The following is a 57,141-nucleotide window of genomic DNA, read 5'->3' on the forward strand; positions in this document are numbered from 1 at the left end:
GACCTGGTACGAGCTCTCGCAGCTCGCCGAGCGGATCCGGGGTACCGCGTCGCTGGCGCAGGCGCGGGTCACGAGCGCGACGGCTCCGGCGGAGGAGGAGCGGCGGGGGCGGGATCCCGAGGACCTGGAGAAGGAGGCCGAGCGGATCCGCGAGCAGGAGGCGGAACTGACGGCGGCGCTGGAGGCCGCCTCCTGCGCGCTGGAGGACACCGCGGCGCACCGGGCGGAGCTGGAGCGGGAGCTGGCCGAGGAGGAGCGGCGGCTGCGGGACGCGGCTCGGGCCCTCGCGGACCGGCGCGAGGCGCTGGCACGGCTGACGGGACGGCTCGGCGCCGCCCGCTCCCGGGCCGGCGCCGCCCAGGCCGAGATCGACCGGCTGGTCGCGGCGCGCGACGAGGCCGAGGCTCGCGCGGTGGCCGCGCAGGAGGAGTACGAGGCGCTGGCGGCGGAGGTCGGCGGCCTCGACGACGCGCCGGAGGAGGACGCGTACGAGGCCGCGCGGGCCGCGCTGGCCGAGGCCGAGGCCGCTTTCGCGGCGGCCCGCGACGCGGCCACGGCGGCGGAACGCTCGCGCGCGGCGGTGGCGGCCCGGCGCGACGCGCTGGCGCTGGGGCTGCGCCGCAAGGACGGTACCGGGGCGCTGCTGGCTGCCCGGGAGCGGCTGGCCGGGCTGCTGGGGCCGGCGGCGGAGCGGCTGTCGGTGGCGGCGGGGTACGAGATCGCGGTGGCCGCCGCGCTGGGCTCGGCGGCCGACGCCCTCGCGGTGTCCTCCCCGGCCTCCGCGGCCGATGCCATCCGCCACCTCCGCGCGGCGGACGCGGGCCGCGCCACTCTCCTGATCACCCCGCCCGCGCCCTGCGGCCCGGACCTGCCGCCCGCGCCCCCCGGCCCGGGAACCCTGCCCAACCGGACCTCGCCCGCGGTCGGCGTGCCCGGACCGGCCCCGGCCCCGGCGCCGGCGCCGGGTGCGAGTGCCGCGGAAGGGCGGTCCCCTGCCTCGAGCCCTCCCCAGGACCCGCCCGCGGGGCCCGGCGCGGCCGTCCTGCCGGGGCAGGCATCGGTCTCCTCCGGGGTGGCCGCCGCTGTCCGGGCGGCCGCCTCCAGCCCGGCCGGCGGCGCCCGCGTGGCCGTGGAGGAAGTCGTCGCCGCCGCGGGGCTGGTCGGCGGTGACGCCGAGGTGCGGCGGGCCGTGGCGTGGGTGCTGCGGGACCACTTCGTGGTCGGGACGCTCGACGAGGCCGAGGCCCTCCTCGCGCAGCGGCCCGACGCCGTGGCGGTGACGGTCGAGGGCGATGTACTCGGGTCGCACCTCGCGCACGGCGGCTCCGCCGGCGCGCCCAGCCTGATCGAAGTGCAGGCGGCGGTCGACGAGGCGGCGGCCGAGCTGGCGCGTCTCGACACCCGGTGCGGCGAACTCACCGCCGCCCAGGCCGCCGCCCAGGGGCAACGGCAGGACGCGGCGGCCCTGGTCGAGGAGCTCGCCGAGCGGCGCCGGGCCGGGGAACGGGCCCGGGCCGGGGTCGCACAGCAGCTCGGCCGCCTCGCCGGACAGGCGAAGGGCGCGGCGGGCGAGGCCGAGCGCAGTGCCACCGCGGCGGCCAAGGCCCAGGACGCCCTCGAACAGGCGCTGCTGGACGTGGAGGAGTGCGCCGAGCAGCTCGCGACAGCCGAGGAGATGCCCGCGCAGGAGGAGCCGGACACCACCCGACGGGACCGGCTGGCCGCCGACGGGGCCAATGCCCGGCAGACGGAGATGGAAGCCCGGCTCCAGCTCAGGACGCACGAGGAGCGGGTCCGGGGGCTGGCCGGCCGAGCGGATTCACTCGATCGGGCGGCCCGCGCCGAGCGGGAGGCCCGCGCCCGCGCGGAGCGCCGCCGGGCGCGCCTGCGGCACGAGGCGGAGGTCGCCCGGGCGGTCGCCGACGGCGCCCGCCAGTTGCTCGCCCACGTGGAGGTCTCGCTGGGACGGGCCGACGCGGAACGCGCAGGGGCCGAGCAGGCCAAGGGCCTGCGCGAGCACGAACTCGCCGAGGCCCGCAGCGCCGGCCGGGACCTGAAGGGCGAACTCGACAAGCTCACCGACTCGGTGCACCGCGGCGAGGTGCTCGGCGCCGAGAAGCGGCTGCGCATCGAGGCGTTGGAGGCCAAGGCGCTGGAGGAGTTCGGCATGGAGGCGGCCGGCCTCACCGCCGAGTACGGCCCCGACCAGCTCGTTCCGCCGTCCCCGCCCGCGGAGGGCGAGACGCTGCCCGAGGACCCGCAGCACCCCCGCAACCTGCCCGGCCCCTTCGTCCGCGCCCAGCAGGAGAAGCGGCTCAAGGCGGCCGAGCGCGCCTACCAGCAGCTCGGCAAGGTCAACCCGCTCGCCCTGGAGGAGTTCGCGGCCCTGGAGGAGCGCCACCAGTTCCTCAGCGAGCAGCTGGAGGACCTCCGCAAGACCCGCGCCGACCTCCTTCATGTCGTGAAGGAGGTCGACGAGCGCGTCGAGCAGGTCTTCACCGAGGCGTACCAGGACACGGCCCGCGAATTCGAGGGGGTCTTCTCCCGGCTGTTCCCCGGCGGCGAGGGCCGGCTGGTCCTCACCGATCCCGAGCACATGCTGACCAGCGGCGTCGACGTCGAGGCCCGCCCGCCGGGCAAGAAGGTCAAGCGGCTGTCGCTGCTCTCCGGCGGCGAGCGCTCGCTGACCGCCGTGGCCCTGCTGGTGTCGATCTTCAAGGCGCGGCCCAGTCCGTTCTACGTGATGGACGAGGTCGAGGCGGCACTCGACGACACCAACCTGCAGCGCCTCATCCGGATCATGGAGGAGCTCCAGGAGAGCTCGCAGCTCATCGTGATCACGCACCAGAAGCGGACGATGGAGGTCGCGGACGCCCTCTACGGGGTCTCGATGCAGGGGGACGGGGTCTCCAAAGTGATCAGCCAGCGGCTGCGCTGATCCTCCCTTCGGCTCATTCTGTTCAGGAAATGAACGCTGAGCCCCGAGCCTGCCCGTCACTACCGGTGCACACTGCATTCCTTTCGAGGTCTTGACTTCAGGAAGTGAAGTCATAAGCTCTGGTGTGCCGTGTCCACGTTCAGGTGGTGGTGAGCCGCATGCTGTGCGCCACTAGAGGAACACGCGCATAGACACGACGACCCCCACACCGCCCGCCGTCGGCGCCGGGCCCAGGAGCGCACCTTGACCAGCACAGCGAACCCACCCGCTTCCGGCGGGGGCCGGGCGGCGCAGCCCGACCACCTCGGGCACGTCATCTTCATCACCGCGGCCGCGGCCATGGGCGGATTCCTCTTCGGCTACGACAGCTCCGTCATCAACGGCGCCGTCGAGGCGATCCGCGACCGCTTCGACGTCGGCTCCGCCGCCCTCGCCCAGGTGATCGCCGCCGCGCTGATCGGCTGCGCCCTCGGCGCCGCCACCGCCGGCCGCATCGCCGACCGGATCGGCCGCATCCGCTGCATGCAGATCGCCGCGGTCCTGTTCACCGCCAGCGCCATCGGCTCGGCCCTCCCGTTCGCCCTCTGGGACCTCGCCATGTGGCGGGTCGTCGGCGGCTTCGCCATCGGCATGGCCTCGGTCATCGGCCCGGCCTACATCGCCGAGGTCTCCCCGCCCGCCTACCGCGGCCGCCTCGCCTCCTTCCAGCAGGCCGCGATCGTGATCGGCATCGCCATCTCCCAGCTCGTCAACTGGGGCATCCTCAACCTCGCTGACGGCGACCAGCGCGGGGAGATCGGCGGCCTGGAAGCCTGGCAGTGGATGCTCGGCGTGATGGTCATCCCGGCCGTCCTCTACGGCCTGCTGTCCTTCGCCATCCCCGAGTCCCCGCGCTTCCTGGTCTGGGTCGGGCGCATGGAGAAGGCCAAGACGGTGCTGCGCGAGGTCGAGGGGTCGGGCATCGACGCCGACGCCCGGGTCCGCGAGATCGACCGGGCCATCCACTCGGAGCACAAGTCGACGTTCAAGGACCTCCTCGGCGGCCGCTTCGGCTTCCTGCCGATCGTCTGGATCGGCATCGGCCTCTCCGTCTTCCAGCAGCTCGTCGGTATCAACGTGATCTTCTACTACAGCTCCTCGCTGTGGCAGTCGGTCGGCATCGACCCGAGCGCCTCGTTCCTCTACTCCTTCGAGACCTCGGTCGTGAACATCATCGGTACGGTGATCGCGATGGTCTTCGTGGACCGCATCGGCCGCAAGCCGCTGGCCCTCATCGGTTCCGCCGGCATGTCGATCTCCCTCGCGTGCGCCGCCTGGGCCTTCTCCTACAAGTCCGGCGTCGGCGGCGACATCGCCCTGCCGCACGCGCAGGGCATCGTGGCCCTGGTCGCCGCCAACTGCTTCGTGCTCTTCTTCGCCCTGTCCTGGGGCGTGGTGGTCTGGGTGCTCCTCGGTGAGATGTTCCCGGGCCGGATCCGCGCCGCCGCCCTCGGCGTCGCCGCGGCCGCCCAGTGGATCGCCAACTGGGTCATCACCGTCTCGTTCCCGAGCCTGTCGGACTGGAACCTGTCCGGCGCCTACATGATCTACACGTTCTTCGCCCTGCTCTCGATCCCCTTCATCCTCAAGTGGGTGCCGGAGACCAAGGGCAAGGCGCTGGAGGAGATGGGGTAACCATCCCCCGCCAACCACCCCGTCTCCTCGCTACTGCCCCGGCTCAGTCCTTGAGCCGGGGCAGTACCTGTTCGCACAGAAGGTGCAGGCTGCGCCAGCCCTCGTCCAGGGGCATCCCGCCGCACAGCGGGTGCAGCACCAGGTTCCCCGCCTCGCCCGCACCTCGGGCGTAGGCGACGGCCTCGTCCGGGGTGAGCACCCGGTAGACCCCCTCCGCGCGCAGCTCGGACACCGAGCGCGCGCCCGACCGCACGGCGCTGCGGATGTCCTTCGACTGCCAGGAGGCGTACGTGCCCGCCTCGTGCAGGAAGCGCTCCCCGTGCTCGGCCCAGACCCGGTCCGGGTCCTCCGCGATGTGCAGCAGCGGGGTCTCGGCCGCGGGCATCATGCAGAAGCCCTCCGTGCCGTACTCGGCGAGCCGCTCCCGGTAGTACGCCTCCAGCTCCGGCAGGTGCGCGCTGGGGAAGAACGGCAGGCCCAGCCGGGCCGCGCGCCGGGCCGCCGCCTGCGAGCTGCCACCGACCAGGAGCATCGGGTGCGGCCGTGTGAACGGCCGCGGGGTCACGCGTACGGTGCGGCCGCGGAAGGGGAACGGCTCGCCGGTCCACGCCTGCAGCAGGGTCTCCAGCAGTTCGTCCTGGAGCCGGCCGCGCCGCCCCCACTCCACACCGTGCTGCTCGTACTCCTGCGGCCGGTAGCCGATGCCCGCCACCGTGACCAGGCGCCCCCCGCTCAGCAGGTCCAGCACGGCGATGTCCTCGGCCACCTTCAGCGGGTCGTACAGCGGGCCGATGATGGCCGAGACGGTGACCGCGATCCGGCGGGTGGCACCGAGCACGGCGCCCGCGAAGGCGAAGGGGGAGGGCAGCCAGTTGTTGTCGGTGCCGTGGTGCTCCTCGGTCTGGACGGTGTCGATGCCGCGGTCGTCCGCGTACCTCGCCATGTCCAGCGCCGCCTTGTAGCGCGCGGAGAGGGATTCGGGAGTGCCGTGCGGATCGACGAGATTGAACCGGGCCACGGTGATGGGCATGGAGGAGTCCCCCTTCGCCGGATGCGGGTGGGCGGGCGAAGGGGGACGTTAGCTGACGCAGCGTCAGTTGGACAGGGATCCGGCGGGCTCGCGCTCCCCGGCCGCGGCGGCCGCGTCCGGCGCCGCTTCCGGGGCCGCCGTACGCGGCAGGACGGCGTACAGCACACCCGAGGTGATGATGCCGGCCGCCCAGCCGAGGCCGTTCCGCCCGATCCAGGTGGTGGCGAGCGGCCCGCTGAACCAGTCCACCGAGGTGAAGAGCAGGCCCACGACCAGGGCCAGGGCCCACGCGGTCATCGCCTGCCAGGCGAAACCTCCCCGGTACCAGTAGGCGCTGGTCCGCGTGGTGTCCAGCAGCGCCGGCCCGTCGTAGGACCTGCGGCGCAGCATGTCCACGCCGAAGACGCCGATCCAGGCGGAGAAGGCCACGGCCAGCAGGGTCAGGAAGGAGATGAAGGAGCCGAAGAAGCCGGTCGCCACCACCATCAGCAGGAAGCCGAAGACGAGGCTGATCAGGGCGTTGACGCTGACCGCCCAGGCGCGCGGGACCTTGATGCCGAGGGTCTGCGCGGTGAAGCCGGCCGAGTACATGGACATCGAGTTGATGAGCAGCATGCCGACCAGCGCGATGAGCAGGTACGGGACCGCGATCCAGGTCGGCAGGAGCTCGCCGATGAAGGACACCGGGTCCTGGGCGCCGGCGAGGTCCGGAGTGCCGACGGCCATGACGGCGCCCATCAGGACCATCGGCAGCACGACCACGCCGGCGCCGCCGATCGTCGCGCCCACCAGGGCCTTGGAGGAGGCGGTACGGGGCAGGTAGCGGGTGAAGTCCGGGCCGGAGGGCACCCAGCTGATGCCGCCGGCGGCGATGGTGCCGATCCCCGCGACCATCATGGCGGTGGAGCCGGCCGGCTTGCCGAAGACGGCGGCCCAGTCGGTGGTGGCCACCAGGTATCCGAGGACCAGCACGCTGAAGGCGCCGAACAGGTACGTCGACCACGTCGAGCAGACGCGCAGCGCGTTGATGCCGAGGCCCGAGACGACGAAGGTGGCGCCCACGAAGAACAGCAGCGTGACCACGATCAGCGGGGTGCTGCTCCTGACACCGAACAGCAGGTCGAGCACGGTCAGCACCGCGTAGGCGCCGCTGACCGCGTTGATGGTCTCCCAGCCCCAGCGGGCCACCCATATGAGGGCGCCGGGGAAGAGGTTGCCGCGCTGGCCGAACACGGCCCGCGAGAGCGCCATGCCCGGGGCGCCGCCGCGCTTGCCGGCTATCGAGATCAGACCCACGATCCCGTACGACAGGACCGGCGCGGCGACCGCGACGACCAGCACCTGCCAGATGTTGAGCTCGTTGAAGATCACCAGGCCGGCGCCCATGGTCAGCAGCAGCACGCTGATGTTGGCGGCCACCCAGGTGGGGACGAGCTCGCGGACACGGCCGACGCGCTCGCCGTCCGGGACCGGCTCCAGGCCGCGGGTCTCGACGGCGGTGTCTTCGGCAGGCATGCGGTCTCCGTGGGGGAGGGAGTGGCAGGGAGTCGCCCATCATCGTAGATCTGCCGCTAAAACCCCAAAAAACGCCGTACGGCCCGGTGGGAACCGTCAAGGTCCGGGTTCCGGGGCCGCCGTGGCCGATACTGGGTGGGTTATGGACATCCTCATCCTTGCTGTAGTCATCGCCCTGGTCGCGGTCGGCGCGATCAGCGGGCTCGTGGTCAGCAGCCGCAAGAAGAAGCAGCTGCCGCCCACGGCGCCGTCGAGCACGCCGACCATCACTGCCCCGCCCGCCGAACCCCAGGTGGGGGAGGACGCCGCACCGACGGTCGACGAGCCGCGCCGAACCATCGAGGAGGTCGACCTCCCCGACGCGGAGGCTGCCCTCGCGACGCCGGCCGCCGTCGAGGACCCGGTCGTGGAGGCTCCGCCCGCGCCCGCGATCGAGGTTCCCGAGCCCACCGCCGGCCGCCTGGTCCGGCTGCGCGCGCGCCTGGCCCGCTCGCAGAACTCCCTGGGCAAGGGGCTGCTCACGCTGCTCTCCCGGGAGCACCTCGACGAGGACACCTGGGAGGAGATCGAGGAGACCCTCCTCGTCGCCGACGTCGGTGTCGTCCCGACCCAGGAGCTGGTCGACCGGCTCCGTGAGCGGGTCAAGGTGCTCGGCACCCGCACCCCGGCGGATCTGCGCACCCTGCTCAAGGAGGAGCTGCTGACCCTGATCGGCACCGACTTCGACCGCGCCGTGAAGACCGAGAGCGGCGAGGACACCCCCGGCGTGATCATGGTCGTCGGCGTCAACGGCACCGGCAAGACCACGACCACGGGCAAGCTGGCGCGCGTGCTCGTCGCCGACGGCCGCAGTGTGGTGCTCGGCGCCGCCGACACCTTCCGCGCCGCCGCCGCCGACCAGCTCCAGACCTGGGGCGAGCGCGTCGGGGCCCGTACGGTGCGCGGCCCGGAGGGCGGCGACCCGGCGTCGATCGCCTACGACGCCGTCAAGGAGGGCATCGCCGAGGGCGCCGACGTGGTGCTCATCGACACCGCGGGCCGCCTGCACACCAAGACCGGCCTGATGGACGAGCTCGGCAAGGTCAAGCGGGTCGTGGAGAAGCACGGCCCGCTCGACGAGATCCTGCTGGTCCTGGACGCCACCACCGGCCAGAACGGCCTCGCCCAGGCCCGCGTCTTCGCCGAGGTCGTGGACGTCACCGGCATCGTCCTGACCAAGCTCGACGGCACCGCCAAGGGCGGCATCGTGATCGCCGTCCAGCGCGAGCTCGGCGTCCCGGTCAAGCTCATCGGCCTCGGTGAGGGCGCGGACGACCTGGCGCCGTTCGAGCCGGAGGCGTTCGTGGACGCGCTGATCGGCGACTGACGGCCCCTCCCTCCTCGTGCGGGTGCCCCCGCGTTCCGGCCGGAACGCGGGGGCACCCGCACGAGGAGGGGAGACGCGGCCTAGCGGCGGAACCGGTGGCAGATGTAAGCGAGGGTGCCGAGCAGGAGCCGGGCCTGCGGCGGGCCGCCGGCCGAGTCGAGCGCGGGCGGCCGCATCCAGCCGGCCTGGCCGAGCCCGGCCCGGTCCGAGGGCGGGGCCGTCACGTGGCAGCCGTCGCCGAGGGCGCGCAGGTCCAGATCGGCGTCGTCCCAGCCCATCCGGTACAGCAGCTGGGGCAGCTCGTCCGCGGCGCCCGGCGCGACGAAGAACTGCGCCCGGCCGTCCGGGGTCTCGATGACCGGCCCGAGCGGCAGCCCCATCCGCTCCAGCCGGACCAGCGCGCGGCTGCCGGCCTCCGCGGAGACCTCGATGACGTCGAAGCTGCGGCCCACGGGGAGCAGTACCGCGGCCCCCGGGTACTCGCCCCAGGCCCCGGTGACCTCGTCCAGGGTGGCCCCGGCCTTGACCGTGGGGGCGAAGGGGAGCGGATGCGCTCCGGGGGCGGCGCACCGCGGGTCACCGCAGGAGCAGTCGCGTGCCGGGGACGCGGCGCGGGCTCCGGGGACCACGTCCCAGCCCCACAGTCCGGTGTACTCGGCCACTGCCGTGCAGTCCGAGGTCCGGCCGCGGCGGCGGGCGCCGGAGCGGAACTCCCTGGTGCCGCGGCTGCCGCCGATCGTGAAGCCCATGCCCATGCCCCCTCCAACGGGTCGGACGCTCCGGTGGTTACGGCATTGACGGCACCGGCGCACTCCTCGCCGCGTGCGCCCCGAGCGCACTCCTGTCCACCAATCCCTTTTCACCTCGGTGTCAAGTGAATCGCGCCTGGCCGGTGGCGGGTTCATTCGAAGGGGTGGCGAATGGTGGCGTTTCCGGAAACGGCCTCGCGGGAGGGGTGATCGTAGGATTACTTTCGGTACACGAACCCCGATGGCGGACCGAGCGTGGTTATGCCGGAGGCAATGCGTGAAGGACTTGTGAAGGTCCGTGGCGACCGTCACCGCTCCCGTCAGGGTTTCGTGGGAAGAGGCGATGTGGATGGGGGCGTTCCAGTGAGCGGCAGCGGCGCAAGCGGAACGGGCGAGGAGTCGGCGGAGTCCGCCGACCGGAATGTCCAGCTGACCTCCTGGTTCGTCCGCAGCGGCTGGTCCAAGGGCGAACTGGCCCGCCAGGTCAACCGGCGGGCCCGCCAGATGGGCGCCCACCACATCAGCACGGACACCTCCCGGGTCCGCCGCTGGCTCGACGGCGAACAGCCCCGCGAGCCCGTCCCGCGGATCCTCTCCGAGCTGTTCTCGGAGCGCTTCGGCTCCGTCGTGGCCATCGAGCAGCTCGGCCTGCGCACCGCGCACCAGACGCCGTCCGTCTCCGGTGTCGACCTGCCCTGGGCCGGCCCGCAGACCGTCGAACTGCTCGGCGAGTTCTCCCGCAGCGACCTGATGCTGGCCCGCCGCGGCTTCCTCGGCACCTCGCTCGCCCTCTCCGCGGGCCCCGCCCTGATCGAGCCCATGCAGCGCTGGCTCGTTCCGGTCCCGGCCGCCGATGGGGGAGCGCGTGCGACGGGGCCGGCCGGCGCCACCGGCTCGCGCCCGCCGCGGCTGTCCGAACCCGAGCTCGACCTCCTCGACGCCACCACCGTCATGTTCCGGCAGTGGGACGCCCAGTGCGGCGGCGGGCTGCGCCGCAAGGCCGTGGTCGGCCAGCTCCACGAGGTCACCGACCTGCTCCAGGAGAGCCACCCCGGGCCCGTCATGAAGCGGCTCTTCAAGGTCGCCGCCGAACTCGCCGAACTGGCCGGCTGGATGAGCTACGACGTCGGCCTGCACCCCACCGCGCAGAAGTACTTCGTCCTCGCCCTGCACGCCGCGAAGGAGGCCGGGGACAAGCCGCTCGGCTCGTACATCCTCTCCGGGATGAGCCGCCAGATGATCCACCTCGGCCGCCCCGAGGACGCCCTGGAACTCATCCACCTCGCGCAGTACGGCAGCCGCGACTGCGCCGGCCCGCGCACCCAGGCGATGCTGTATGCGATGGAGGCCCGCGCCTACGCCAACATGGGGCAGCCCAGCCGCTGCAAGCGGGCCGTGCGGATGGCCGAGGACACCTTCGGCGACGCCGGCTTCGGGGGCGAGCCCGAACCCGACTGGATCCGCTTCTTCTCCGAGGCGGAACTCAACGGCGAGAACTCCCACTCCTACCGGGACCTCGCCTACGTGGCCGGGCGCAGCCCGACCTACGCCTCCCTCGCCGAACCGGTCATGGAACGGGCCGTCGAGCTCTTCGAGAAGGACGAGGAGCACCAGCGCTCCTACGCCCTGAACCTCATCGGCATGGCCACCGTGCACCTGCTCCAGCGCGAGCCCGAGCAGGCCACCGTCCTCGCCGGCCAGGCCCTGGACGTGGCGCAAAAGGTCCGTTCCGAGCGCGTGAACACCCGGCTGCGCAAGACCGTGGACATCGCGGCCCGTGAGTACGGCGACGTCGCCGAGGTGGTCCGGCTCACCGACATCCTCGCCGCCCGGCTGCCCGAAGCCGCGGAGGCCGTCTGACGGCCCCGCCGGCCGCTCCCAGGCCCCGGCCGCGGCAGCCAACCCCGTGAAGCCCGATCAGGCTCCCCCAGCCAGGACCTCCGGGCGCTGCCGCGGCCGGCTGTCCTTCCGCGCCTCGACCGGCGCCGCTCCCGAGAAGGTGGCCGCTCCCCGTCGTGGTGCCCCGACCGGTGGTCGCGGTGGTCATCGGTGCTCGGCCGTGTTCATCGGGCCGTAACAGCCACGACCTCTTCGTCATCGGGGCGAAACACCCAGCGGCGCCGCCGGAAACCGGCCTGCGCGAATCTCATGGCCAATAACCGGCCACTCCGGGCCGACCCCCCGGCCGGACGCCCTTACCGCCGCTCAGGTTTTTCACGATCGCCCGCACGCGAACGTACCGACGACGAGGAGACGCCGATGGCATCAGCCATCACGACCCTCGCGGCAGACGCCCCGACGCTGTCTGCCGCGAACACCGGGTTCATGCTCATCTGCTCCGCCCTGGTCATGCTGATGACCCCGGGGCTGGCCTTCTTCTACGGAGGCATGGTCCGCGTCAAGAGCAGTCTCAACATGCTGATGATGAGCTTCATCAGCCTCGGGATCGTCACGATCCTGTGGGTGCTCTACGGCTTCAGCCTCGCCTTCGGCACCGACTCGGGCTCCCTCATCGGCTGGAACTCCGACTACCTCGGCCTCAGCGGCATCGGCATCACCGAGCTGTGGGACGGCTACACCATCCCGGTCTACGTCTTCGCCGTCTTCCAGCTGATGTTCGCCGTCATCACCCCCGCCCTGATCAGCGGCGCCCTCGCCGACCGGGTGAAGTTCAGCGCCTGGGCCCTGTTCACCGCCCTGTGGGTCACCGCCGTCTACTTCCCCGTCGCCCACTGGGTCTGGGGCTCGGGCGGCTGGCTCTTCGAGATGGGTGTCATCGACTTCGCGGGCGGCACCGCCGTCCACATCAACGCCGGCGCCGCCGCCCTCGGCGTGATCCTGGTCATCGGCAAGCGCGTCGGCTTCAAGAAGGACCCGATGCGCCCGCACAGCCTGCCCCTGGTGATGCTCGGCGCCGGTCTGCTGTGGTTCGGCTGGTTCGGGTTCAACGCGGGCTCCTGGCTCGGCAACGACGACGGCGTCGGCGCGGTCATGTTCGTCAACACCCAGGTCGCCACGGCCGCCGCCATGCTCGCCTGGCTCGCCTACGAGAAGCTGCGCCACGGCTCCTTCACCACCCTCGGCGCGGCCTCCGGCGCGGTCGCGGGCCTCGTCGCCATCACCCCGGCCGGCGGCGCCGTCAGCCCGCTCGGCGCGATCGCCGTCGGCGCCATCGCCGGCGTGCTCTGCGCCATGGCGGTCGGCCTCAAGTACCGCTTCGGCTTCGACGACTCCCTCGACGTGGTCGGCGTGCACCTCGTCGGCGGGATCGCCGGCTCCCTGCTCGTGGGCCTCTTCGCCACCGGCGGGGTCCAGTCCGACGTCGCGGGCCTCTTCTACGGCGGCGGCCTGGAGCAGCTCGGCAAGCAGGCCGTCGGGGTCTTCGCCGTCCTCGCCTACTCTCTCGTCGCGTCCGCGCTGCTCGCCTTCCTCCTCGACAAGACGATGGGGATGCGGGTCAGCGAGGACGACGAGGTCTCCGGCATCGACCAGGTCGAACACGCCGAGACGGCCTACGACTTCAGCGGAGCGGGCGGCGGAGCCTCCTCCCGGAGCACCGCCGCACCCGTCCCCGCCGCCGCCGCGAGCAAGAAGGTAGACGCATGAAGCTGATCACCGCGATCGTCAAGCCGCACAAGCTGGACGAGATCAAGGAGGCGCTCCAGGCCTTCGGGGTCCAGGGACTCACGGTCACCGAGGCCAGCGGCTACGGCCGCCAGCGCGGCCACACCGAGGTCTACCGCGGCGCCGAGTACACCGTGGACCTCGTGCCCAAGATCCGCATCGAGGTGCTCACCGACGACACCGACGCCGACGACGTGATCGACGTCATCGTGCGGGCCGCCGCCACCGGCAAGATCGGCGACGGCAAGGTGTGGAGCGTCCCGGTGGACTCCGTCGTCCGGGTCCGCACCGGCGAGCGCGGCGCTGACGCGCTCTAGGTGACGGGAGCTCCCGGGTGACGCGCGTCGAAGAGACCACCGACCACACGGCCGACCCGGAACCCGGCGGATACGCCGCGGCCCGGCTGCGACTCCTCCAGGAGGAGTCGCGGTCCGGGCCTTCCCGGCGTTCCGCCCTGGCCGGCCTGACCGACACATGGCTGACCGGCCTGTTCACGGCCGCCGTCCGGGAGGCCGGCGTACGCGGCGCCGCCCTGGTGGCCGTCGGCGGCTACGGGCGGGGCGAGCTCTCCCCCCGCAGCGACCTGGACCTGCTGCTGCTGCACGACGGCAAGGCCGAGCCGGGGCGGCTCAGCGCGCTGGCCGACCGCCTCTGGTACCCGGTGTGGGACCTGGGCCTCGCCCTCGACCACTCCGTACGCACCCCCGGCGAGGCCCGCAAGACCGCCGCCGAGGACCTCAAGGTGCACCTCGGGCTGCTCGACGCCCGGCCGGTCGCCGGGGACGCGGGCCTGCTCGCGGGCCTGCGTACCTCCGTCCTGGCCGACTGGCGCAACCAGGCGGGCAAGCGCCTCCCGCAGCTGGACTCCCTGTGCCGGGAGCGGGCCGAGCGGGCCGGGGAGCTGCGCTTCCTGCTCGAACCCGACCTCAAGGAGGCCCGCGGCGGACTGCGGGACGCCACCGCCCTGCGGGCGGTCGCGGCGTCCTGGCTGGCCGACGCCCCGCGCGCGGGCCTCGCCGAGGCACGCAGGCGGCTCCTCGACGCCCGGGACGCCCTGCACCTGGTGACGGGCCGGGCCACCGACCGCCTCGCCCTCCAGGAGCAGGACCAGGTCGCGCGGCGGCTCGGGCTGCTCGACGCGGACGCGCTGCTCCGGGAGGTGTACGAGGCCGCGCGGGTCGTCGCGTACGCCGGGGACGTCACCTGGCGGGAGGTCGGGCGGGTGCTGCGGGCGCGCTCGGCCCGGCCGCGGCTGCGCGGCCTGCTCGGCACCCGGGGCCCGGCGGCGGCCCCGCGGGCACCGCTCGCCGAAGGGGTCGTGGAGTCCGACGGCGAGGCTGTACTGGCCCTCGCCGCGCGCCCCGACCGCGATCCGGGGCTGGCGCTGCGGCTGGGCGCGGCCGCCGCCCGGGCGGGGCTGCCGGTCTCGCTGCACGCGCTGCGCAGGCTCGCCGCCCAGGGGAGCGCGCTGCCCGTGCCGTGGCCGGCGGAGGCCCGCGAACAGCTCCTGACCCTGCTGGGCGCGGGCGAGCCGATGGTGGCCGTCTGGGAGGCCATGGAGGCGGAGGGCCTCATCACGCGGCTGCTGCCCGACTGGGAGCGGGTACGGTGCCGCCCCCAGCGCAATCCCGTCCACACCTGGACGGTGGACCGGCACCTCATCGAGACGGCGGTGCGCGCCTCGGCCCTCACCCGCCGGGTCGGTCGCCCGGACCTGCTCCTGATGGCCGCGCTGCTGCACGACATCGGCAAGGGCTGGCCGGGCGACCACTCGGTGGCGGGCGAGACGATCGCCCGCGACATGGCCGCCCGGGTCGGCTTCGGCCCGCAGGACGTCGCCGTCCTGGGCACGCTCGTACGCCACCACCTGCTGCTGATCGACACCGCGACCCGGCGCGACCTGGACGACCCGGCGACCGTCCGCTCGGTCGCCGAGGCCGTCGGAACGGTGGGGACGCTGGAGATCCTGCACGCCCTGACCGAGGCCGACGCCCTGGCCACCGGACCGGCGGCGTGGAGCGCCTGGCGGGGATCGCTGGTCGCCGACCTCGTCGGGCGGGTCGCGGCCGTGCTGCGCGGGACCCCGCCGGACGCGGACGAGCCGCAGATCGCCACGACCGAGCAGGAACGCCTGGCGGTGGAGGCCCTGCGCACCGGGGAGCCGGTGCTCGCGCTGCACGCCCGCCGGGAGGAGGACGCGGTCGGCGTGGAGCTCGTCGTGGCCGTTCCCGACCAGCCGGGCGTCCTGCCGGCGGCGGCCGGGGTACTGGCCCTGCACCGGCTGACCGTACGCGCGGCGGACCTGCGCTCCGTGGAACTCCCGGACCGGCTGGGCGAGGTCCTGGTGCTGCGCTGGCGGGTGGCGGCGCAGTACGGGGCGCTGCCCGAGGCGGCCCGGCTGCGCACCGACCTGGTCCGGGCCCTGGACGGCTCGCTGGACGTGCCGGCGAAGCTCGCGGAGCGCGAGGCGGCCTACCCGCGCCGGCGCGGGGTGGTCCCGCCGCCGCCCCGGGTCGCGGTGGTCGCCGACGTGTCCTCCGTGGCCACGGTCCTGGAGGTTCGGGCGCCCGACGCCGTCGGTCTGCTGCACCGGATCGGGCGGGCGCTGGAGTCCTGCGGGGTCCGGGTGCGCAGCGCGCACGTCTCGACGCTGGGCGCCGACGCGGTGGACACCCTCTACCTCACCGCCCGGGACGGCAAACCGCTGGACCCGGAGCAGGCGGCCGCCCTGGCCGGCGCGGTGCAGGCGGCCCTGGCGTAGGGGCGCGGCCGGCGGCCGCGGCGCCCGGCCACGCCGCCGCGGCCGACCGGGCATGGCGCGCCCGGTGCCGCGCGGCGTGGGGGGCCGGAGCCGGCGGACGCGGCCCGCGGGCGGGCCCCGGTCCAAAAGCCGCCCGCAGGGCCGGACGGGCGGCGCGGCCCGATACTCTGGGGGACGACCACCACGCCCCCGACCCGAGGAATCGCGACCACCGTGTTCGATACGCTCTCCGACCGCTTGGCGAATACCTTCAAGGGCCTGCGCGGCAAAGGCCGGCTGTCCGAGGCTGACATCGACGCAGCGGCCCGGGAAATCCGTATCGCGCTCCTCGAGGCCGACGTCGCCCTCCCGGTCGTCCGCTCCTTCATCGCGAACGTCAAGGAACGCGCGCGCGGCGAAGAGGTCAGCAAGGCCCTGAACCCGGGCCAGCAGGTCCTCAAGATCGTCAACGACGAGCTCGTGACGATCCTCGGCGGTGAGACGCGCCGGCTGCGGTTCGCCAAGACCGCCCCCACCGTGATCATGCTCGCGGGCCTCCAGGGTGCCGGTAAGACCACCCTGGCCGGCAAGCTCGGCCTGTGGCTCAAGGGGCAGGGCCACACCCCGCTCCTCGTCGCGTGCGACCTCCAGCGCCCCAACGCCGTCAACCAGCTCTCCGTCGTCGCCGACCGCGCGGGCGTGGCGTTCTACGGCCCCCAGCCCGGCAACGGCGTCGGAGACCCGGTCCAGGTGGCCAAGGACTCCGTCGAGTACGCGCGCACCAAGCACCACGACATCGTCATCGTCGACACCGCCGGCCGCCTCGGCATCGACCAGGAGCTGATGCGGCAGGCCGCGGACATCCGCGACGCCGTCAGCCCAGACGAGATCCTCTTCGTCGTCGACGCCATGATCGGTCAGGACGCCGTCAACACGGCGGAGGCGTTCCGCGACGGCGTCGGCTTCGACGGCGTCGTGCTCTCCAAGCTCGACGGCGACGCGCGCGGCGGTGCCGCCCTCTCCATCGCGCACGTCACCGGCAAGCAGATCATGTTCGCCTCGAACGGCGAGAAGCTCGACGAGTTCGACGCCTTTCACCCGGACCGCATGGCGGGCCGGATCCTCGACATGGGTGACATGCTCACCCTCATCGAGCAGGCGGAGAAGACCTTCTCGCAGGCCGAGGCCGAGAAGATGGCGGCCAAGCTCGCCAAGGGCCCCAAGGAGTTCACGCTCGACGACTTCCTGGCCCAGATGGAGCAGGTCCGCAAGATGGGCTCCATCTCCAAGCTGCTCGGCATGCTGCCCGGCATGGGGCAGATCAAGGACCAGATCAACAACATCGACGAGCGCGACGTGGACCGCACCGCCGCGATCATCAAGTCGATGACCCCGGCCGAGCGCCAGGACCCGACGATCATCAACGGCTCGCGCCGCGCCCGTATCGCCAAGGGCTCCGGCACCGAGGTCAGCGCCGTCAAGGCGCTGGTCGAGCGCTTCTTCGACGCCCGCAAGATGATGTCCCGCATGGCCCAGGGCGGCGGCATGCCCGGCATGCCCGGCATCCCGGGGATGGGCGGCGGCCCCGGCCGGCAGAAGAAGCAGGTCAAGCAGGCCAAGGGCAAGCGCAAGAGCGGCAACCCGATGAAGCGCAAGGAAGAGGAGGCCGCCGCCGCGGCCCGCCGCGAGCAGGGGCCGCAGGTGGAGCCGGCGCCGGGGGCCAACCCGTTCGGCCTCCCGGCGGGCAGCGGCCAGCCGGGGCAGGACTTCGACCTCCCGGACGAGTTCAAGAAGTTCATGAAGTAGCACCCGCACGGCAGTCTGCGCAGGGCCCCGGACGTGACCCCACGGCCGGGGCCCTGCGCCGTGCGCGGGGGCAACGGGGGGATTTGTCGCTTATCGTCTGCCGGGAGGACGGCAGAAGGAGGCGCCCCGTGCCCACCCCCACCCCCGTACCGCCCCGCGACCGGGCCGACACGCCCTGGCGCTCCGAGGGCGCGCCGCCCACCCCCGCGCCGAAGAAGCGGATGCCGGGCGGCTGGCGCGGGCTGATCCTCGCCGCCCTGATCGTCTACCTGATCACCAACCTGGTGCTGTCCTTCTTCAACGAGGGGGACGAGCCGACGATCTCCTACACCGAGTTCAGCAAGCAGGTCGCGGCCGGCAACGTCTCCAAGATCTACTCCAAGGGCGACGCGATCCAGGGCCAGCTGAAGACCGGGCAGCCGATGCCCGACGGCGACAAGGGCGACTACACCAAGTTCGTCACCCAGCGGCCCGCCTTCGCCGACGACGACCTGTGGGCGAACCTCACCCGGCAGAACGTCACCGTGACCGCCTCCCCGGTCGTCGTGCAGCGCAGCTTCCTGGCCAACCTCCTGCTCTCCCTCGCCCCGATGCTGCTGCTGGTCCTGCTGTGGGTGTTCGTCGCCCGCCGGATGAGCGCGGGCATGGGCGGCGGCATGGCCGGACTGGGCCGCAAGGCACCGCCCAAGCCGGTGGAACTGGAGCGGGGCGACCAGCGGACCACCTTCGCGGACGTGGCGGGCATCGACGAGGTCGAGGGCGAGCTGAACGACGTCGTCGACTTCCTCAAGAACCCGCAGGCCTACCGCAGGCTGGGCGCTCGGATGCCCGGCGGGGTCCTGCTGTCCGGCCCGCCCGGCACCGGCAAGACACTGCTCGCGCGGGCGGTGGCGGGCGAGGCCGGAGTGCCGTTCTTCTCCGCCTCGGCCTCCGAGTTCATCGAGATGATCGTCGGCGTGGGCGCCTCCCGGGTCCGCGAGCTGTTCACCGAGGCCCGCAAGGTGGCTCCCGCGATCATCTTCATCGACGAGATCGACACCATCGGGCGCGTGCGCGGCGCCGGCGGGGCCGTGGGCGGCCACGACGAACGCGAGCAGACCCTCAACCAGATCCTCACCGAGATGGACGGCTTCTCCGGCTCGGAGGGCGTCGTCGTCCTCGCCGCCACCAACCGCGCGGACGTCCTGGACCCCGCCCTGACCCGGCCCGGCCGCTTCGACCGCACGGTGGTCGTCTCCCCGCCCGACCGCGGCGGCCGCGAGGCCATCCTGCGCATCCACACCCGGGACATCCCGCTCGCCCCGGGCGTCGACCTCGCCCAGGTGGCCCGCACCACCCCCGGCATGACCGGCGCCGAACTGGCCAACCTGGCCAACGAGGCGGCACTGCTGGCCGTCAAACGCCGGCAGGACGAGGTGACCCAGGCCGACCTGTCCGACGCCCTGGAGAAGGTTCAGCTCGGCGCCGAGCGGTCCCTGGTCATGCCGCTGGAGGAACGCCGCCGCACGGCCTACCACGAGAGCGGCCACGCACTGCTCGGCATGCTCCAGCCGGGCGCCGACCCGGTCCGCAAGATCACCATCGTGCCCCGCGGTCGGGCCCTCGGCGTCACCCTCTCCACCCCGGACGCCGACCGGTACGCCTACACGGAGCCGTACCTGCGCGGCCGCATCATCGGCGCGCTCGGCGGCATGGCGGCCGAGCACGTGGTCTACGACGTCATCACCACGGGCGCGGAGAACGACCTGGAGCAGGTCACCAACCTCGCCCGCGGCATGGTCGGGCGGTGGGGCATGAGCGAGCGCGTCGGCAAGCTCACCGCCATCCCGTCCGACGGCGGCAGCCCCTACGGCCTGTCCGCCGCCCCCGCCACCCTGGACGCGGTGGACCACGAGATGCGGCGGATCGTCGACGAGTGCTACGCGGACGCCTGCCGCCTGCTGCGCGAGAACCGCCCGAAACTCGACGCCCTGGCCGAGGCCCTGCTCGCCAACGAGACCCTGGACGAACCGGCCGCCTACGCCGCCGCCGGGATCACCCGCCTGACGAAGGGCCACGGCACCGGCTGAGGCGGAGCGCTCAGGCCACCCGGGCGATCACATACCGGAAGATGTTCGGCAGCCAAACGGCCCCGTCGGGCCGCTCGAACGGGTGAAGGGCGAGGACCAGTTCCTTCTCCGCCAGCGCGGCGTCGGCCATCCCGAACGGTGCGGCCCGGTCGTCGGCCCCGGCCGAGCCGATGCCCGCGACCGGGTACAGCCCCGTCGACAGCAGACCGCGCACCGCGCTGTCCACGTCCGCGTAGCCGAAGGGGCAGAACACCCGCCCCGACCCGTCCGGGCGCAGCCCGGCCCGCTCCACGAGCGCGTCCAGGTCACGCGGCGCGGGTCCGCCGCCCAGGACCGCCGGCACGGTGCACCGCTCGGCGGGCCCCCAGTCGGCCAGCACCACCGCCCCGCCCCGCCGCACGGCGGGCAGGGCCCGCTCCAGAGCCGGCGGGTCGGGGGAGAAGGCCAGCAGGGCGTCGTACGGGCCGCCCGGCGAGCCGTCCGCCGAGGCGGACGGCGGAGCCGCCAGCACCTCCAGCAGCCGCTCGCGGGCCAGCGCCCGCCGGGCCGGATCCGCCTCCACGCCGGTGGCCGCGGCTCCCCGTCCGGCCGCCAGCAGCAGCGGCAGCCCGGCCCCGCAGCCGAGGCCCAGCAGCCGGTCTCCCGGCCCGAGCTCCAGCCGGTCGTAGACCGCCTCGTACAGCGGTACCAGCATCCGTTCCTGGATCTCGGCCCAGTCCCGGGCGACGAGCGTCGCGGTCGGCGTCGGTGTCATAGAAAGAGCGCTCCTGATTCCGTGTCGCCCCCTTGCCCCCGTTGACAGGGAACTCCCCATCCGCCTCCGCGTCCAGAGGAACGAGCCACCCGATTCACGCTCGGCGCGCCGGGCGCCGTACCATTCGCGCCATGGCAAAGGCACCCGTTCTCACCCCGCAGGCGGAGGATTTCCCCCGCTGGTACCAGGATCTGATCAACAAGGCCGAGCTGGCCGACAACGGTCCGGTCCGCGGCACGATGGTCATCCGACCGTACGGCTACGGCCTGTGGGAGCGGATGCAGCAGGAGATGGACGCGCGGATCAAGGACGCCGGCGCCCAGAACGCCTACTTCCCGCTGTTCATCCCGCAGTCGTACCTGACGAGGGAGGCCGAGCACGTCGAGGGCTTCGCCCCCGAGCTCGCGGTCGTCACGCACGGCGGCGGCAAGGAGCTGGAAGAGCCGGTCGTGGTCCGTCCCACTTCCGAGACGATCATCAACGACTACTTCTCCAAGTGGGTCCAGAGCTACCGCGACCTGCCCCTGCTGATCAACCAGTGGGCCAACGTGGTCCGCTGGGAGATGCGCCCCCGCGTGTTCCTCCGTACGAGCGAGTTCCTCTGGCAGGAGGGCCACACCGCCCACGCCACGTACGAGGAAGCCCGCGACTACGCCGCCCGGATCCACACGGACGTCTACGGCGACTTCATGACGAACGTGCTCGGCATCGACGTCGTGCTCGGCCGCAAGACCGCCAAGGAGCGCTTCGCCGGCGCCATCAACACCCTCACCCTCGAAGGCATGATGGGCGACGGCAAGGCCCTCCAGCTGGGTACGAGCCACGAGCTGGGCACCAACTTCGCCAAGGCGTTCAACACGCAGTACCTGTCGAAGGAGGGCAAGCAGGAGCTCGTCTGGCAGACCTCGTGGGGCGTCTCGACCCGCATGGTCGGCGGCCTGATCATGTCCCACGGCGACGACAACGGCCTGCGCGTCCCGCCGCGCCTCGCGCACGTGCAGGTCGTCGTCGTGGCGATCAAGGGCGACGAGGCCGTGGCGAAGGTCCGCGAGCTGGGCGCCCAGCTGAAGGCCGCGGGTCTGCGCGTACAGGTCGACGACCGCGTGGACACGCCCTTCGGCCGCCGTGCCGTGGACTGGGAGCTCAAGGGCGTACCGGTCCGCATCGAGATCGGCCCCCGCGACCTGGAGGCCGGCACGGCGATGCTGGCCCGCCGCATCCCGGGCGGGAAGACCCCGGTGCGGCTCGACGAGCTCGCCGACCTGCTGCCCAAGGTGCTGGAGGAGGACCAGGCGCAGCTGCTGCGCGAGTCCCGCGAGCGCCGTGAGGCCCGGACCTCGGACGTCACGACCATCGGGGAGGCCGCCGAAGCCGCCGTCGCAGGCGGCTGGGCCCGGATCCCGTGGGCCGACCTGGGCCCGGAGGGCGAGGCGAAGCTGGCCGAGCAGGCGGTCTCCGTGCGCTGCCTGATCGCCGAGGACGGGTCGGTCCCGGAGACCGACGACGCCCCCGGTACGCTCGCGATCGTCGCGCGCTCCTACTGACCGCGTGATCCTCTGACGGTCTGTCGACCGATGCGCCCCGGTGCGCGGCCCCCGCGCCGCACACCGGGGCGTACTCGTCGTTACGTACCGACTCCTCCGGGGATCGGCGCACCCGTCCTCGTCAGGACGCATGAGGCTGAACTGACTGGTACGTGCAAAAAAATTTGGAATGGCCCGGAATCGGAACACCGGGGCACCCCGGCTCGTTGTCACGACGTGAGCACGACACCACCTGTTCTCGCCGCAGAGCTGGCGCAGGCGTGGGCCGACATTCAGCGGTACCACCCCGAGCTGCCTGACCTTGCCGCGCCCGAGTCCCTGATCGGAGAGTCCTCGTCCGCCTGCGGCGCCGAACTCTCCTTCGAGCGACTGCTGCACGAGGCAGTCCACGGCATCGCCGCCGCCCGCGGTGTCCGTGACACCTCGCGCGCCGGCCGCTACCACAACCGCAGATTCCTCGCGATCGCCGAGGAGATGGGACTGGACCACTCCGAGGAACCCCACGCGAGCAGCGGCTTCTCGCTGGTCGCGCTCAACCCCGAGGCCAAGCGGCGCTACCGGCCCACCATCGAGCGGCTGCAGCGGGCCCTGAAGGCGCACACGGCCGCCACGGCCGCCGACACCAAGCGCAGCTTCCGCGGGCCGGCCGCCCGGCACGGCTCCTCGGGCGGCGGCGTCCGCGTCAAGGCGGTCTGCGACTGCGGTCGCAACGTCCGGGTGGTCCCTTCCGTGCTCGCCCAGGCCCCGATCGTCTGCGGCGGATGCATGAAGCCGTTCCGCATCCCCGAGGTGGCGGTGGCGGCGGCCTCCTGACGCCCCTGCCGCCGGGCCGGACGGGCGGAACCGGTGGCGGCCCGGTCCGGCGGCGACCGCCGCCCGGCGCGCGGCCGGGGACCGCCCGGCCGACGGGCCGGGCCGCCCGCGGCGGGAGCCGGTCACCCCGCTCGGCGGCGCCGCGGGCGTATGGCACAATGGCTAGCTGTACTCGACAGTCGCATAGGACCCCTCTCTCCTCCGGCTGACGCGTCCATCGGGCACCCGAGTACCGCAACCCCACGTGGCATCTCATGTGCCCAACCACGTCAAGTTCAGGAGACACCACTCCAGTGGCAGTCAAGATCAAGCTCAAGCGCCTCGGCAAGATTCGCCAGCCGCACTACCGCATCGTCGTCGCCGACGCCCGCACCCGCCGGGACGGTCGCGCGATCGAAGAGATCGGTATCTACCACCCGACCTACAACCCGTCGCGCATCGAGGTCAACGCCGAGCGTGCGCAGTACTGGCTGTCGGTCGGCGCCCAGCCCACCGAGGCTGTGCTCGCCATCCTGAAGCTGACCGGTGACTGGCAGGCCCACAAGGGCCTCCCCGCCCCCGCGCCGCTGCTGCAGCCCGAGACGAAGGAGAGCAAGCGTCGCTCCTTCGACGAGTTCGCCAAGACCCTCGAGGGTGGCGACGCCAAGGGCGAGGCCATCACCCAGAAGGCGAAGAAGGCCGACAAGAAGGCGGACGAGGCTGAGGCCACCGCCGAGTCGACCGAGGCCTGAGCATGCTCGAGGAGGCTCTTGAGCACCTCGTGAAGGGCATTGTGGACAACCCCGACGACGTGCAGGTCGCCTCGCGCGACCTGCGCCGCGGACAGGTGCTCGAGGTCCGGGTCCACCCCGACGACCTCGGCAAGGTGATCGGCCGCAACGGCCGCACCGCACGTGCTCTGCGTACCGTCGTGGGTGCCATCGGCGGCCGCGGTATCCGCGTCGACCTCGTCGACGTGGACCAGGTCCGCTGAGCAGTTGAACCACCGGCACGGGCCGGGGAGGGCGCACGTCGCCCGCCCCGGCCCGAGTCGTTTCCGCCCCCGGGCAGAGCGACCATTGATGTGAGCGACCACGCCGCAGTAAGGGAAGAGCACAGTGGAGTTGGTAGTCGCGCGGATCGGCCGCGCCCACGGCATCAAGGGTGAGGTCACCGTCGAGGTGCGCACCGACGAGCCGGAACTGCGGCTCAGTCCCGGCGCCGTGCTGAAGACGGAGCCCGCGACGGCGGGACCGCTGACGATCGAGACGGGCCGCGTGCACAGCGGGCGGCTGCTGCTCCGCTTCGCCGGCGTGAAGGACCGCACCGGCGCCGAGGCGCTGCGCAACATCCTCCTGATCGCCGAGGTCGACCCCGCGGAACTGCCCGAGGAGGAGGACGAGTACTACGACCACCAGCTGATGGACCTCGACGTCGTCCTCGCCGACGGCACCGAGATCGGCCGGATCACCGAGATCTCCCACCTCCCCTCGCAGGACCTCTTCATCGTCGAGCGGCCGGACGGCTCCGAGGTGATGATCCCCTTCGTCGAGGACATCGTCGCCGAGATCGACCTGGAGGAGCAGCGCTGCGTCATCACCCCGCCGCCGGGGCTGATCGACGAACGCGAGGCCGTGGTCGCCTCGACCCGCGACGAGGAGCCCGGGGCCGCGGAGGACGACGCCTGATGCGTCTCGACGTCGTCACGATCTTCCCCGAGTACCTGGAACCGCTGAACGTCTCCCTCGTCGGCAAGGCCCGCGCCCGCGGCCGCCTCGACGTGCACGTCCACGACCTGCGGGACTGGACGTACGACCGGCACAACACGGTCGACGACACCCCCTACGGCGGCGGGCCCGGCATGGTCATGAAGACCGAGCCGTGGGGCGAGGCCCTGGACACGGCGCTGGCCGACGGCTACGAGGCGGGCGCGCACGGGCCGGTCATGGTCGTTCCCACCCCCAGCGGCCGGCCCTTCACCCAGGAACTGGCCGTCGAACTCTCCGAACGGCCCTGGCTGGTCTTCACCCCGGCCCGCTACGAGGGCATCGACCGCCGCGTCATGGACGAGTACGCCACCCGCATGCCGGTGTACGAGGTCTCCATCGGCGACTACGTCCTGGCGGGCGGCGAGGCCGCCGTCCTGGTCGTCACCGAGGCCGTGGCCCGGCTGCTCCCCGGGGTGCTCGGCAACGCCGAATCGCACCGCGACGACTCCTTCGCACCCGGCCAGATGGCGAACCTGCTGGAGGGGCCCGTCTACACCAAGCCCCCGCTGTGGCGCGGCCGGGACATCCCGGAGGTGCTGCTCAGCGGCCACCACGGGAAGATCGCCCGCTGGCGCCGGGACGAGGCCTTCCGCAGGACCGCCCGCAACCGCCCCGACCTGATCGAGCGCTGCGATGCCTCCGCCTTCGACAAGAAGGACCGGGAGATCCTGTCCATCCTGGGCTGGACGCCGTCGGCCGACGGCCGATTTTGGCGCAGGCCGCAGGCCGTGGAAGAATAGGCGGCTGTTGTGTGCTCGCGGACGCCCCTGCCACAGGGGGACCGTCGCCCGCCGAGTGACACGGCTCCCGAATTCTCTACGGAAACCCGCACCGGCGACCTGTGGCGTCGTGCGAAGAAAGCAGACGAAGAACATGTCTCACCTGCTCGATGGCGTCAACGCCGCCACGCTCCGCTCGGACGTCCCGGCCTTCCGCCCGGGTGACACGATCAACGTGCACGTCCGCGTGATCGAGGGCAACCGCTCCCGTATCCAGCAGTTCAAGGGTGTCGTCATCCGCCGCCAGGGCGCCGGTGTCTCCGAGACCTTCACCGTGCGCAAGGTCTCCTTCAGCGTCGGCGTGGAGCGCACCTTCCCGGTCCACTCCCCGATCTTCGAGAAGATCGAGCTCGTCACCCGCGGTGACGTGCGCCGCGCGAAGCTGTACTACCTCCGTGAGCTCCGCGGCAAGGCCGCGAAGATCAAGGAGAAGCGCGACAACTGAGGTCCCCTCCGGTGTGCCGGGGCGGCCGGATAGGCTCGCCCCCGATGGACACCGAAGCACCTCACACGCAGCGCGGCCACTCTTCCCCCGTCGAGGGGGAAGGGCGGTCGCGTTTCGCGTTTTCCGCGGTCCTGCGGCCGCTGACCTGGCGGCGGGCCGGCGCGCTCGGTGTGCTCTGCACCGTCTTCCTGCTGCTGCTCGGCAACTTCGTGGTCCAGCCGTTCCTGATCCCGAGCCGCTCCATGGAGCCCACGCTCGAGGTCGGCGACCGGCTGCTGGTCGACAAGCTGGCGTACCGCTTCGGCGAGCAGCCGCGCCGTGGTGACGTGGTGGTCTTCGACGGCACCGGGTCCTTCGTACGGGAGCGCCCCGCGGGCCATCCGGTCGGCGAGCTGCTGCGCGGCGCGGCCTCGGCGCTCGGACTCGCGGAGCCCTCCGACACCGACTTCGTCAAGCGGGTCGTGGGCGTCGGCGGCGACGACGTAGTGTGCTGCGACGCCGAGGGGCGCATCGAGGTCAACGGCGTCCCCCTGCGGGAGCCGTACCTCTACCCCGGCGACGCGCCCTCGACGGTCCCCTTCCGGATCGTCGTACCCCTTGGGACCCTGTGGGTGATGGGTGATCACCGCTCCCAGTCCCGCGATTCGCGGGACCACCTGGGGGAGCCGGGCGGGGGGATGGTGCCGGTGGAGAAGGTGATCGGGCGGGCCGGGTGGATCGGCTGGCCGCTCTCGCGCTGGGGTGGCGCCGGCGGCGGCCATGGGTAGCCGCGGACGGCCGCGCGGCGGGCGGGAACCGGAGCGCAGACCCGAGCCGGAGCCGGAACCCGTCGTCGTGGAGGGCGGTCGGGCCGAACGCCGGCGGACGGCCCGGCGGGTACGGCGGCGCCGCCGCACGCGCCGGGCGGGCGAGCTGCCGCTGCTCGTGGTCGTGGCCCTGTGCATCGCCCTGCTCCTCAAGACGTTCCTGGTGCAGGCCTTCTTCATCCCGTCGGGGTCGATGGAGCAGACCATCCGGATCGGCGACCGGGTGCTGGTCGACAAGCTGACCCCCTGGTTCGGCTCCGAGGTCGAGCGCGGCGACGTCGTCGTGTTCGAGGACCCGGGCGGCTGGCTCAAGGGCGAGGCGGCCCGGCCGGCCCCGGACCCGGTCGGGGTGAAGCAGATCAAGCAGACGCTCACCTTCATCGGCCTGCTGCCCTCGGCGGACGAGCAGGACCTGATCAAGCGCGTCATCGGCGTCGGCGGGGACACCGTCAAGTGCTGCGACGCCCGCGGGCGGGTCACCGTCAACGGCTCGCCGCTGGATGAGCCGTACGTGAACGCGGGCAACGCGCCCTCGGAGATCCGCTTCGAGGTGCGGGTGCCGCCGGGCCGGCTCTTCGTGATGGGTGACCACCGGGCGAACTCAGCCGACTCCCGTTACCACCTCGACGAGCGCTTCGAGGGCACGATCGACGAGAACGAGGTCGTCGGCGAGGCCGTCGTGATCGCCTGGCCGTTCGGGCACTGGCGCCGGCTGGACACGCCCGCGACCTTCCGGATGGTCCCGGACCAGGCCCGGCGCACGGTCCCGGACCAGGCCCGGCGCGGCGCCCGGGGGCGCCGGCGGCGCCGCCCCGCCCCGCCGTTCGCATAGTGTGTCCTGGGTCTCCCGAGCCTTCGGGAACTCCCGCTCGTTAGGGGAGGGGAGGGCCCGCTGTCCGTTCGGCAGCGGGCGGCGAATCGGAGTGAGGAGTGGATGTGGGGGACGTGGCGGTAGGCGCACGGTCCGGACGTGACGAGGGCGAGGAGCGGCCGGACGACGCCGCCGGGCACGAGGCCGAGACGGACGGAGCCGAGGCGCGCCCGCACCGCTCGTTCTGGAAGGAGCTCCCGCTCCTGATCGGTATCGCGCTGCTGCTGGCCCTGCTGATCAAGACCTTCCTCGTGCAGGCGTTCTCGATCCCCTCCGATTCGATGCAGAACACCCTGCAGCGCGGGGACCGGGTGCTGGTGGACAAGCTGACGCCGTGGTTCGGCTCCGAGCCGGAGCGGGGCGAGGTCGTCGTCTTCCACGACCCGGCCAACTGGCTGTCCGGCGAGCCCACCCCGGAGCCGAACTTCGCCCAGCAGGTCCTGAGCAAGATCGGCCTGATGCCGGACGCGGCCGAGAAGGACCTGATCAAGCGGGTCATCGCCATCGGCGGGGACACGGTCGAGTGCAAGAAGGGGGGACCGGTCGTCGTCAACGGCAAGGCGCTCGACGAGCCGTACATCTTCCCCGGCAACACCGCCTGCGACGACGCTCCCTTCGGCCCCCTCACCGTGCCCGAGGGCAAGGTCTGGGTGATGGGTGACCACCGCCAGAACTCCCAGGACTCCCGCTACCACATGCAGGACTCCACCAAGGGCTTCGTGCCCGTCGACGACGTCGTCGGGCGGGCCGTCGTGGTCGCGTGGCCGATCACCCGCTGGTCCACCCTTCCCATCCCGGACACCTTCGACCAGCCGGGCATCGGCAACCAGGCCGCGGCGACCGCCCTCGGCCTCGGCGCCGCCGGCCTGGCACCGGTCGGGCTGGGGCCGGCCGCGCTCGGACTCGTGGGCGCCGTGCCGCTCGTCATGTGGCGCCGGCGGAGGCTGCCCACGGGCCGTACCGACGGGTAGGGTGCCGCCCAGGTCGACGATCTCCGACGTGGGGGCGCTGCAATGGGCGGAACACAGGCAATACGCGGTGGCAAGGACGGCCGCGGCGGTGTCGGCAACGTGGTGTCGGGCATCGCCGTGGCCGTCGGCTTCGCGCTCTTCCTCGGCGGCTTCGTCTGGGGCGCGCTGGTCTACCGGCCCTACACCGTGCCCACGGACTCGATGATGCCCACGGTGCTGCCCGGCGACCGGGTGCTGGCCGAGCGGATCGACGGCGGCGAGGTGCGCCGCGGGGACGTCGTCATCTTTACTGATTCCATGTGGAGCGATCTGCCCATGCTCAAGCGGGTCGTCGGCATCGGCGGCGACACCGTGAAGTGCTGCGGTGCGGACGGCGAGCTCACCGTGAACGGCACGGCCCTCGACGAGCCCTACGCCGACCGCACCAAGCCCGACTCCGGCCTGGTGATGCCGCCCGGGCAGGCGCCCGGGCCCGGGGCCCCCTTCGAGGTGACCGTTCCGGAGGGCAACCTCTTCCTGCTCGGCGACCGGCGTGCCGCCTCCGTCGACTCCCGGGCCCACCTGCAGGAGGCCGGTCAGGGGACCGTGCCCAGGTCCACCGTCAGCGCCCGCGTCGACGCCGTGGCCTGGCCCTCCCCGGGGATGCTGGAGCGGCCCGGGACGTATGCGGGGCTGCCCGGCGGAACCTCCCGGCCCGGCCCGCTGCGGATCCAGCTCGTGACCGTGGCGGCCGGCGCCGTCCTGGTGCTGCTGGGCGCCGCCTACGGGCCCGTCGCGCGGGCCCTCGGGCGGGGACGGCGGCGGGATCCGGCCGGTGTCCGCTGACCGGGCGGAGCCGGCCGCGGCGCGCGATCTCCCCGCAGGCTCCGGCTCCGCTGCCACCGACCCCGTCGCCGTCCCGGTCGTTCCGGGCCCCGTCGCCGTCCCGGTCGTTCCGGGCCCCGTCGCCGTCCCGCGCAAGGTATCGCGGCTGATCCTGCTGGACCCGGCCGACCGGATCCTGCTCCTGCACGGCTTCGAACCGGCCGACCCCGCGGACGACTGGTGGTTCACCCCCGGCGGCGGACTCGAGGACGGCGAGAGCCGCGAGCAGGCGGCGCTCAGGGAACTGGCGGAGGAGACGGGGATCACACAGGTGGATCTCGGGCCCGTGCTGTGGCACCGGTACTGCTCCTTCCCCTTCGACGGGCGCCGCTGGGAGCAGGACGAGTGGTACTTCCTGGCCCGAACCGCCCAGACGGAAGCCCTGCCGACCGCGTTCACCGAGCTGGAGCGGCGCAGTGTCACCGGAGCCAGGTGGTGGACCTCCGGGGAACTTCTCTCGGCGCGTGAGACGGTGTATCCGACCAGACTCGCCGAGCTGCTCCGTACGCTGCTCGACGACGGTCCTCCGGGTGCGCCCGTGGTCCTGGCCCCGGAAATCGTTTAGGGGTGCGGGGGCCTGGCGCACAATAGGGGGACGCACGGCTGAAGGGGAACATGCCATGAGTGCCGAGGACCTCGAAAAGTACGAGACCGAGATGGAGCTGAAGCTCTATCGGGAGTACCGCGACGTCGTCGGGCTGTTCAAGTACGTGATCGAGACCGAACGCCGTTTCTACCTCACCAACGACTACGAGATGCAGGTGCACTCGGTCCAGGGGGAGGTCTTCTTCGAGGTCTCCATGGCCGATGCCTGGGTCTGGGACATGTACCGGCCGGCCCGGTTCGTGAAGCAGGTGCGGGTGCTGACGTTCAAGGACGTGAACATCGAGGAACTCAACAAGAGCGACCTCGAACTGCCGGGCAGCTGAGGTCGTCCGCCGTACGGGTGACCGGGTTGTCCACAACGGCGGAGTTGTCCACCAAGATCCACAAGGTGGGCGGGGGAGCGCGATCGTCGGTACCGGAGGTGGTGCCGGATGAACGCGAAGGGCGTGGCGCAGCAGGCATTGGGGCGGTACGGCGAGGAGCTCGCGGCGCGGCTGCTGGCCGAGGCCGGGATGACCGTGATCGCGCGGAACTGGCGGTGCCGCGGCGGGGAGATCGACATCGTCGCCCGGGACGGTGACGCCCTCGTCGTCTGCGAGGTGAAGACCCGCCGGGCGGGGGCGTTCGAGCACCCCATGGCGGCCGTGCGGCCCGGCAAGGCCGAGCGCTTGCGGCAGCTCGCCGGCCGGTGGCTCGCCGACCACGGCGGACCGCCGCCGGGCGGGGTGCGCATCGACCTGGTCGGAGTCCTGCTGCCGCGGCGCGGTGCGCCCCTGGTGGAGCACGTCAGGGGGGCGGCCTGATGGGATTCGCCCGAGCCTGCTCGGTCGCCCTGGTGGGCGTCGACGGCGTGGTGGTGGAGGTCCAGGCCGACCTGGAGCCCGGGGTCGCCGCCTTCACCCTGGTGGGGCTGCCGGACAAGACCCTGGTGGAGAGCCGGGACCGGGTGCGGGCCGCCGTGGTGAACTCGGGGGCCGCCTGGCCGCAGAAGAAGCTCACCGTCGGCCTCAGCCCGGCCTCCGTCCCGAAGTCCGGAGCCGGCTTCGACCTGGCGGTGGCGGCCGCCGTGCTGGGCGCCGCCGAGGTGGTCGACCCGGGCGTGATCGCCGATCTCGTCCTGATCGGCGAGCTGGGCCTCGACGGCCGGGTGCGTCCGGTCCGCGGGATCCTCCCGGCGGTCCTCGCGGCGGCCGAGGCCGGGTACCGGCAGGTGGTGGTCCCGCAGCAGTGCGCCGCGGAGGCCGCGCTCGTGCCGGACGTCTCGGTGCTCGGCGTGCGCAGCCTGCGCCAGCTGATCGCGGTGCTGACCGACGAGCCGGTCCCCGAGGAGGATCCCCCGGAGCCGCCGGGCCGCCCCGACCCGATACTGGCCGGCCTGGTCCTTCCCGGGGCGGGCCTCGGCAGCGGACTGGCGCCCGGCCGCTTTGGCCTGGACGCCGGGGACGTCCCCGACCTCGCCGACGTGGCGGGCCAGCACACCGCGCGCCGGGCCCTGGAAGTGGCCGCCGGCGGGGGCCACCACCTCTTCCTGAGCGGGCCTCCCGGGGCGGGCAAGACCATGCTGGCCGAGCGGCTGCCGTGGATCCTGCCGCCGCTCAGCCGCCAGGAGTCCGTGGAGGTCACCGCCGTCCACTCGGTGGCGGGCATCCTCCCGCCCGGCGAACCGCTCGTCGCCCGGCCGCCCTACTGCGCACCGCACCACTCGGCGACCATGCAGTCGCTGGTGGGCGGCGGCAACGGGGTCCCCAGACCGGGCGCCGTCTCGCTCGCCCACCGCGGCGTGCTGTTCCTGGACGAGGCCGCCGAATTCCACGGCCGGGCGCTGGACGCCCTGCGCCAGCCCCTCGAATCGGGGCACGTGGTCATCGCCCGGGCGGCCGGGGTGGTCCGGCTGCCGGCCCGGTTCCTCATGGTCCTCGCCGCGAACCCGTGCCCGTGCGGGCGCCACACCCTCCAGGGGACCGGGTGCGAATGTCCTCCGTCGGTGATCAGGCGCTACCAGGGCAGGCTGTCCGGGCCGCTGCTCGACCGGGTGGACCTGAGGGTGGAGGTCGAGCCCGTGACCCGCTCCGACCTCCTGGGGCAGGGCGGCCGGGGCGAGTCCACCGCGGTGGTCGCCGACCGGGTGCGCGAAGCGAGGGAGCGCGCCGCCCTCCGGCTCGCCGACACCCCGTGGCGGCTCAACTCCGAGGTGCCCGGCCAGGAGCTGCGCACCCGGTGGCGGGCGGGCCCCGGCGCGCTGGTCCAGGCCGAGCGCGACATGGAGCGCGGACTGCTCACCGCGCGCGGGCTGGACCGGGTGCTGCGCGTCGCCTGGACCGTCGCCGACCTGCGGGGTCGCGACCGGCCCGAAGTGCCGGACGTGGCCGTGGCCCTGGAGCTGCGGACCGGCATTGCCCGCGGGGCGACCCTGGCGGCGGGGGCCGGGTCATGACGGGGGCGCGGGACGGGAAGCCCGACGCGGACCGGGGCGGTGGGCCCGAGCCGCCGCCCGGGGTAGCGGAGTGCGGGTCCGCAGGCGGTCCGGGCGGGGTCGCGGAGCCGGAGCTGCTGGCCCGGGCGGCGCTGACACGGGTGCTGGAGCCCGGGGAGGAGCGGGGCGGGCGCTGGTTGCGGGAGTACGGGGCCGTCGGGCTGATGCGCCTGCTGACCGGGCCGGAGGCGAAGGCGCCGGCCGGGGTGAGGGCCGAGCGGCTCGCCGGGTACCGCAGACGGGCCGCGCTGGCCGACCCCCGGCGGGACCTGGAGGCGGCCGCTCAGTCCGGGACCCGGTTCGTCTGTCCCGGCTCGGCGGAGTGGCCGACCCAGCTGGACGATCTCGGGGACGCCCGGCCCGTGGGGCTCTGGCTGCGGGGCCGACCGAACCTGCGGACCTGGGCGCTGCGCTCCGTCGCCGTGGTGGGGGCCCGGGCCTGTACTCCGTACGGGGCGCACATGGCCCAGAGCCTGGCCGCCGGCCTCGCCGAGCGGGGCTGGGTGGTCGTCTCCGGAGCCGCGTACGGGATCGACGGCGCCGCGCACCGCGGGGCCCTCGCCTCGGGCGGTGCCACCGCGGCGGTGCTCGCCTGCGGGGTGGACGTCGCCTATCCCCGCGGACACGCGGGACTCCTCGGCCGGATCGCCGGGCAGGGGCTGCTGCTGGGGGAGCTGGGGCCGGGCAGCCACCCCACCCCGAGCCGGTTCGTGCTGCGCAACCGGGTCATCGCCGCCCTGACCCGCGGCACCGTCGTGGTGGAGGCCGCGCACCGCAGCGGTTCGCTGGTCACCGCCCGGCGGGCCCAGGAGCTCGGCAGGTTCACCATGGGCATCCCCGGACCGGCCACCAGCGGGCTCTCCGCCGGAGTGCACGAACTGCTGCGGGGCGAGGCGGTGCTCGTCACCGATGCGGCGGAGGTCGTCGAACTCGTCGGCTCCATCGGGGAACTGGCCCCCGAGCGGCGCGGGCCCGTCCTGGCCCGCGACCTGCTGGACCGGGAGACCGGCCGGGTGCTCGACGCGCTCGTGGTCGGCCGGGCGGTCACCGCCGAGGAGTTGGCACGTGCCTGCGGCAACGGAACCGATGAAGTCACCGGCAGACTGTACGAACTTCACTCTCTGGGGTTCGTCGAACGGCAGGGCGACGCCTGGCAGTTGAGCAGACAAACGCCGGAACGCGGCATACGAACCGGAGCCACCCGGCGAGGCGGTCGTTGACCTGGGGCGTTCCGGTGAAAGAGTGAAACCGATGGAAGACGCGGTCCTCCCGGTGGCGGTCGCCGGGACCGTGCGCGAGGCGCCGGTCCCGGGTCGCCCGTGCGAGTCGGGGCGCCGCTTCGTCCCCGCGCCATCCCGTACTCTTCGCGCACCGCGACACTTTCGTCACGCTACGCTCCCAAGGAATCCGGCTCCGGCAAAGGCGAAGCATGCCCCAGCACACCTCAGGGTCCGACCGCGCTGCGGTTCCCCCCGCTGCCCGCGGCAGTGTGCGGCCCACCGCGCCCTCGTCCCTGGAGGTGCTCTGGCGCTCGTACAAGGAGTCCGGTGACGAGCGGCTGCGGGAGCAGCTGATCCTGCACTACTCGCCGCTGGTCAAGTACGTGGCCGGCCGGGTCAGCGTGGGGCTGCCGCCCAATGTGGAGCAGGCGGACTTCGTCTCCTCCGGCGTCTTCGGACTGATCGACGCCATCGAGAAGTTCGACATCGACCGGTCGATCAAATTCGAGACCTACGCGATCACCCGGATCCGCGGGGCGATGATCGACGAGCTGCGCGCCCTGGACTGGATCCCCCGTTCGGTACGGCAGAAGGCGCGGGCCGTGGAACGGGCCTACGCCACGCTGGAGGCCCAGCTGCGGCGCACTCCCACGGAGAGCGAGGTCGCCGGCGAGATGGGGATCGGCGTGGAGGACCTGCACACGGTCTTCAGCCAGCTGTCCCTGGCCAACGTGGTCGCCCTCGAGGAGCTGCTGCACGCCGGCGGGGAGGGCGGCGACCGCCTCTCCCTGATGGACACCCTCGAGGACACCACGGCCGACGACCCCGTGGAGGTGGCGGAGGACCGGGAGCTGCGGCGCCTGCTGGCCCGGGCCATCAACACGCTTCCCGAGCGGGAGAAGACGGTCGTCACCCTCTACTACTACGAGGGGCTCACCCTGGCCGAGATCGGCAACGTGCTGGGGGTCACCGAGAGCCGCGTCAGCCAGATCCACACCAAGTCCGTGCTCCAACTCCGGGCCAAGCTCGCCGATGTGGGGCGGTGAGCTTGCGGTACCTCCGTAGAGTGGAGAGGTGCCCAGGATTCGAGCGGCCTCCGTGGCCGAGCACCGGTCGATGCAGCGCGGGGCCCTGTTGGACGCCGCGCGTTCCCTGTTGTCCGAAGGCGGGACGGAGGCGCTGACCTTCCCCGCCCTCGCGGAGCGCACCGGCCTCGCCCGGTCCTCCGTGTACGAGTACTTCCGGTCCCGCGCGGCCGTGGTCGAAGAGCTGTGCGCGGTGGACTTCCCCATCTGGGCCGCCGAGATCGAGGCGGCCATGGAACGGGCCGGGACGCCCGAGGCGAAGATCGAGGCCTATGTGCGCAGCCAGCTCGGGCTGGTCGGCGACCGGCGCCACCGGGCGGTGGTGGCGATCTCCGCGAGCGAACTCGACGCGGGAGCGCGGGAGAAGATCCGCGCGGCCCACGGGGGTCTGGTGGCCATGATCGTCGAGGCGCTGGCCGCCCTGGGGCAGCGGGAGCCGAAACTGGCCGCGATGCTGCTGCAAGGCGTCGTGGACGCGGCCGTCCGTCGCATCGAGCTCGGAGCCGCCGAGGACCCGGACGTGGTCACCGAGGCCGCCGTGGCCATGGCGCTGCGGGGCGTCCGGGGCTGAGCCCTGCGGGGCGTCCGGGGCCCGGTCCGGCAGCAGCCGGGGTGTGGGCCGGGGGAGCAGGGCCAGGGGGTTGAGGTAGACCTCGCCCGCCAGCAGGCCCCAGTGCAGGCACGGGGCCGGGCAGTGGGAGCCCTCCGTCAGGACCGCCACCACCTGGCCCGCCGTGACCTCCTCGCCCTGTGAGACCAGGGCGCGCACCGGTTCGTACGTCGTGCGCAGGCCGTTCGGCAGGGCGAGGGAGAGCACCCCCCGGCCCGCGACCGGGCCCGCGAAGTGCACACGGCCCGCGGCGACCGCCCGCACCTGCGTGCCCACCGGCGCGGAGAGGTCCACGCCCCGGTGCCCGGCCGCGTACGGCGTGGGCGGCGGGTCCCACCAGCGCACCACGGAGAGCGGTGCGGGCAGCGGGCGCACGCCGGGAACGGCGGCCTGGACCAAGGTCAGCAGCAGGCTGAGCAGCAGAGTCGTCATGGCGCCCAGCGTCCCGCGCCCCGCCGGCCGGCGGGCGGGGCCTGTGGACGGAGCGCGGAGTGTGGACAACGGCGTCACCCGGCACACCGCCGGGTCCCGTACACTTCTTGTGGCGATCCGGGTCACCGGGTCGACTTCGCACGCCCCAGCACCAGCCGGAACCGGCACGGTGAGAGCGTCTCTCGGTCCCTTTCGGGGCAGGGCGCGGCGGGGCGTCAGGAACCAAACCGAGAAACCAAGGAGATGGCCATGGCCGTCGTCACGATGCGGGAGCTGCTGGAGAGCGGCGTCCACTTCGGTCACCAGACCCGCCGTTGGAACCCGAAGATGAAGCGCTTCATCTTCACGGAGCGCAACGGCATCTACATCATCGACCTGCTGCAGTCGCTGTCGTACATCGACCGCGCCTACGAGTTCGTGAAGGAGACCGTCGCGCACGGTGGCTCCATCATGTTCGTCGGTACCAAGAAGCAGGCGCAGGAGGCCATCGCCGAGCAGGCGACGCGCGTCGGCATGCCGTACGTCAACCAGCGCTGGCTGGGTGGCATGCTCACCAACTTCTCCACCGTCTACAAGCGCCTCCAGCGTCTGAAGGAGCTTGAGGCGATCGACTTCGAGGACGTCGCCGCCTCGGGTCTCACCAAGAAGGAGCTCCTGGTCCTCTCCCGCGAGAAGACCAAGCTGGAGAAGACCCTCGGTGGTATCCGCGAGATGTCGAAGGTCCCCAGCGCCGTCTGGATCGTCGACACCAAGAAGGAGCACATCGCCGTCGGTGAGGCGCGCAAGCTCCACATCCCGGTCGTCGCGATCCTCGACACCAACTGCGACCCCGACGAGGTCGACTACAAGATCCCGGGCAACGACGACGCGATCCGCTCCGTCACCCTGCTCACCCGCGTGATCGCCGACGCCGTCGCCGAGGGCCTCATCGCCCGCTCCGGCGCCGCGACCGGCGACTCGAAGCCGGGCGAGAAGGCCGCTGCCGAGCCGCTCGCCGAGTGGGAGCGCGACCTGCTCGAGGGCGACAAGAAGGCTGACGAGGCCCCGGCCGCCGATGTCGACGCCGCCAAGGTGGACGCCGACGCCGCCGCCGAGGTCGCCGCCGAGGTCACCCCGGCCGCCGAGGCCGTCGAGGCCCCCGCCGCCGAGGCCCCGGCCGCCGACGCCGAGCAGGCCTGACCCACGGGGAGCGCCCGGCGTTCACACGCCGGGCACTCACAGCACGGACGATGACGGCGGGGGAGCCGCGCCTGAGGCGCGGCGCCTCCGCCGTTCACCCGTAGATCTACGACTTCGAGAGAGAATCACAGACTCATGGCGAACTACACCGCCGCTGACGTCAAGAAGCTCCGCGAGCTCACCGGCGCCGGCATGCTGGACTGCAAGAACGCGCTTGTGGACGCCGACGGTGACGTCGACAAGGCCATGGAAGCGCTCCGCATCAAGGGTCAGAAGGGCGTCGCCAAGCGCGAGGGCCGTTCTGCCGAGAACGGTGCGGTCGTCTCCCTCATCTCCGACGACAACACCTCCGGTGTCATCGTCGAGCTGAAGTGCGAGACCGACTTCGTCGCCAAGGGCGACAAGTTCCTGGCCGTCGCCAACCAGCTGGCCGCGCACGTCGCCGCCACCTCCCCGGCCGACCTCGAGGCGCTGCTCGCCTCCGAGATCGAGCCCGGCAAGACCGTCACCGCCTTCGTCGACGAGGCCAACGCCAACCTCGGCGAGAAGATCGTCCTGGACCGCTTCGCGCAGTTCACCGGCGGTTACGTGACCTCGTACATGCACCGCACGATGCCCGACCTGCCGTTCCAGATCGGCGTCCTGGTCGAGCTCGACAAGGAGAACGCCGAGGTCGCCCGCGGCGTCGCGCAGCACATCGCCGCGTTCGCCCCGCAGTGGCTCTCCAAGGAAGACGTTCCGGCCGAGAAGGTCGAGTCCGAGCGTCGCATCGCCGAAGAGGTCACCCGCGCGGAGGGCAAGCCCGAGGCCGCCATCGCGAAGATCGTCGAGGGTCGCGTCAACGGCTTCTTCAAGGAGGCCACCCTCCTCGGCCAGCCGTACGCGCTGGACAACAAGAAGTCCGTCCAGAAGGTCCTGGACGAGGCCGGTGTCACCCTGAAGCGCTTCAGCCGCATCAAGGTCGGCATCTGAGTCCGTCCGTACACGACGGACACCGGACCCCGGTAGGGTCTGAGGCAGTCACCCGCGCTCGCGCGAGGCGACCGCAGATCTGACGAGGAGGCCATTGCCGCAGAGGGAACCGCAAGGACCCACCGGCAATGGCCTTCTTCGTATGTGCACGAGGAGATCTCCATGAATCAGGGCGTGGACCCCCACACCGCATCCGACGACAAGAGCGACCAGGACAAGAAGGGCCGCCGCTTCATGCTGAAGCTGTCGGGCGAGGCCTTCTCGGGTGGCAGAGGACTGGGCGTCGACCCCGACGTCGTCCACGCCATCGCGCGCGAGATCGCCGCGGTGGTCCGTGACGGCGCGGAGATCGCCGTCGTGATCGGCGGCGGCAACTTCTTCCGCGGCGCCGAGCTCCAGCAGCGCGGCATGGACCGCGCGCGGTCCGACTACATGGGCATGCTCGGCACCGTGATGAACTGCCTCGCCCTCCAGGACTTCCTGGAGAAGGAGGGCATCGACTCCCGCGTGCAGACCGCCATCACCATGGGGCAGGTCGCGGAGCCCTACATCCCGCTGCGTGCCGTGCGGCACCTGGAGAAGGGCCGCGTCGTCATCTTCGGCGCCGGCATGGGCATGCCGTACTTCTCCACCGACACCACGGCCGCCCAGCGCGCCCTGGAGATCGACGCCGAAGCCCTGCTGATGGGCAAGAACGGGGTCGACGGGGTCTACGACTCCGACCCCAAGAAGAACCCGGACGCGGTGAAGTTCGACGCGCTCGAATACGGCGAGGTCCTCTCCCGCGACCTGAAGGTCGCGGACGCCACCGCCATCACGCTGTGCCGCGACAACAAGCTGCCGATCCTCGTCTTCGAGCTGCTCGCCGAGGGCAATATCGCCCGCGCCGTCAAGGGTGAGAAGATCGGCACGCTCGTCAGCGACCAGGGAACCCGGGCCTGAGCAGTCCGCTGCCGGACCGAGCCCGGACCGGCCCCGCCCGTCATGCCCGCCTGAACCATCCATTCAAGACATGCAGGAGCACGTGGTGACCGAAGAGATCCTCCTCGAGGCCGAGGAGAAGATGGAAAAGGCCGTCGTCGTCGCCAAGGAAGACTTCGCGGCGATTCGCACCGGCCGTGCGCACCCGGCGATGTTCAACAAGATCGTGGCGGACTACTACGGCGCCATCACGCCCATCAACCAGCTCGCCTCCTTCTCGGTGCCCGAGCCGCGCATGGCGATCGTGACCCCGTTCGACAAGAGCGCCCTGCGCAACATCGAGCAGGCGATCCGCGACTCCGACCTCGGCGTCAACCCCAGCAACGACGGCAGCATCATCCGGGTTACCTTCCCCGAGCTGACGCAGGACCGCCGCAAGGAGTACATCAAGGTCGCCAAGAACAAGGCCGAGGACTCCAAGGTCTCCATCCGCTCCGTCCGCCGCAAGGCGAAGGACGCCCTCGACAAGCTGGTCAAGGACAAGGAGGCCGGCGAGGACGAGGTGCGCCGCGCGGAGAAGGAGCTCGACGACACCACCGCGAAGTACGTCGCGCAGGTGGACGAGCTCCTCAAGCACAAGGAAGCCGAGCTCCTCGAAGTCTGATGAACGACTCTTCCTGGCAGCCGGAGCCGGTTCCGGCGGGTCCCGCATACGATGCGCAGGTGGGCCCGCACACTCGGCCCATGCCCATCGTGCCCGATGCCGCCGGCCGTGACTTCGACGACCGGGAAGCACGCGCTCGGGGGGCCGCCGCGAACGGCGGCCCCCTCTTCCGCGCCGACACGCCGCCGCAGGAGCCCATGCCCAGCCCGCCGCCCCCGCCTTCGCAGGCCCCGCAGGACGCTTCGCCGCCGCCGAAGAAGCGGGCGGGCAGGGACCTGCGCGCCGCGATAGGGGTCGGGATCGGTCTCGGCGCGGTGATCTTCGCCTCGCTGTTCGTGGTGAAGGCGGTCTTCGTCGGCGTCATCGTCGTCGCGGTCGTCGTGGGGCTGTGGGAGCTCACCTCCCGGCTGCAGGAGAAGAAGGGCGTCAAGGCCCCGCTGGTCCCGCTCGCCGTCGGCGGCGCGGCCATGGTCATCGCCGGATACGTCCGCGGAGCCGAGGGCGCCTGGGTGGCCATGGCCCTGACGGCCCTCGCGGTCCTGGTCTGGCGGATGACCGAACCGCCCGAGGACTACCTCAAGGACGTCACGGCGGGCGTCTTCGCGGCGTTCTACGTGCCCTTCCTGGCCACCTTCGTCGCGATGCTGCTCACCGCCGACGACGGGCCGCAGCGCGTGGTCACCTTCCTGCTCCTCACCGTCGTCAGCGACACCGGGGCCTACGCGGTCGGCTGGCGCTTCGGCAAGACCAAGCTCGCGCCGCGCATCAGCCCCGGCAAGACCCGCGAAGGGCTGCTCGGCGCGGTGGCCTTCGCGATGGCGGCCGGTGCGCTGTGCATGGAGTTCCTGATCGAGGGCGGATCCTGGTGGCAGGGCCTGCTGCTGGGGCTGGCGGTCGCGGTCAGCGCCACCCTGGGCGACCTCGGCGAGTCCATGATCAAAAGGGATCTGGGCATCAAGGACATGGGCACCCTGCTCCCGGGCCACGGCGGCATCATGGACCGGCTGGACTCGCTGCTGCCGACCGCCCCGGTCGTCTGGCTGCTGCTGGCGGCTTTCGTCGGCACCGGCTGACCGGTCCGGGCCGGGTTATCCTGGAGGGCGCGCCGCGATGACGTGGCGCGCCCTTTCCGTCCAGCGGCCGCGCCGCGGACCGGCCCTGCACGCGCGGGGTGACCCCCACCTCGTCGCACTGAGGAGTACCGCATGGCCCCCCGTCCCGTTCCGGGTGAGCTCACCTTCGTCGCCCCTCGCGGGGCGAAGAAGCCGCCCCGGCACCTCGCCGACATGACCCCGGCCGAGCGCCGTGAGGCGGTCGCCGCGATCGGCGAGAAGCCGTTCCGGGCCAAGCAGCTCTCCCAGCACTACTTCGCGCGCTACGCGCACGACCCGGCCCAGTGGACGGACATCCCGGCGGGCTCGCGCGAGAAGCTCCAGCAGGAGCTGCTGCCGGACCTGATGAACGTCATCCGGCACATCTCCTGCGACGACGACACCACCCGCAAGACCCTGTGGAAGCTGCACGACGGCACGCTCGTCGAGTCCGTGCTGATGCGCTATCCCGACCGGGTCACCATGTGCATCTCCTCGCAGGCCGGCTGCGGCATGAACTGCCCGTTCTGCGCCACCGGCCAGGCCGGTCTGGACCGCAACCTCTCCACCGCCGAGATCGTGCACCAGATCGTCGACGGCATGCGCGCGCTGCGCGACGGCGAGGTGCCGGGCGGTCCCGCGCGCCTGTCGAACATCGTCTTCATGGGCATGGGCGAGCCGCTGGCCAACTATAACCGCGTGGTCGGCGCCATCCGCCGCCTCACCGACCCGGAGCCCGACGGCCTCGGCCTGTCGCAGCGCGGCATCACGGTCTCCACCGTCGGCCTGGTCCCGGCCATGCTGCGCTTCGCCGACGAGGGCTTCAAGTGCCGTCTGGCGGTCTCGCTGCACGCCCCCGACGACGAGCTGCGCGACACCCTGGTCCCGGTGAACACCCGCTGGAACGTGCGCGAGGTCCTCGACGCGGCCTGGGAGTACGCGGAGAAGTCCGGCCGCCGGATCTCCATCGAGTACGCCCTCATCCGTGACATCAACGACCAGGCCTGGCGCGGGGACCTGCTGGGCAGGCTGCTCAAGGGCAAGCGCGTGCACGTCAACCTGATCCCGCTGAACCCGACGCCGGGCTCCAAGTGGACCGCCTCGCGGCCCGAGGACGAGAAGGCGTTCGTCGAGGCCATCGCCCGGCACGGCGTGCCCGTGACCGTAAGGGACACCCGCGGTCAGGAGATCGACGGCGCGTGCGGGCAGCTCGCGGCCTCGGAGCGCTAGTTTTCGCCTCGGGGGGAGCGTATTCGGCCACGGGGTACCCTGTGGCCGAACCAATTTCATATTCCGACAGGGGAGCGCCACAGCGCTGAGAGTGCGGTATCCGTCATCCGCAGACCCTCTGAACCTCGCCCCGGTCATTCGGGGTAGGAAGTTCGGTCACCACTCAAGCTGTTGCGCCCTGCCCGGCGTCCGCTCAGACAGAGCGCCGGGCAGGGCCGCGTCTTCTCCTGGACATCCCAGGAGGAATCACCAGTGAGCACCACCACGAAGATCGCGGGCGCCGCGCTCGCGGCCGCGCTGGGCGTCACCACGCTCAGCGCCTGCGGCGACGCCGAGGGCGGGGCCCCGAGCGAGGGCAAGGCGCCGAAGTCCACCACCGTCACGCTCGTCTCCCACGACTCCTTCAACGTGACCGACGCGGTCCTGAAGGAGTTCGAGCAGCAGAGCGGCTACACCGTCAAGGTCCTGAAGTCCGGGGACGCCGGCGCGGCGCTGAACCAGGAGATCCTCACCAAGGGCTCCCCGCGCGGGGACGTCTTCTTCGGCGTGGACAACACGCTGCTCTCCCGCGCCCTCGACAACGGGATCTTCACCCCGTACGAGGCGAAGGGCCTGGCGGGGGTGAAGCCCGAGTACCAGCTCGACAAGGAGCACCGGGTCACCCCGATCGACTCCGGCGACATCTGCGTCAACTACGACAAGGCCTACTTCGCCGACAAGAAGATCGCCCCGCCGCAGACGCTGGACGACCTGGCCAAGCCGGAGTACAAGAACCTGCTGGTGGTCGAGAACGCCGCGACCTCCTCGCCCGGCCTCGGCTTCCTCCTCGCCTCCGTCGGCAAGTACGGCGAGGAGGGCTGGCAGGACTACTGGAGCAAGCTCAAGGCCAACGGCGTCGAGGTCGTCGACGGCTGGGAGCAGGCCTACAACGAGCGCTTCTCCGGCTCCGCGGGCGGCAAGAAGGCCAAGGGCGACCGGCCGCTGGTCGTCTCCTACGCCTCCAGCCCGCCGGTCGAGGTCCTGTACGCCGAGCCGCAGCCGACCGAGGCCCCGACGGGCGTCGCCACCGGCACCTGCTTCCGCCAGATCGAGTTCGCTGGCCTGCTGAAGGGCGCGAAGAACGAGGAGGGCGGCAAGGCCCTCGTGGACTTCCTGATCAGCAAGAAGTTCCAGGAGGACATGCCGCTGCAGATGTTCGTCAACCCCGTGACGAAGGACGCCGCCCTGCCGGAGCTGTTCACCAAGCACGGCGTCGTCGTCGACAAGCCCGAGAACGTGGCCCCCGAGACCATCGCGAAGAACCGTGAGCAGTGGGTCAAGGCATGGACCTCGCTCGTCGTGAAGTAGCGGGCACCAAGGGAGCGGGCGCGGCGCCGGGGGGCGCCGCGCCGGTTCCCGGCCCCCGCGGGAGCGGCCGGGCCACAGCCGTACGGCTCGGCCTGATGGCCGTGCCCCTCGCCTTCTTCGGCCTGTTCTTCGCCTACCCCGTGGCCGCGATCGTCGGGCGCGGACTGCGCGGCGACGCCGGATGGCACCTCGGCCGGATCGGCGAGGTCCTGACCCGGCCCGACATCGCCGACGTGCTGTGGTTCACCACCTGGCAGGCGCTCGCGTCCACGGCGCTGACCCTGCTGGTCGCGCTGCCCGGCGCCTACGCCTTCGCGCGCTTGGAGTTCCCGGGCAAGCAACTGCTCCGCGCTCTGGTGACGGTGCCCTTCGTGCTGCCGACCGTGGTCGTCGGCACCGCCTTCCTCGCCCTGGTCGGCCGGGGCGGGCTGCTCGACGAACTGGCCGGCGTCCGGCTGGACACCACGGTCTGGGCGATCCTCCTCGCGCACGTCTTCTTCAACTACGCCGTCGTCGTCCGCACGGTCGGCGGCCTCTGGGCGCAGCTGGACCCCCGCCAGGAGGAGGCCGCCCGGGTGCTGGGTGCCGGACGGTTCGCCGCCTGGCGGCGGGTGACGCTGCCCGCGCTGGTCCCGGCCGTCGCCGCGGCATCGCTGATGGTGTTCCTGTTCACCTTCAGCTCCTTCGGCGTCGTACTGATCCTGGGCGGGCCCGCGTACTCCACCCTGGAAGTGGAGGTCTACCGGCAGACCGCGCAGCTGCTGGACCTGCCCACGGCCGCGGTGCTCACGATGGTGCAGTTCGCGTCGATCGGCGCGATCCTCGCGGTGCACGCGTGGACGGTGCGCAGGCGGGAGACGGCGCTGCGGCTGGTCGATCCGGGCCGCACGGCGCACCGGCCGCGCGGCTGGGCGCAGCGCGCCCTGCTGGGCGGGGTGCTCCTGACCGTCCTCCTGCTGATCGTGGCGCCCCTGGCCGTGCTGGTGGAGCGGTCCTTCGACGCGCCCGGCGGCTACGGATTCGGCTTCTACCGGGCGCTCGGGGAGGTGGGCGCGGGCGGCGGAACGTTCCTGGTGCCGCCGCTGGAGGCGGTCTGGAACTCGCTGCGGTACGCGCTCGCCGCCACCGCCGTCGCCCTGGTGATCGGCGGGCTCGCGGCCGCGGCCCTCACCGTCCGCGGGACGTCGCCGGGGGGTCCCCCCGGCGGCGGGCGGTTCGTACGGGGCTTCGACGCACTGCTGATGCTGCCGCTCGGCGTGTCCGCCGTGACCGTCGGCTTCGGCTTCCTCATCACCCTGGACGAGCCGCCGCTGGACCTGCGGACCTCCTGGATCCTGGTGCCGCTCGCGCAGGCCCTGGTGGGCGTGCCGTTCGTCGTTCGGACCATGCTGCCGGTGCTGCGCGCGGTGGACGGCCGGCTGCGGGAGGCCGCCGCCGTGCTCGGCGCCTCCCCCTGGCGGGCCTGGCGGGAGGTGGACCTGCCGCTGGTGCGGCGGGCGCTGCTGATCGCGGCCGGATTCGCCTTCGCGGTCTCGCTCGGCGAGTTCGGCGCGACGGTCTTCATCGCCCGGCCGGACCAGCCGACGCTGCCGGTGGCCGTGGCGCGGCTGCTGGGGCGGGCCGGGGAGATGAACTACGGGCAGGCGATGGCCCTGAGCACGATTCTGATGCTGGTGTGCGCGGTGTCCCTGCTGGTGCTGGAGCGACTGCGACCCGACAAGACCTCGGGAGAATTCTGATGGCACTGCTCCGCCTGGACGGGGTGTCGGTCCGCTTCGGTGAGCGTGCGGTGGTCGACGACGTGGACCTGGAGGTCGCCGAGCACGAGACCGTGTGCGTGCTGGGCCCGAGCGGGAGCGGGAAGTCGACCCTGCTGAGGGTGGTCGCCGGGCTCCAGCCGGTCTGCGCCGGCCGGGTGTCGCTGGACGGGGCCGACCAGTCCGGCGTGCCCGTGCACCGGCGGGGCGTGGGCCTGATGTTCCAGGACCACCAGCTCTTCCCGCACCGGGACGTCGGCGGGAACGTCGCCTTCGGGCTGCGGATGCGGGGCGGGAGCCGTGGCGCGCACGCGGCCCGGGTCGCCGAGCTGCTGGAGCTGGTGGGTCTGCCCGGGGCCCAGGGCCGGGCGGTGGCCTCGCTGTCCGGCGGCGAGCAGCAGCGGGTGGCGCTGGCCCGCGCGCTGGCCCCCGCCCCGAGGCTGCTGATGCTGGACGAACCGCTGGGGCAGCTGGACCGGGGGCTGCGCGAACGGCTGGTAATCGAGCTCCGGGAGGTGTTCGCCCGGCTGGGCACGACCGTGCTGGCCGTCACGCACGACCAGAGCGAGGCCTTCGCGCTGGCCGACCGGGTGGTGGTCATGCGGGACGGGCGCGTGGCGCAGGCGGGGACCCCGCTCGAGGTGTGGCAGCGCCCGGCCTCGGAGTTCGTGGCGCGCTTCCTCGGCTTCGACAACCTGGTCGCCGCGGTGGTCTCGGGGACGGCCGCGAGCACCCCGTGGGGCGTGGTCCCGGTGCCGGCCGGATCACCGCAGGGCGCCCAGCGGCTGCTGATCCGCCCGGCGGGAGTCGTGCCGGCCGCGGCCGGACTGCGGTGCGCGGTCGTCTCGCGCACCTTCCGCGGCACGCACGTGGCCCTGCTGCTGCGGCCGGAGACGGGACCGCCCCTGGAGGCGGAGTGCGGGCTGGCGGGGGCGCCGGCCGCGGGGGACCGGATCGCCGTGTCCTTCGCCGCGGCGGAGGTCGTCGTCCTCCCGGCGGCCGCCTCGGCGCAGGACGCCGCCCCGGTTCTGCCCTGACCGAAGGGGGTCGTCAGGGGAGGACGGCGTCGCAGGCGACCGGCAGGTGGCGGGGGCCGCGCAGCACCGCGTTCTGGCGGTAGGGCGGCGGGTCCTGCAGCAGGCGGGGGTTCTCCAGCCGCCGCGCCAGCTCGCTCAGGGCCAGCTGCGCCTCCTGCCGGGCCAGCGGGGCGCCGAAGCAGCTGTGGATCCCGCTGCCGAGCCCGAGGTGCTGGATGTCCTTGCGGTCGGGGTCGAAGAGGTCCGGGTCCTCGAACCGCTTCGGGTCCCGGTTCCCCGAGGCCAGGATCAGCCACAGCGACGCGCCCTTGGGGATGGTCACGCCGGCCACCTCGATGTCGCACAGGGTGCTGCGCTGGGGCAGCAGTTGCACGGGTGGCTCGTAGCGCAGCAGCTCCTCGACGACGGGCACCGACAGGAAGGGGTCCTCGCGCAGCCGCTGGAGGACCTCCGGGTGGCGCAGCAGGGTCAGCATGCCGTTGGTGATCAGGTTGACGGTGGTCTCGTGGCCGGCGATCAGCAGCAGCGCCGAGGTGCTGAGCGCCTCCATGGTCGTCATCGCCCCGTCCGGGCCGTCGGCCGTCGCCAGTTGGGAGAGCATGTCCTCACCGGGGTCCTTGCGGCGCTCCTCGATCAGCCCGGCGAGGTACATCCCCAGTTCCATCCGCGCGTCCACGGCTCCCTGACCGTGCCGGGCCTGGTCGGCGTCCGGGTCGGGGTCCAGGCTGGCGGCGAGGGTCTCCGCCCAGACGTGGAAGCGCGGTTCGTCCTCGCGGGGCACCCCGAGCAGCCGGCAGATCACCGAGACCGGGAAGGGGTAGGCGAACTGGTCGACCAGGTCGATCCGGTCGAGGTGCCCGGTGGTGGCGATGCCCTCGATCAACCCGGAGACCAGACCGCCCAGCTCGCCCCGCATGTCGTGCACCCGGTGGGGGGTGTGCGGCGGCCCGAACGGCCGGTTCGTCATTCGCCGGAGCCGGTCGTGGTCCGGCGGGTCGAGCTTGAGGAACGACGGGGGCAGGGTCGCGCCCCCGTCCTCGGACCCGCCCAGCGGATCGTCGTCGGACGACTTCAGGTTCCGGGAGTCGGAGCTGATCCGGGGGTCGTGCAGCAGGCTCTGGATCTCGTAGTAGGTGCTCACCACGTACGGGCCGCCGTCGCCGTCGTGGAAGACGGGCGTCTTGCGCAGCTCCGCGTACAGCGGGTAGGGGTCGGCCCGGTTCGCGTGGTCGATGATCTCCCGCAGGATGTCCTGTGTCATGACGGGTCCTCGTGCTCCTCAGGGAGGGCGCGGTCAGTGGTGCGCGGGGGTGAAGGTCATCTTCCGGTCGGCCGGCGAGTAGCCGCTGAGGGTGATGGTCGGTCCGTGCGTGGGGACCGAGGGGTCGGGGAAGTCGGCCGGCACCGGCCTGTTCCCGTCCGGCCTGCGGTCCACCGTCGGGAACGGCGGCGGGAACGGCGCGGTCGTCTCGATCTGCTGCTCGTAGAACGGGAGCCAGCGGGAGTTGTCGAAGGTGACGGCCGCGATCACCCGGCCCTGGTAGCCGTACACCGCCACGAACCGGCGCTCCGCGCGCGAGCCCTGCGTGAAGAGGATCTCCGTGCCCATCGGGGGCACCCCGACCGACTTGATGTTCACGCCGAACTGGGAGGACCAGAACGCGGGCACCCACAGGTGGGGGCGGCGGTCCGCGCTCTCGCTGAGCATGTTGTGCGCGGCGGTGTCCGCCTGGGCGACGGCATTGCCCCAGTGCTCCAGCGAGAGGAACTGGTAGCCGAACAGGGCGTGCGGGGAGCGCGCCACGTCACCGGCCACGAAGATGTCGTCGGTGACGATGCCGCGGATGTCGAAGGCCCGGCAGCCCGCGTCGCAGGCGATGCCGCGGGGACCGGCGCCCAGCCCCGACCCCGCGAGCCACTCGGTGTTGCGCTGCGCGCCCAGCGAGACGACCACCACCTGCGCCTCGAGGGTGGACCCGTCGGAGAGGTGGGCGGCGCGCACCCGGCCGGCGGGATCGCCCTCCAGCCCGGTCACCATCACTCCGGTGCGCAGGTCGACGCCGTGCTCCCGGTGCATCTGCGCGGCGACCTCGCCGATGACCCCGCCGAGGGCCCCGACCAGCGGCGCCGCTCCCCGTTCGGCGACGGTCACCGCCAGCCCGCGCTCCCGGCAGGCGGAGGCGATCTCGGATCCGGTGAACCCGGCTCCGATGACGAGCACCCGGCGCGGTCCGACGGCCAGGGCCCGTTGCAGCGCTTCGGCGTCGTCGCGGGTGCGCAGGACGAAGACACCGCCGAGGGCGCCCTCCTCCTCGTTGGGCCAGGGCCGGGCCCGGACGCCGGTCGCGATCAGCAGCCGGTCGTAGCCGACCTCCTCGCCGTTGCCCAGGCGGACCTGCCGGGCGGCCATGTCCAGGCCGGTCGCGGGGACCCCGAGGCGCCAGTCGGCGTCGATCGCACGGCGCCGGGGGAGCGCCGTGTGGTCCGCGGCCGCCTTGCCCAGCAGCACCTGCTTCGACAGCGGGGGCCGGTCGTACGGCTCGTACGGCTCGGCGCCGATCATCGTGAGCGACCCGGCGAAGCCCTTCGCCCGCAGGGTCTCGGCGGCCCGCAGACCGGCCAGCGACGCGCCGACGACGACGATGCGGCCGTCACGCTTGAGCCGTTCCAAGGCCCCGTCGGGGGCCCCCGGGACGCTCACCGCGCGCCTGCGGCCGGCGAGCCGGAGCCGGCCACGGCGTCCGGGGCCGGCATCCGCGCCATGTCGGCGTCCGTGAGTTCCAGCAGGATCGCGCCGACCGGACACGCGGCCACCGCGCGTTCGACGCTCCGCCGGTGCTCCACCGCCGCCTCCGGGTCGTAGAGCAGCGATTCGTTGCCGTGCATGGCGAACACGTCGGGAGCCAGGAAGGCGCACTGGGCGTATCCCTGGCAGCGGTTGAGGTCGACGACAAGCCTCATGGCGGTTCTGCCCTTTCCCTCGGCCGTACGCCCCCCTCACCCCCGGGCCCCCGCGCCCCATCCCTTTCCCACCAGCATGCGCGCGGGACCAGGAGGTCGCCCGCCGGAGTGGGAACACCCAGGTCGGCAGGTGGGAGGAGTGATCAGGAGCGGGTGGGCCGACCCGAGCCGGTGCGCGGGCCGGCCCGGCCGCGCCGGGCGCGCAGGATGTGCACGCTGATGACCAGCGCCCAGGCCGGGAACAGCATCTCGGACCAGGGCACGCCGGATCCCACGACGAGCAGGACCAGGCCCACGACCGTGCCGAGCAGGGCCAGCGGCCGGGGGAAGACGCCGAGCAGCCGACCGATCGTCGAGGTCGCGAGGACGAAGACGGCCGCCACGCGGGTGGCGTAGGTCGCGAGCAGGGTGTAGGCGAAGTGCCGGCCGAAGTCGGAGGGCGTGCCCTCCTCCAGTACGGTGCCCGCCGCCGCGGCGGAGGCGAACAGCGTGGCGACGAAGACGAAGCCGCTGCCGAGGAAGACGGTCGCGATGAACCGGTCCTCGGCCTCACCGGTGTGGGCGCGCAGGGCGCCCATGAACCACAGGAAGAAGATGCCGGCGAAGGGCACGATCTCCAGGGCGACCCGGACCGCCCAGCGCCGGTCCGGCGCGACGGCCACGTCCGCGGCGTCGCCCGCCGGGACGGCGATCCGCATCAGGACGATCGCCGTCCCGAGCAGCAGGGCGAAGGCGATCCCGGCGAGCCCGGCCGCGCGCGGGGTCGTCATCCGGTCGGTCGCGGGCTCCATGGACCCCTCGCTCTCTCCCCCGCTCCAGCAAGCGGCAGCCGCCGCCGCGCCACCACCGGGGGCGGCCGACCGGGTGACACCGCCGGTCGGCCCGAGAGGTCAGCCCACGGGTTCCGGTACGGGGGCCGGGGCCCCCTCGTCGGCGCCCTCGTGCTTGCCGTACCAGGCGACGGCCACCGCTCCGGCGACCGCCAGGGCGAAGCCGAGGGCCGCCAGCCAGGCCAGGCCCGGCCGGGAGGCGTCACCGAGCCACAGCACGCCGATCGCGCCGGGCAGCACCGTCTCGCCGACGACGAGGGCGGCCGTCGCGCCGTTCACCGAACCGATCTGCAGCGCGACGGTGTGCAGGTACATGCCGCCGAAGCCCGCCGCGAGGACGGCGTACAGGGCCGGGTCGGTCAGCAGGGTGCCCAGGTCGAACGGGTCGACGCCGTCCAGGATGCGGACGCCGACGCCCAGCGCGCCGAAGCCGAGGCCCGACAGCAGACCCGCCAGGATCGCCGCACGGCCGCCGAGGAGGCGTACGGCGACGGTGCCGCCGACCATCAGCAGCAGGGTGATCCCCAGCAGCCACCAGTGCGTGGACATCGGGGCGTGGTGGCCGCCCTCGTGTCCGGCGGCCGTCGCCAGCAGCACCAGCGCCGTGCAGACGACGCCGATGGAGGTCCACTCCTTGCGGCTCAGCCGGATGCCCAGCATCTTGACGCTGAGCACGGCCGTGATCACCAGGTTGGCGCTGATCACCGTCTGGGACAGGAACAGCGGCAGCAGGCGGGCGGCCAGCGCGCCGAGCCCGAAGCCCACGAAGTCCAGGATCGTGCCGACGATGAACTCCCAGGTCATCGCGGCCTTCGCGGTCGACGCCAAATTGGGGCCGCCGTGCGCCGTCACCCCGGCGGCGGTCGGGGACATCCGGGCGGCGCGGCGCGATCCGACGGCTTGCAGGACGGATCCCGTCCCGTAGCAGATGGACGCCGCGACAGCGGTCAGCAGGCCTATGAGCACCGAGGGCTCCGTTCACGTCTGGCAGGTAGGGCGGTACCTCTGCCAGACGTCGAAACGGGCCGATGCGTTGCCTCCCGGACTCAGGCCATTGCCGCGAGTGCGCCCGGCACCTCGTCCACCGAGTCCACCAGGGCGATCCGGGACTCCATCGCCCGGCCGCCCGCCAGTGCGCGCAGCAGCGGCCAGACGGGGAGGTGCTCGGTCCAGTGCGCCCGGTCGACCAGGACCATCGGCACCGGTTCACCCCGCGAGGAGTAGTAGTTCGGGGTGGCGCTGTCGAAGACCTCCTGGACGGTGCCCGCCGCGCCCGGCAGGAACACCACGCCCGCCGTCGATCTCGCCAGCAGCCCGTCCTCCCGGGTGGCGTTGGCGAAGTACTTGCCGATGTGCGCGGCGAAGGCGTTCGGCGGCTCGTGCCCGTAGAACCAGGTCGGGATGCCCACCGACTCGCCGCCGCCGGGCCAGCGCTCGCGTACGGCGAAGGCCGCCTGCGCCCAGTCGGACACCGACGGGACGAAGGACGGCGCCTTGCCCAGCATCTCCAGGGCCTCGGCGAGGGCCTCGTCCGGGGCAGGGGCCAGGTGGGCGCCGAGATTGGCGGCCTCCATCGCGCCGGGTCCGCCGCCGGTGGCGACGGTGAACCCGGACCGGGTGAGCGCCCGGCCGAGCTCCGCCGCGCCGCGGTAGTCCCCGCCGCCGCGCGACATCGCGTGGCCGCCCATGACGCCGACGACCCGGGCACCCCGCAGGTGTTCGTCGAGGGCGTCGGAGACGGCGTCGTCGTGGATGGCGCGCAGCATCGAGGAGAAGACGTCGCCGTCGGCCTTGGTCTCCTGGAACCAGGAGTACGCCAGGGCGTCCGGGGTGGACTCGTAGCCGTCGGTCAGCCCGGCGAAGAGCTCCTCGGGCGTGTAGAGCAGCCCGCGGTAGGGGTTGAACGGCAGGTCGGGGACGGGCGGGAAGACCAGCGCGCCGTCGGCGCGGACCTTCACCGCGGCGTCCGGCTCCATCGCGCAGCCGAGGAACACGGCGGCCGAGGTGTCGGCCGACAGCAGCGCGAAGGTGCGCTCCAGCAGGTTGAGCGACTGGATCCGGTAGCCGCTGAGCGAGCCGCGGGCCACGACCCGGTCGAATTCGGCGAGCGTCTCGATCTCGATGTCTGCGTTGACCATTCGGCCCACCCTAAGGGCTGCTCGCGTCAGCGGGTCAGGGCCAGTGACGTCAGCTGTGCCACACCCCAGCTGAGCGGCAGGCACACCGCGAGCAGGGCGGTGGCCCGCAAACTCGCGACGCTGCGGAGGAACTTGGCGGGTGCGCCGAGGTCCGCCAGGGCCGCCCGGTCGGCGGCCCGGCTCTGGCGGGACTCCAGCGCGGATGTGAGAAGGGTCGCGGCGGCGCACAGGACCACCAGGGCCGCGGCCGGTCCGGTCAGCGGCCCCAGGGGGAGGAGCAGGCCGCCGCGGTCCCGCAGCGCCAGGGCGGTGAGCGCGGCGGCGGTGACGGCGCACAGGATGCCGAGCGGCGGGCCGACCCGGGGCGCCTCCTCCTGCAGGACCCGGCCGGCCAGCAGCCGCAGCGCCCCGGGGCGCCCGGCCTGGACCAGCGTGCCGCAGGCGTAGGCCAGGCCGGGCCCGGCGAGGGCCAGGCCCGCGGCGGTGAGCGACCAGCCGGCGAGCATGCCCGGACCGCCCGGCCCGGTGTAGGACTGGACGGCGAGACCGCAGGCGGTGATCGCGATGCCCCAGGGCAGTGCGGTCTGCGGGGCGAGGGGCCTGCGCCGGGGGAGGGTGAGCACGGCCGCCGAGGCGGTCAGCGGGAGGAGGACCAGCAGCGTGAGCGCGGCCGCCAGGGGCAGCGGCTGATCGGCGTGGAGCAGCCCGGCGCCGGCCCCGTCGAACGGCAGCCCGGTCAGCTCCCCGCGCAGGTGGAGGAAGGCGGCCAGGGCGAGCGCGCTGCCCAGGGTGCAGGTGACGGCGGTGGAGAGGGCCGCGAAGAGGCTGAGCCGGACGGGTCCGATCCCGGCGGCGTCCAGGCCGGCCCGGGGCCGGGTCGCCGGATCGGTGCGGGCGACGGCGACGGCCAGCTGGACGGTCGCGGCCAGCGGCACCAGGGCCCACAGCAGGCGGGGGAACGATCCGCCGGGGCGGGCCACGGCCTCGGCGAGCACGTAGAGGAGGAGGAACCCGGTGCCGGCCGAGGCGAGGGCGAGGAGCAGCCGGCGCAGCTGGACCAGCGGGCGGGAGCCGCGCGCTAGGCGGAGAGCGAGCACGCGGCCTGCCCCTCGGTGGTCTCGGCCGCCGGGGGCTCCGGCGAGTCCGCGGCGGACGCGGCGGGCCCGGCGGTGGCGGCGGGCCGGCCGTCGAGCAGGGGCACGCGGCGGTCGGCGACGGCCGCGGTCTCCTCGTCGTGGGTGGCCAGCACCACGGCGATCCCGTGCGAGCGGGCCGCGGTGGTGAGCGTACGGAGCAGCAGGGCGCGCTCGACCCGGTGCAGCGGGGCTGTCGGCTCGTCGCCGAAGATCACCGCGGGCTCGTTGACCAGCGCGCGGGCCAGCGCCACCCGCTGGGACTCGGCCCAGGTGAGGGCGGTGGGGCGCTTGCGGGCGAACCGTCCGATGTCCAGGCGCTCCAGCCATTCGCAAGCGGCATGCTTGGCCCTGCGGTGCGAGGCGCCGGCGAGCAGCAGCGGCAGGGCCGCGTTCTCCCACACCTTCAGCTCGGGCAGCAGCTGCGGCTCGGGGCCGATCCAGCCGAACCGGTCGCGGCGCAGCCGTTCGCGGGCGAGGGGGCCCAGGGTGTGCACGGGGACGCTGTTGAACCAGACCTCGCCCTGCTCGGGGCGGAGCTGGCCGGAGAGGCAGCGCAGCAGGGTGGTCTTCCCGCTGCCGCGCGGGCCGGTCAGGGCCAGCACCTCGCCCTGGCGGACTCCGACGGAGACGCCGACGAGGCCGGGGGACCCCTTGTGGGAGTAGTGAAGGGAGCGCGCCCACAGGACATCGTCGGGTGGGGTCGTCTCGGGTGGAGCCACCATGGCGTACACCTCCGTCCGGGGGAACGAAGCGGCACCGGTTCGGTCACTGGCGCCGCAATGAGATGTAAAGAGATGAACGTCTTGAATGGTGGCAGCACACGGCCCGGACCCCCGCGTTCTCACTCGAACGGGGGGCCCGGGCCGTGCGATCGGCCGCTTTACGACCTGGTCCGGCGGTGGATCAGAGCTTGGTCCACGCCTCGGTGAGCACCGCGCGCAGGATTCCCTCGATCTCGTCGAAGGTGCCCTGGTCGGCGATCAGCGGCGGGGCCAGCTGGATCACCGGGTCGCCGCGGTCGTCGGCCCGGCAGTACAGGCCGTTCTCGAAGAGCGCCTTGGACAGGAAGCCGTAGAGCACGCGCTCCGTCTCCTCGTCCGAGAAGGACTCCTTGGTGTCCTTGTCCTTGACGAGCTCGATGCCGTAGAAGAACCCGTTGCCGCGGACGTCGCCGACAATGGGCAGGTCGTGCAGCTTCTTCAGCGTCGAGAAGAAGGCGTCCTCGTGGTCCAGCACGTGCTGGTTGAGGCCTTCCTTGTCGAAGATGTCGAGGTTGGCGAGCGCCACGGCCGAGGAGACCGGGTGGCCGCCGAAGGTGTAGCCGTGCAGGAAGGTGTTGTCGCCCTTGTAGAACGGCTCGGCGAGCTTGTCCGAGATGATGCAGGCACCGATCGGGGAGTAGCCCGAGGTCATGCCCTTGGCGCAGGTGATCATGTCCGGGACGTAACCGAACTTGTCACAGGCGAACATCGTGCCGAGGCGGCCGAACGCGCAGATCGTCTCGTCGGAGACGAGCAGGACGTCGTACTCGTCGCAGATCTCCCGGACGCGCTGGAAGTAGCCGGGCGGCGGCGGGAAGCAGCCGCCGGCGTTCTGCACGGGCTCCAGGAAGACGGCGGCGACGGTGTCGGCGCCCTCGAACAGGATTTCCTGCTCGATCTGGTCGGCGCACCAGCGGCCGAAGGCCTCGGGGTCGTCGCCGTAGATCGGGGCGCGGTAGATGTTGGTGTTCGGCACCTTGTGCGCGCCGGGGACCAGCGGCTCGAAGGGGGCCTTCAGGGCGGGCAGGCCCGTGATGGACAGGGCGCCCTGCGGGGTGCCGTGGTAGGCGACCGCACGCGAGATGACCTTGTACTTGGTGTGCTTGCCCTGGAGCTTGAAGTACTGCTTGGCGAGCTTCCAGGCCGTCTCGACGGCCTCTCCGCCACCCGTGGTGAAGAAGACCTTGTTCAGGTCGCCCGGGGCGTAGTCGGCGAGGCGCTCGGCGAGCTCGACGGCCTTGGGGTGCGCGTACGACCAGATGGGGAAGAACGCGAGTTCCTGCGCCTGCTTGTAGGCGACCTCGGCCAGTTCCTTGCGGCCGTGACCGGCGTTGACCACGAACAGGCCGGCGAGGCCGTCGAGGTAGCGCTTGCCCTTGTCGTCGAAGATGTAGGTGCCCTCACCACGCACGATGGTGGGCACGGGTGCGTTCTCGTAGGACGACATGCGGGTGAAGTGCATCCACAGGTGGTCGTACGCGGTTTTGGAGAGGTCCTGGCTCACGGGTTATCGAGTTCCCCACATGTAGGTCTGCTTCTTCAGCTTCAGGTAAACGAAGCTTTCGGTTGATCGCACGCCGGGGAGCGCGCGGATCTTCTTGTTGATCGTTTCGAGCAGGTGGTCGTCGTCCTCGCAGACGATCTCCACCATCAGGTCGAACGAGCCCGCGGTCATCACCACGTACTCGCACTCGGCCATGGCGGTCAGGGCGTCCGCCACCGGGTCGAGGTCGCCCTCGACGTTGATGCCGACCATGGCCTGGCGCCGCAGGCCCACGGTGAGCGGGTCGGTGACGGCGACGATCTGCATGACGCCCTGATCGAGCAGCTTCTGCACGCGCTGGCGCACGGCGGCTTCGGACAGGCCGACGGCCTTGCCGATCGCCGCGTAGGGACGGCGACCGTCCTCCTGCAGTTGCTCGATGATCGCCAGGGACACAGCATCGACCGAAGGGGACGGTTGTCTGTTCCTGGAATCTGCGCTTCGACTGACCACGACCACACTGTGCACGAGGAGTCGTCCGTTCCGCAAGGCGGGATCGATGAAATCCGTTGTTTGGCGACTCCGATCTCACCGATTTCGCAGTTCCTCCCATCTGGCTCTGTCGAAAGCGTCCGCCGAGGAGCTACTCTTTGGGGATCGTCTCAATCGTTGGACATGGGATCAGGAGAGTGGCTGTAGTGACCACCGAACTGCGTCGTCTGCGCAACTACATCGGCGGAGAGTTCAAGGACGCCGCCGACGGGCGGACCACCGAGGTGGTCAACCCCGCCGTCGGCGAGGCGTACGCCACCGCCCCCCTCTCGGGCCAGGCCGACGTGGACGCGGCCATGGCCGCCGCCGCGGCCGCCTTCCCCGGCTGGCGCGACACCACGCCCGCCGAGCGCCAGAAGGCCCTGCTCAAGATCGCGGACGCCTTCGAGGCCCGCGCCGAGGAGCTCGTCGCCGCGGAGTCGGAGAACACCGGCAAGCCGCTGGGCCTCACGGCCAGCGAGGAGCTGCCGCCGATGGTGGACCAGATCCGCTTCTTCGCCGGCGCCGCCCGTCTGCTCGAGGGCCGCTCGGCCGGCGAGTACATGGAGGGCATGACCTCGATCGTCCGCCGCGAGCCGGTCGGTGTGTGCGCCCAGGTCGCGCCGTGGAACTACCCGATGATGATGGCCGTGTGGAAGTTCGCCCCGGCGATCGCCGCGGGCAACACCGTGGTGCTCAAGCCCTCGGACACCACCCCCGCCTCCACCGTCCTGATGGCGGAGATCATCGACTCGATCCTGCCCAAGGGCGTCTTCAACGTCATCTGCGGTGACCGCGAGACCGGCCGGGCGATGGTCGAGCACGCCACCCCCGCGATGGCCTCCATCACCGGCTCGGTGCGCGCCGGCATGCAGGTCGCCGAGAGCGCCGCGAAGGACGTCAAGCGCGTCCACCTGGAGCTCGGCGGCAAGGCCCCGGTCGTGGTCTTCGAGGACGCCGACATCGCCAAGGCCGTCGAGGACATCGCGGTCGCCGGCTACTTCAACGCCGGCCAGGACTGCACGGCCGCCACCCGCGTGCTCGTCCACGAGTCGATCCACGACGAGTTCGTCTCCGCGCTCGCCAAGGCCGCCGCCGACACCAAGACCGGCCGGCCGGACGACGAGGACGTGCTCTACGGCCCGCTGAACAACCCCAACCAGCTCAAGCAGGTCGCGGGCTTCATCGAGCGCCTCCCCGCCCACGCCAAGGTCGAGGCGGGCGGCCACCAGGTCGGCGAGAAGGGCTACTTCTACGCCCCGACCGTGGTCTCCGGCCTCAAGCAGGACGACGAGATCATCCAGAACGAGGTCTTCGGCCCCGTCATCACTGTCCAGTCCTTCGCGGACGAGGCCCAGGCCCTGGCGTACGCGAACGGCGTCGAGTTCGCCCTCGCCTCCTCGGTGTGGACCAAGGACCACGGCCGCGCGATGCGGATGTCCAAGAACCTCGACTTCGGCTGCGTGTGGATCAACACCCACATCCCGCTCGTCGCCGAGATGCCGCACGGCGGATTCAAGAAGTCCGGCTACGGCAAGGACCTCTCCGCCTACGGCTTCGAGGACTACACG

51 protein-coding genes and 1 pseudogene (2 of these 52 only partly in view) are annotated in these 57,141 nt (G+C 72.5%); 37 read left to right on the top strand and 15 right to left on the bottom strand.

Annotated features, from left to right (window positions below; genetic code table 11):
• Both AC07FY_RS09420 and AC07FY_RS09425 read left to right on the top strand, forming a co-directional pair.
• Positions 1–2,938, top strand: the 3' portion of a protein-coding gene (locus tag AC07FY_RS09420) for an AAA family ATPase (protein WP_479002860.1). It extends 863 nt beyond the left edge of the window; only the last 2,938 of its 3,801 coding nucleotides appear in the window; the start codon falls outside the window, past its left edge; its stop codon occupies positions 2,936–2,938.
• 243 nt (positions 2,939–3,181) lie between these two features.
• A complete protein-coding gene (locus AC07FY_RS09425) occupies positions 3,182–4,612 on the top strand; it encodes a sugar porter family MFS transporter (protein ID WP_479002863.1) in 1,431 nt (476 codons plus the stop codon).
• A gap of 43 nt (positions 4,613–4,655) precedes the next feature.
• Here AC07FY_RS09425 and AC07FY_RS09430 read toward each other — a convergent pair whose 3' ends face one another.
• Positions 4,656–5,642, bottom strand: coding sequence for an LLM class flavin-dependent oxidoreductase (locus AC07FY_RS09430; protein ID WP_479002866.1), 987 nt, complete (start codon positions 5,640–5,642; stop codon positions 4,656–4,658).
• Between the two features lie 63 nt (positions 5,643–5,705).
• Positions 5,706–7,157, bottom strand: a complete 1,452-nt coding sequence (locus AC07FY_RS09435) for a cytosine permease (protein ID WP_479002869.1) — start codon at positions 7,155–7,157, stop codon at positions 5,706–5,708.
• 142 nt (positions 7,158–7,299) lie between these two features.
• On the opposite strand from AC07FY_RS09435, the gene ftsY reads away from it, so the two are divergent.
• Positions 7,300–8,523 (top strand): signal recognition particle-docking protein FtsY, encoded by a 1,224-nt coding sequence (ftsY, locus tag AC07FY_RS09440; RefSeq protein ID WP_479002872.1) that lies wholly within the window; start codon positions 7,300–7,302, stop codon positions 8,521–8,523.
• 80 nt (positions 8,524–8,603) lie between these two features.
• Here the strand turns inward: ftsY and AC07FY_RS09445 are convergent, their stop codons facing one another.
• Complete coding sequence (locus AC07FY_RS09445; protein WP_479002875.1) at positions 8,604–9,272, bottom strand: bifunctional DNA primase/polymerase; 669 nt, start codon at positions 9,270–9,272, stop codon at positions 8,604–8,606.
• Positions 9,273–9,635: 363 nt separating this feature from the next.
• Between AC07FY_RS09445 and nsdA the strand changes: the two genes are divergently transcribed.
• From nsdA to ftsH, 6 genes are all read left to right on the top strand, one after another.
• A complete protein-coding gene (gene nsdA / locus AC07FY_RS09450; protein WP_479002878.1) occupies positions 9,636–11,132 on the top strand; it encodes a transcriptional repressor NsdA in 1,497 nt (498 codons plus the stop codon).
• Between the two features lie 399 nt (positions 11,133–11,531).
• A complete protein-coding gene (locus AC07FY_RS09455) occupies positions 11,532–12,878 on the top strand; it encodes an ammonium transporter (protein WP_479002880.1) in 1,347 nt (448 codons plus the stop codon).
• On the top strand, positions 12,875–13,213 hold the full coding sequence (locus AC07FY_RS09460) for a P-II family nitrogen regulator (RefSeq protein ID WP_479002883.1): 339 nt from the start codon (positions 12,875–12,877) through the stop codon (positions 13,211–13,213). The genes AC07FY_RS09455 and AC07FY_RS09460 overlap by 4 nt, the downstream gene beginning before the upstream one ends.
• 17 nt (positions 13,214–13,230) lie before the next feature.
• Complete coding sequence (locus AC07FY_RS09465; RefSeq protein WP_479002886.1) at positions 13,231–15,657, top strand: [protein-PII] uridylyltransferase; 2,427 nt, start codon at positions 13,231–13,233, stop codon at positions 15,655–15,657.
• A 213-nt stretch (positions 15,658–15,870) separates the two neighbouring features.
• Entirely contained in the window at positions 15,871–17,442 is a 1,572-nt protein-coding gene (gene ffh / locus AC07FY_RS09470) for a signal recognition particle protein (RefSeq protein ID WP_479002888.1), read from the top strand.
• Between the two features lie 128 nt (positions 17,443–17,570).
• On the top strand, positions 17,571–19,511 hold the full coding sequence (gene ftsH, locus AC07FY_RS09475) for an ATP-dependent zinc metalloprotease FtsH (protein ID WP_479002891.1): 1,941 nt from the start codon (positions 17,571–17,573) through the stop codon (positions 19,509–19,511).
• 10 nt (positions 19,512–19,521) lie between these two features.
• Here the strand turns inward: ftsH and AC07FY_RS09480 are convergent, their stop codons facing one another.
• Complete coding sequence (locus AC07FY_RS09480; RefSeq protein WP_479002893.1) at positions 19,522–20,265, bottom strand: methyltransferase type 11; 744 nt, start codon at positions 20,263–20,265, stop codon at positions 19,522–19,524.
• A 131-nt stretch (positions 20,266–20,396) separates the two neighbouring features.
• On the opposite strand from AC07FY_RS09480, the gene proS reads away from it, so the two are divergent.
• From proS to AC07FY_RS09570, 18 genes are all read left to right on the top strand, one after another.
• Positions 20,397–21,809 (top strand): proline--tRNA ligase, encoded by a 1,413-nt coding sequence (proS, locus tag AC07FY_RS09485; protein ID WP_479002896.1) that lies wholly within the window; start codon positions 20,397–20,399, stop codon positions 21,807–21,809.
• A gap of 216 nt (positions 21,810–22,025) precedes the next feature.
• Positions 22,026–22,622 (top strand): hypothetical protein, encoded by a 597-nt coding sequence (locus tag AC07FY_RS09490; protein ID WP_384225004.1) that lies wholly within the window; start codon positions 22,026–22,028, stop codon positions 22,620–22,622.
• A 293-nt stretch (positions 22,623–22,915) separates the two neighbouring features.
• A complete protein-coding gene (rpsP, locus tag AC07FY_RS09495; protein ID WP_479002899.1) occupies positions 22,916–23,353 on the top strand; it encodes a 30S ribosomal protein S16 in 438 nt (145 codons plus the stop codon).
• A 2-nt stretch (positions 23,354–23,355) separates the two neighbouring features.
• Positions 23,356–23,595 carry an RNA-binding protein gene (locus AC07FY_RS09500; RefSeq protein WP_150517622.1) on the top strand — a complete coding sequence of 80 codons (240 nt, stop codon included), beginning with the start codon at positions 23,356–23,358 and terminating at the stop codon, positions 23,593–23,595.
• A gap of 124 nt (positions 23,596–23,719) precedes the next feature.
• Positions 23,720–24,289 (top strand): ribosome maturation factor RimM, encoded by a 570-nt coding sequence (gene rimM, locus AC07FY_RS09505; protein WP_479002902.1) that lies wholly within the window; start codon positions 23,720–23,722, stop codon positions 24,287–24,289.
• On the top strand, positions 24,289–25,110 hold the full coding sequence (gene trmD / locus AC07FY_RS09510) for a tRNA (guanosine(37)-N1)-methyltransferase TrmD (RefSeq protein WP_479002906.1): 822 nt from the start codon (positions 24,289–24,291) through the stop codon (positions 25,108–25,110). The genes rimM and trmD overlap by 1 nt, the downstream gene beginning before the upstream one ends.
• A gap of 133 nt (positions 25,111–25,243) precedes the next feature.
• The gene (gene rplS, locus AC07FY_RS09515) at positions 25,244–25,594 is read left to right on the top strand and encodes a 50S ribosomal protein L19 (protein ID WP_376679625.1); all 351 of its coding nucleotides are present in this window, start codon (positions 25,244–25,246) and stop codon (positions 25,592–25,594) included.
• 44 nt (positions 25,595–25,638) lie between these two features.
• The gene (gene lepB, locus AC07FY_RS09520) at positions 25,639–26,361 is read left to right on the top strand and encodes a signal peptidase I (protein WP_479002909.1); all 723 of its coding nucleotides are present in this window, start codon (positions 25,639–25,641) and stop codon (positions 26,359–26,361) included.
• Positions 26,354–27,232, top strand: a complete 879-nt coding sequence (gene lepB, locus AC07FY_RS09525) for a signal peptidase I (RefSeq protein WP_479002912.1) — start codon at positions 26,354–26,356, stop codon at positions 27,230–27,232. The genes lepB (AC07FY_RS09520) and lepB (AC07FY_RS09525) overlap by 8 nt, the downstream gene beginning before the upstream one ends.
• 113 nt (positions 27,233–27,345) lie before the next feature.
• Positions 27,346–28,242, top strand: coding sequence for a signal peptidase I (gene lepB / locus AC07FY_RS09530; RefSeq protein WP_479002915.1), 897 nt, complete (start codon positions 27,346–27,348; stop codon positions 28,240–28,242).
• 42 nt (positions 28,243–28,284) lie between these two features.
• Positions 28,285–29,067 carry a signal peptidase I gene (lepB, locus tag AC07FY_RS09535; protein WP_479002917.1) on the top strand — a complete coding sequence of 261 codons (783 nt, stop codon included), beginning with the start codon at positions 28,285–28,287 and terminating at the stop codon, positions 29,065–29,067.
• A gap of 145 nt (positions 29,068–29,212) precedes the next feature.
• Positions 29,213–29,671 (top strand): NUDIX hydrolase, encoded by a 459-nt coding sequence (locus AC07FY_RS09540; protein ID WP_479003202.1) that lies wholly within the window; start codon positions 29,213–29,215, stop codon positions 29,669–29,671.
• 55 nt (positions 29,672–29,726) lie between these two features.
• Positions 29,727–30,035: a DUF2469 domain-containing protein gene (locus AC07FY_RS09545; RefSeq protein WP_005311352.1), complete on the top strand. Its 309-nt coding sequence runs from the start codon at positions 29,727–29,729 to the stop codon at positions 30,033–30,035.
• A 108-nt stretch (positions 30,036–30,143) separates the two neighbouring features.
• The gene (locus tag AC07FY_RS09550) at positions 30,144–30,515 is read left to right on the top strand and encodes a YraN family protein (RefSeq protein ID WP_479002920.1); all 372 of its coding nucleotides are present in this window, start codon (positions 30,144–30,146) and stop codon (positions 30,513–30,515) included.
• Positions 30,515–32,146, top strand: a complete 1,632-nt coding sequence (locus AC07FY_RS09555) for a YifB family Mg chelatase-like AAA ATPase (protein ID WP_479002922.1) — start codon at positions 30,515–30,517, stop codon at positions 32,144–32,146. Before AC07FY_RS09550 ends, AC07FY_RS09555 begins: the two co-directional genes overlap by 1 nt.
• Complete coding sequence (gene dprA, locus AC07FY_RS09560) at positions 32,143–33,405, top strand: DNA-processing protein DprA (RefSeq protein ID WP_479002925.1); 1,263 nt, start codon at positions 32,143–32,145, stop codon at positions 33,403–33,405. The genes AC07FY_RS09555 and dprA overlap by 4 nt, the downstream gene beginning before the upstream one ends.
• A gap of 209 nt (positions 33,406–33,614) precedes the next feature.
• Entirely contained in the window at positions 33,615–34,451 is an 837-nt protein-coding gene (gene whiG, locus AC07FY_RS09565; protein ID WP_479002928.1) for an RNA polymerase sigma factor WhiG, read from the top strand.
• A gap of 52 nt (positions 34,452–34,503) precedes the next feature.
• Complete coding sequence (locus AC07FY_RS09570; protein ID WP_479003205.1) at positions 34,504–35,061, top strand: TetR/AcrR family transcriptional regulator; 558 nt, start codon at positions 34,504–34,506, stop codon at positions 35,059–35,061.
• A gap of 126 nt (positions 35,062–35,187) precedes the next feature.
• Here the strand turns inward: AC07FY_RS09570 and AC07FY_RS09575 are convergent.
• Positions 35,188–35,532 (bottom strand): annotated as a pseudogene (locus AC07FY_RS09575) (peptidoglycan DD-metalloendopeptidase family protein); the annotation flags it as partial.
• Between the two features lie 249 nt (positions 35,533–35,781).
• Between AC07FY_RS09575 and rpsB the strand changes: the two are divergent.
• From rpsB to AC07FY_RS09620, 9 genes are all read left to right on the top strand, one after another.
• Complete coding sequence (rpsB, locus tag AC07FY_RS09580) at positions 35,782–36,711, top strand: 30S ribosomal protein S2 (protein ID WP_479002931.1); 930 nt, start codon at positions 35,782–35,784, stop codon at positions 36,709–36,711.
• A gap of 135 nt (positions 36,712–36,846) precedes the next feature.
• Positions 36,847–37,683, top strand: a complete 837-nt coding sequence (gene tsf / locus AC07FY_RS09585; RefSeq protein WP_479002934.1) for a translation elongation factor Ts — start codon at positions 36,847–36,849, stop codon at positions 37,681–37,683.
• Positions 37,684–37,845: 162 nt separating this feature from the next.
• Positions 37,846–38,625, top strand: coding sequence for a UMP kinase (pyrH, locus tag AC07FY_RS09590; protein ID WP_073913371.1), 780 nt, complete (start codon positions 37,846–37,848; stop codon positions 38,623–38,625).
• An 85-nt stretch (positions 38,626–38,710) separates the two neighbouring features.
• Entirely contained in the window at positions 38,711–39,268 is a 558-nt protein-coding gene (frr, locus tag AC07FY_RS09595) for a ribosome recycling factor (RefSeq protein ID WP_479002936.1), read from the top strand.
• On the top strand, positions 39,268–40,341 hold the full coding sequence (locus tag AC07FY_RS09600; RefSeq protein WP_479002939.1) for a phosphatidate cytidylyltransferase: 1,074 nt from the start codon (positions 39,268–39,270) through the stop codon (positions 40,339–40,341). The genes frr and AC07FY_RS09600 overlap by 1 nt, the downstream gene beginning before the upstream one ends.
• A gap of 132 nt (positions 40,342–40,473) precedes the next feature.
• On the top strand, positions 40,474–41,589 hold the full coding sequence (gene rlmN, locus AC07FY_RS09605; protein WP_479002942.1) for a dual-specificity RNA methyltransferase RlmN: 1,116 nt from the start codon (positions 40,474–40,476) through the stop codon (positions 41,587–41,589).
• Positions 41,590–41,841: 252 nt separating this feature from the next.
• Positions 41,842–42,936 (top strand): thiamine ABC transporter substrate-binding protein, encoded by a 1,095-nt coding sequence (locus AC07FY_RS09610; RefSeq protein WP_479002945.1) that lies wholly within the window; start codon positions 41,842–41,844, stop codon positions 42,934–42,936.
• A 95-nt stretch (positions 42,937–43,031) separates the two neighbouring features.
• Entirely contained in the window at positions 43,032–44,675 is a 1,644-nt protein-coding gene (locus AC07FY_RS09615; protein ID WP_479003208.1) for an ABC transporter permease, read from the top strand.
• Positions 44,675–45,730: an ABC transporter ATP-binding protein gene (locus AC07FY_RS09620; protein WP_479002948.1), complete on the top strand. Its 1,056-nt coding sequence runs from the start codon at positions 44,675–44,677 to the stop codon at positions 45,728–45,730. The genes AC07FY_RS09615 and AC07FY_RS09620 overlap by 1 nt, the downstream gene beginning before the upstream one ends.
• A 13-nt stretch (positions 45,731–45,743) precedes the next feature.
• On the opposite strand, the gene AC07FY_RS09625 is transcribed toward AC07FY_RS09620, so the two are convergent.
• From AC07FY_RS09625 to AC07FY_RS09670, 10 genes are all read right to left on the bottom strand, one after another.
• Positions 45,744–46,991 carry a cytochrome P450 gene (locus AC07FY_RS09625; RefSeq protein WP_479002951.1) on the bottom strand — a complete coding sequence of 416 codons (1,248 nt, stop codon included), beginning with the start codon at positions 46,989–46,991 and terminating at the stop codon, positions 45,744–45,746.
• A 33-nt stretch (positions 46,992–47,024) separates the two neighbouring features.
• Positions 47,025–48,431 (bottom strand): NAD(P)/FAD-dependent oxidoreductase, encoded by a 1,407-nt coding sequence (locus AC07FY_RS09630; RefSeq protein WP_479002954.1) that lies wholly within the window; start codon positions 48,429–48,431, stop codon positions 47,025–47,027.
• Complete coding sequence (locus AC07FY_RS09635; RefSeq protein WP_479002957.1) at positions 48,428–48,691, bottom strand: ferredoxin; 264 nt, start codon at positions 48,689–48,691, stop codon at positions 48,428–48,430. Before AC07FY_RS09635 ends, AC07FY_RS09630 begins: the two co-directional genes overlap by 4 nt.
• A gap of 143 nt (positions 48,692–48,834) precedes the next feature.
• Entirely contained in the window at positions 48,835–49,482 is a 648-nt protein-coding gene (locus AC07FY_RS09640) for a hypothetical protein (RefSeq protein WP_479002960.1), read from the bottom strand.
• Between the two features lie 99 nt (positions 49,483–49,581).
• Positions 49,582–50,487: a DMT family protein gene (locus AC07FY_RS09645; protein ID WP_479002963.1), complete on the bottom strand. Its 906-nt coding sequence runs from the start codon at positions 50,485–50,487 to the stop codon at positions 49,582–49,584.
• A gap of 80 nt (positions 50,488–50,567) precedes the next feature.
• Positions 50,568–51,659: an LOG family protein gene (locus tag AC07FY_RS09650; RefSeq protein ID WP_479002966.1), complete on the bottom strand. Its 1,092-nt coding sequence runs from the start codon at positions 51,657–51,659 to the stop codon at positions 50,568–50,570.
• A 26-nt stretch (positions 51,660–51,685) separates the two neighbouring features.
• Positions 51,686–52,756 carry a hypothetical protein gene (locus AC07FY_RS09655; RefSeq protein WP_479002969.1) on the bottom strand — a complete coding sequence of 357 codons (1,071 nt, stop codon included), beginning with the start codon at positions 52,754–52,756 and terminating at the stop codon, positions 51,686–51,688.
• Positions 52,738–53,517, bottom strand: a complete 780-nt coding sequence (locus AC07FY_RS09660) for an ABC transporter ATP-binding protein (protein WP_479002972.1) — start codon at positions 53,515–53,517, stop codon at positions 52,738–52,740. Before AC07FY_RS09660 ends, AC07FY_RS09655 begins: the two co-directional genes overlap by 19 nt.
• A 181-nt stretch (positions 53,518–53,698) precedes the next feature.
• Positions 53,699–55,060 carry an aspartate aminotransferase family protein gene (locus AC07FY_RS09665; RefSeq protein WP_479002975.1) on the bottom strand — a complete coding sequence of 454 codons (1,362 nt, stop codon included), beginning with the start codon at positions 55,058–55,060 and terminating at the stop codon, positions 53,699–53,701.
• 3 nt (positions 55,061–55,063) lie between these two features.
• A complete protein-coding gene (locus AC07FY_RS09670) occupies positions 55,064–55,567 on the bottom strand; it encodes an Lrp/AsnC family transcriptional regulator (RefSeq protein ID WP_069922162.1) in 504 nt (167 codons plus the stop codon).
• Positions 55,568–55,737: 170 nt separating this feature from the next.
• Here AC07FY_RS09670 and AC07FY_RS09675 point away from each other — a divergent pair, with 170 nt between their 5' ends.
• Positions 55,738–57,141, top strand: partial view of a gamma-aminobutyraldehyde dehydrogenase gene (locus tag AC07FY_RS09675; RefSeq protein ID WP_479002979.1) — the 5' portion only. 36 nt of this gene lie beyond the right edge of the window; only the first 1,404 of its 1,440 coding nucleotides appear in the window; its start codon is at positions 55,738–55,740; the stop codon falls past the right edge of the window.

Source organism: Streptomyces sp. NPDC045967, from assembly GCF_056430495.1.

What these genes read in the sequence shown, in the direction of transcription:
- AC07FY_RS09550 (WP_479002920.1), top strand. Translation starts at nt 30,144, where the DNA reads ATGAACGCGAAGGGCGTGGCGCAGCAGGCATTGGGGCGGTACGGCGAG.
- AC07FY_RS09660 (WP_479002972.1), bottom strand. Translation starts at nt 53,517, where the DNA reads ATGGTGGCTCCACCCGAGACGACCCCACCCGACGATGTCCTGTGGGCG.
- AC07FY_RS09615 (WP_479003208.1), top strand. Translation starts at nt 43,032, where the DNA reads ATGGCCGTGCCCCTCGCCTTCTTCGGCCTGTTCTTCGCCTACCCCGTG.
- AC07FY_RS09500 (WP_150517622.1), top strand. Translation starts at nt 23,356, where the DNA reads ATGCTCGAGGAGGCTCTTGAGCACCTCGTGAAGGGCATTGTGGACAAC.
- AC07FY_RS09640 (WP_479002960.1), bottom strand. Translation starts at nt 49,482, where the DNA reads ATGGAGCCCGCGACCGACCGGATGACGACCCCGCGCGCGGCCGGGCTC.
- whiG (WP_479002928.1), top strand. Translation starts at nt 33,615, where the DNA reads ATGCCCCAGCACACCTCAGGGTCCGACCGCGCTGCGGTTCCCCCCGCT.
- rplS (WP_376679625.1), top strand. Translation starts at nt 25,244, where the DNA reads ATGTCTCACCTGCTCGATGGCGTCAACGCCGCCACGCTCCGCTCGGAC.
- AC07FY_RS09650 (WP_479002966.1), bottom strand. Translation starts at nt 51,659, where the DNA reads ATGGTCAACGCAGACATCGAGATCGAGACGCTCGCCGAATTCGACCGG.
- trmD (WP_479002906.1), top strand. Translation starts at nt 24,289, where the DNA reads ATGCGTCTCGACGTCGTCACGATCTTCCCCGAGTACCTGGAACCGCTG.
- AC07FY_RS09555 (WP_479002922.1), top strand. Translation starts at nt 30,515, where the DNA reads ATGGGATTCGCCCGAGCCTGCTCGGTCGCCCTGGTGGGCGTCGACGGC.
- AC07FY_RS09620 (WP_479002948.1), top strand. Translation starts at nt 44,675, where the DNA reads ATGGCACTGCTCCGCCTGGACGGGGTGTCGGTCCGCTTCGGTGAGCGT.
- dprA (WP_479002925.1), top strand. Translation starts at nt 32,143, where the DNA reads ATGACGGGGGCGCGGGACGGGAAGCCCGACGCGGACCGGGGCGGTGGG.
- tsf (WP_479002934.1), top strand. Translation starts at nt 36,847, where the DNA reads ATGGCGAACTACACCGCCGCTGACGTCAAGAAGCTCCGCGAGCTCACC.
- AC07FY_RS09430 (WP_479002866.1), bottom strand. Translation starts at nt 5,642, where the DNA reads ATGCCCATCACCGTGGCCCGGTTCAATCTCGTCGATCCGCACGGCACT.
- lepB (WP_479002909.1), top strand. Translation starts at nt 25,639, where the DNA reads ATGGACACCGAAGCACCTCACACGCAGCGCGGCCACTCTTCCCCCGTC.
- lepB (WP_479002917.1), top strand. Translation starts at nt 28,285, where the DNA reads ATGGGCGGAACACAGGCAATACGCGGTGGCAAGGACGGCCGCGGCGGT.
- AC07FY_RS09480 (WP_479002893.1), bottom strand. Translation starts at nt 20,265, where the DNA reads ATGACACCGACGCCGACCGCGACGCTCGTCGCCCGGGACTGGGCCGAG.
- rpsB (WP_479002931.1), top strand. Translation starts at nt 35,782, where the DNA reads ATGGCCGTCGTCACGATGCGGGAGCTGCTGGAGAGCGGCGTCCACTTC.
- AC07FY_RS09460 (WP_479002883.1), top strand. Translation starts at nt 12,875, where the DNA reads ATGAAGCTGATCACCGCGATCGTCAAGCCGCACAAGCTGGACGAGATC.
- ftsY (WP_479002872.1), top strand. Translation starts at nt 7,300, where the DNA reads ATGGACATCCTCATCCTTGCTGTAGTCATCGCCCTGGTCGCGGTCGGC.
- AC07FY_RS09625 (WP_479002951.1), bottom strand. Translation starts at nt 46,991, where the DNA reads ATGACACAGGACATCCTGCGGGAGATCATCGACCACGCGAACCGGGCC.
- AC07FY_RS09435 (WP_479002869.1), bottom strand. Translation starts at nt 7,157, where the DNA reads ATGCCTGCCGAAGACACCGCCGTCGAGACCCGCGGCCTGGAGCCGGTC.
- AC07FY_RS09445 (WP_479002875.1), bottom strand. Translation starts at nt 9,272, where the DNA reads ATGGGCTTCACGATCGGCGGCAGCCGCGGCACCAGGGAGTTCCGCTCC.
- AC07FY_RS09600 (WP_479002939.1), top strand. Translation starts at nt 39,268, where the DNA reads ATGAACGACTCTTCCTGGCAGCCGGAGCCGGTTCCGGCGGGTCCCGCA.
- pyrH (WP_073913371.1), top strand. Translation starts at nt 37,846, where the DNA reads ATGAATCAGGGCGTGGACCCCCACACCGCATCCGACGACAAGAGCGAC.
- AC07FY_RS09455 (WP_479002880.1), top strand. Translation starts at nt 11,532, where the DNA reads ATGGCATCAGCCATCACGACCCTCGCGGCAGACGCCCCGACGCTGTCT.
- proS (WP_479002896.1), top strand. Translation starts at nt 20,397, where the DNA reads ATGGCAAAGGCACCCGTTCTCACCCCGCAGGCGGAGGATTTCCCCCGC.
- lepB (WP_479002912.1), top strand. Translation starts at nt 26,354, where the DNA reads ATGGGTAGCCGCGGACGGCCGCGCGGCGGGCGGGAACCGGAGCGCAGA.
- AC07FY_RS09545 (WP_005311352.1), top strand. Translation starts at nt 29,727, where the DNA reads ATGAGTGCCGAGGACCTCGAAAAGTACGAGACCGAGATGGAGCTGAAG.
- rlmN (WP_479002942.1), top strand. Translation starts at nt 40,474, where the DNA reads ATGGCCCCCCGTCCCGTTCCGGGTGAGCTCACCTTCGTCGCCCCTCGC.
- AC07FY_RS09635 (WP_479002957.1), bottom strand. Translation starts at nt 48,691, where the DNA reads ATGAGGCTTGTCGTCGACCTCAACCGCTGCCAGGGATACGCCCAGTGC.